This window comes from Streptomyces sp. NPDC060366 (assembly GCF_042725135.1).
Lineage (GTDB): Bacteria > Actinomycetota > Actinomycetes > Streptomycetales > Streptomycetaceae > Streptomyces.
Map to the genome: position 1 here is coordinate 171013 of NZ_JBHXDC010000003.1, position 56885 is coordinate 227897.

A 56885-nucleotide genomic window follows, 5' to 3' on the forward strand; every position below is an offset into this window, starting at 1 on the left:
TCACGTCAGCGAGGGGGGCACCGCCCACGGCGGAGCCTGTGGGCGAGGGTGCAGTCGTGGGCATGGTCACCACATGAGCATATCTACGCGCGTAGCAGCATGTACAGGGGGTGTGGGATCCAGGCACAGGACGAACATCTCCCGCTCGCCCCGCCGGTTCGACGCGATCTGACCGCCCTCACCGTGAACGATCACGGAGCCGGCGCCGTCGGCGGGGGGACGGGCAGCGTCTGCTCGGTCCAGATGGACTTGCCCGACGCGGTGTAACGGGCGCCCCAGCGCTGTGCGAGGGCCGACACGAGTTGCAGTCCGCGCCCGCTCTCGTCGGTGGCGGAGGCCCGGCGTACGTGCGGTGTGGTGAGGCTGCCGTCCGAGACCTCGCACACCAGGGTCCGGCCACGCAGCAGCCGCAGCCTGACCGGGCCCTGCGCGTGCCGTATGACATTGCTGACCAGCTCGCTGGCGAGCAGTTCCGTGGTCATGGCGAGGTCGTCGAGGTGCCAGACGTCGAGCTGGGTACGGATGTGCTCCCGCGCCTGGCCCGCGGCGACCGGATCCTGCGGCAGCGACCAGGAGACGACGTCGTCGTCGGCCAGCCGGCGCAGCCTGGCGATGAACAGGACGGCGTCGTCCGCGGTCTGTTCCCCGGCCGGCAGCAGCGCGGAGACAAGGGTGTCGCACAGCTGGTCCAGGCTCAGGTCGCCGTCGGCGCGGAGGGTGGAGGTGAGCACGCGGACGAGCTCGTCCATACCCTGATCGATGTCCCGGCCGGCGGCTTCCAGCAGCCCGTCGGTGAACAGTGCCAGCAGGCTGCCCTCGGGCACCGCCAGCTCGACGGTGTCGAAGGGCGGAACAGCGGCGCCGAGAGGCGGGTTGGGGGAGATCTCCGGAACGCGCACCGTGTGGTCGGGGTGGACGAGGGCCGGCGGAAGATGGCCGGCGCTCGCGAAGACGCAGACGTGAGTGGTGGGGTCGTACACCGCGTAGAGGCAGGTCGCGTAGAAGTCGTCGCCGAGGTCACTGACGATGCCGTTGAGGTGGCCGAGTATCTCGTCGGGCGGCAGTTCGAGATCCGCGAGGGTGCGTACGGCCGTCCGCAGCCGTCCCATGGTCGCCGCCTCGGACAGACCGTGCCCCATCACGTCACCGATGACGAGGGCGACCCGCTCGGCCGACAGCGGTATCAGGTCGTACCAGTCACCGCCGACGTCCAGGCGCCGGTCGGAGGGCAGATAGCGGGCGGCGGCGGTGGCGGCGGGTGGCGAGGGCAGGTGCCGGGGGAGCAGACCGCGCTGGAGCTCCTTGGCCCGCTGGTGCTCGGAGTCGTACAGCCGGGCCCGCTCCAGGGCCTGCGCGAAGAGCCCGCTGAGTGCGACGAGCAGGGTGCGCTCCTCGTCGGTGAGCAGCCGGGGCTTGTCGAAGGAGATGACGCAGCAGCCCGTGGACCGCCCCGAGGCGATCAGCGGCAGGAAGGCCCACGCCTGACGTCCGGGGGTGGGGACATCGGCCAGTGCGGGGTAGCGCATCTTCATCTCCGCCACGGAGGAGACGAACAGGGGGGCGCGGGTGTCGAGCACGTCCGACAGGGGTGTGGTCGTGGTGAGCGGGAACGAGAGGACTTTTTCGAGGTCCGCGGTCTCGTATCCGACGGAGCCGATCAGCCGGGTGCGATCGCCTTCGAAGGCCACGACGACCAGACCGGTGGCGCGGAACGGCTGGATGACGTGCTGGGCGACGGCCTTCACGACGTCCTCGGTGGTGAGCGCCTCCGCGAGCGCCGTGGTCAACTCGGCGATGCGGGCGGCCCGTTCGGCGGCGGCCCGCTCCGTGGCCGAGCGCTCGGCCTCGCGTGCCCGCTTGTCGGTGACGTCGGTGAGGTAGACGGTCAGGCCTCCCGGGGCGGGGACCAGACGCAGGTGGTACCAGCGCTGGTTGGCCGGGGACAGTACGTCGAAGCCGACCGGCTGGTGATTCGCTACGGCCTGCCGGCAGCGGTCCTCGAGACCGGGCTCGCGGGCGAAGGGGATGTCCCAGAGAACACGGCCGATGAGTTCGTGGGAGGAGGAGCCGAGTGCGCGCTTGGCCTCGATATTGATGAAAGTGACCCGCCAGTCGGTGTCGACCGCGAGGAACCCGTCGCTCATGTGCCGCAGGGCGTGGTCCACGGATTCGCGGGCGACATGGGTCTGCGTCGTGTCCCACACGGTGCCGACCATGTGGAGAGGTTCCCCGTCGTCGCCGAGGATCACCCGGGCGCGTGCCTGGGCCCAGCCGGACGTCCCGTCCGGGCGGCGCACGCGGTACTCGACGCCGTACACACTCCGGGTGCGGATCGCCTCGTCGGTGTCGACCATCACCCACGGCAGATCCTCGGGATGGACCAGACCGAGCCACGTCTCGATCCGGTTGTCGAAGGTGGTCGGATCGACGCCGAGGACCGTCATGGCCGCCTCGTCCCAGTGCAGCTCACCCGTCCGGATGTTCCAGTCCCAGGCGCCCACTCTGACGGCTTTGAGGGCCTGCTGCAGACGGGAGCCGTCCGGCGGCTCCGGCCACAGCTCGGGGTTCGTGCCGCGCGGGGCCGCGAGAGAGCGGGCCAGATGCCCGGCCGCCCAGCGGCCCACCTCCTCGAGGAAGGCACGCTGCTCGGCGGTCGGCTCCTCGGCGGTGGGCGTCAGTACGGAGAGCACGCCCATCAGACCGAGCGGCCCGGTCGGCGCGAGCAGTGGTACGGAGGCCAGGCCGCAGCCGGCGAGCACGTCCGGAGCCGCGTCATCGGGGGACCCGGGGTGCTCGGAGGGCAGCTGTTGGGCGAAAGCGGGCGCCGGGCGCCATACGTACTCCCTGCTCCGCGCGGCGCGGGCCGGAACCGTCGTGTCCTTCCCGGACAGGTCCTGCCAGCGCTTCGTACCGGCCGGCGGCAGGCCGTCGGTGAGCATCATATGAAGCCCGGTGTCCTGCCACAGGCTCCGCAGATGCACCATCCCGCCCGGTCCGCCGAGGCCGACGACCGCGTGGTGCAGCGCGCAGCGCAGGGCCTCCGTCTCGGACGCGTCCTCGCCCACCGCGTCGAGTATGCGCAACCGATCTGTCGCCGATCGAGCTCCCGTCGGCCGCGGACCTTGTGCGTTTCGTGGGTTCACGGTCATGCACTCGCCGCCAATCGACCGGGTTCCTTCCACGAGCCCGTACCGCACCATTGTCTCTCGGCACCGTGTCCGGGGCGAGCAAGCGGCGGGGAGGCCGGTCCCGGTACGGGCCGGTGGCCGGCTCCGGGGACTGGCTCGGGACCGCCGGCGCGTACGGCAGAATCGAAAGCATGACGAGTCCCGATCAGTCCCCCGAGCCTGCCTACGCAGAGCGCGTCTTCCGGTCGCCCGCCGGTATCGCGGGCGGTGTGCTGCTGCTCGCGCTCGGCGCCTGGATCGGGATCGACGCGCTGGTACGGGGCCACGGCAGGACGCCGTGGCTCGCGCTCGCGGCCCTGCTGCTCGCCGTACCGCTCGTGGTGGCCTTCACCATCCGGCCCGCGGTGTTCGCCAACGACGACCGGCTGAGGATCCGGAACCCGTTCCGCACGATCCTCTTGCCGTGGGCGTCCGTGGCCGATGTGCGGGCCAGTTATTCGAGCGAGGTGTTCACCAAGGACGGCGCGAAGTACCAGCTGTGGGCGGTGCCCGTCTCGCTCCGTAAGCGCAAGCGCGCCGCGCGCCGGCAGTCGCAGAGCGCGCACGACGACCCGCACGGCAGGACGTCGGTGAACGTGGACGTGACCGAATCGCGCGAGCGGACCGCGAACGCGGATTACACGGTCGCGGGGCTGCGCGACCAGGCGGAGCGCTGCGCGTCGCGCGACACCGCGCGGGGGGAGCCGCAGGTGCGGTGGGCGTACGAGGTGATCGCACCGGCGCTGGCGGGGCTGGTGGTCCTGCTGGTGCTGCTCGCGACGGGGTGAGGCGGGGCGGGTCGGTTTCACCGGGGTCCACCCGGTGACGGGTTCGTCCTCAATCGCCGGACGGGCTTGATTGTGCCGGCCCTCGTGTCCTCAATCGCCGGACGGGCTGGAGATATCAGCCGGGCGGGCTGAGGTGTGTGCGGGCCGGTGGGTGGTGTCCTCAATCGCCGGACGGCTTGAAGTGCCCGCCGGGCGGGCTGCGCATGGAGCCCGTCCGGCGATTGAGGACAGGGGCTTCAGATGCCCGCGGCCTCCGCCAGGTCCCGCTTCAGGGACGTCAGCAGCTCCGTGGCGACGGTTCGCGCCGAGGGCAGGTCCGCCGCGGTGGCGACCGGGATCACGGCCTCCAGGTAGCACTTGAGCTTCGGTTCCGTACCGCTCGGGCGGACGATCACCCGGGCCCGGTACGCCCCGTCCAGGTGGTAGCGCAGACCGTCCGTCGGCGGCAGGCCCGACGCGCCCGCCGAGAGGTCCTCCGCCGACGTGACCGTCAGACCCGCGAGGACCGTCGGCGGGTGGTCACGCAGGCGGTCCATCGCCCGCGTGATCAGTGACAGGTCCTTCACCCGCGCCGAGAGCTGGTCCGTCGCGTGCAGGCCGTGCGCGAGCGCCAGGTCGTCCAGGAGGTCCGCGAGGCCCCGGCCCCGCTCCTTCAGCTCGGACGCCAGCTCCGCGACGAGCAGCGCCGCCGTGATGCCGTCCTTGTCGCGTACGCCGTCGGGGTCGACGCAGTAGCCGAGGGCTTCCTCGTAGCCGTACCGCAGGCCCTCGACGCGGGCGATCCACTTGAAGCCGGTGAGCGTCTCCTCGTAGCCGACCCCCGCCGCCTCCGCGATCCGCCCCAGCAGCGACGAGGACACGATCGACTCGGCGAAGACGCCCGACGTGCCCGTCGCGCCCTTGTTCACCAGGTGCGCGGCCAGCAGCGCGCCCACCTCGTCGCCGCGCAGCATCCGCCAGCCGCTCTCGGCGTCCGCGTCCGGGACGGCCACCGCGCAGCGGTCGGCGTCCGGGTCGTTGGCGATGACGATGTCGGGGGCGGCGCGGCGGGCCGTGGCGAAGGCCAGGTCCATCGCGCCCGGCTCCTCCGGGTTCGGGAAGGCGACGGTGGGGAAGTCCGGATCGGGCTCCGCCTGTTCGGCCACCGGTACGGGCGCGGGGAAGCCGGCCCGTGCGAACGCGGCGTTCAGCGTCTGCGTACCGACCCCGTGCAGCGCCGTGTGGACCACGCGCGCCGTACGGGGGGATCCGGCACTCAGTACGGTGTCCGTGCGCTCCAGATACGCGGTCAGCACCTCGTCGCCGAGGATCTCCCAGCCGTCCTCGGGGCGGGGCACCGAGTCCAGCGGCCCGACGGCGTCGATCTCGGCCGCGATCCCGCCGTCCATGGGAGGCACGATCTGGGAGCCGTCGCCGAGATAGACCTTGTAGCCGTTGTCCCGCGGCGGGTTGTGGCTGGCGGTGACCTCCACCCCGGCCACGGCTCCGAGATGCCGTATGGCGAACGCGAGCAGGGGAGTCGGCAGCGGACGCGGCAGTACGGCGGCGCGCAGCCCCGCCCCGGTCATCACGGCTGCGGTGTCACGCGCGAAGTCGGCCGATTTGTGGCGGGCGTCATAGCCGATGACGACGAGACCGCCGCCCTGGCCCGTGGCCTTGAGGTACGCCGCGAGACCGGCGGCGGCGCGGATGACCACCGACCGGTTCATCCGCATCGGCCCGGCGCCCAGCTCGCCGCGGAGTCCGGCCGTGCCGAACTGGAGCGTGCCGCTGAACCGTTCGGCGAGCGCGTCCAGGTCACCGGAGTCGACGAGCTCCCGCAACTCGCGCCGGGTGTCGCCGTCCGGGTCCTCGGCGAGCCACGCCTCGGCCCGCGCGATGAGGTCCTGCTGCACTGTGGGTTTCCCTTCCTGGGCCCGCTCGGAGGTCACACGACAAGCTCTCAGATGCGCTCGAGCACCCGCGCCAGCAGGGCGCCCATCTGCGTGGCCGAGTCGCGGCCCGCCTGGAGGACCTCCTCGTGGTTCAGCGGCTCGCCCGACAGACCCGCCGCCAGGTTCGTCACCAGCGAGATGCCCAGCACCTCGGCGCCCGCCTCACGCGCCGCGATGGCCTCCAGCACGGTGGACATGCCGACGAGGTCGCCGCCCAGCACCCGGACCATGTTGATCTCGGCGGGCGTCTCGTAGTGCGGGCCGGGGAACTGGACGTACACGCCCTCCTCCAGGGCGGGGTCCACCTCCTTGCACAGCGCGCGCAGCCGGGGCGAGTACAGGTCCGTGAGGTCCACGAAGTTCGCGCCGACGATCGGTGACGCGGCCGTCAGATTGATGTGGTCGCTGATCAGCACCGGCTGCCCCGGGCGCATGCCCTCGCGCAGTCCGCCGCAGCCGTTCGTCAGGACGACGGTCTTGCAGCCGGCGGCGACGGCCGTACGGACACCGTGCGCGACGGCCGCGACGCCGCGGCCCTCGTAGTAGTGCGTACGGCCCAGGAAGACCAGCGCGCGCTTCTCGGCGATCGCGTAGGAGCGGATCGTCCCGCCGTGGCCGGCGACGACCGGCGGGGGGAAGCCCGGCAGCTCGGTCACCGGGAACTCGGCCTCGGGTGCTCCCAGCGCGGCGACGGCGGGTGCCCAGCCGGAGCCCATCACCAGGGCGACGTCATGGGTCTCGGCGCCGGTCAGCTCGCGCAGGCGCACCGCGGCGGCGGAGGCGGCGGCGTGGGGGTCGGCAGATCCGTCGGCCGTGGCCGGGATAACAGATGCGTTCACGCGGAAGAGGGTAACCGCTCCGGCCCTACGCGCGTAGATGATCGAGCATACGGTCTTCGGATCGTTGTGTTGTCGTTTTCGACAAACGCGCGGGTCAGCCGCCGTTCAGAGCCGCCGCGTGCGGGTCGGGTGCCCGTTCAGCACGCGCGCTTTCGCAGTTCCATCACATAGTCGTGCGGCGCACCGGCCGATTCCGCCGCCTCCGCCAGCTCGCCGAGATAGCGCGCCGAGGGCAGCCCGCCCTCGTACCCGTTCAGTACGTACAGCCAGGCCGGCTCCTTGCCGTCCAGCGTGTCCACGCGCACCCGCATCCGCCGGTATATGTCGAGGCCGACGCCCTCCCAGCGGTCCATCGAGTCCTCGTCCATCGGAGCGATGTCGTAGAGCGCCACGAAGACCTGGGAGCGGGGCGCCTCCACGAGGGTGACCAGCGCACCCTCCCAGCCCATCTGCTCCCCACCGAAGGTGAGCCGCCAGCCGTTGAGCCAGCCGGTGCCGCGCAGCGGGGAGTGCGGGGCGCGGCGGGACATCAGCCGCGCGTCGAGGTTGCCGGCGTACGCGGCGTAGAGCGACATGGGGACGAGGGTACGGGAGGGACGCGCGTGCACGGTGAATCACACGGGCGCGGGCCGGGCGTTACTCGCGGGGAGGGACCCGGGGCGAAGCACCTTGAAGAGTGCGGGACAATGGCGTACGTACTGCATACTCCGGGGGCTCCCCGGACTCCCGGCCGGGACGGCAGACGGGTCGGGTCGACAACGCGAGGCGGACTTTTTCGTGACCCGGATCGTGATCATCGGCGGCGGACCCGGCGGATACGAGGCGGCCCTGGTGGCCGCACAGCTCGGCGCCGAGGTGAGCGTCGTGGACTGCGACGGCCTCGGCGGGGCCTCGGTGCTCACCGACTGCGTACCGTCCAAGACCCTCATCGCGACGGCCGAGGTGATGACCACCTTCGACTCCTCCTACGAGGAGCTGGGCATCATCGTCGCCGACGACACCCCGCCGCTCGAACAGGCCGCCCGTGTCGTCGGCGTGGACCTCGGCAAGGTCAACCGGCGTGTGAAGCGCCTCGCGCTCGCCCAGTCCCACGACATCACCGCCTCCGTCACCCGGGCCGGCGCCCGCGTGCTGCGCGGCCGTGGCCGGCTCGACGGCCGGCAGGCCACCGACGGCTCCCGCCAGGTGATCGTGACCTCGGCCGACGGCTCGGAGGAGTCGCTGACCGCCGACGCCGTGCTGATCGCGACGGGCGCGCACCCGCGAGAGATCCCCGACGCGCTCCCCGACGGCGAGCGCATCCTCAACTGGACGCAGGTCTACGACCTCACGGAGCTGCCCGAAGAGCTGATCGTGGTCGGCTCCGGCGTCACCGGCGCCGAGTTCGCCGGCGCGTACCAGGCGCTCGGCTCCCGCGTCACGCTCGTCTCCTCGCGCGACCGGGTGCTGCCCGGCGAGGACCCGGACGCCGCCGCCGTACTGGAGGACGTCTTCCGGCGCCGCGGTATGAACGTGATGTCGCGCTCCCGCGCCTCGTCCGCCAAGCGCGTCGGCGACCGCGTCGAGGTGACCCTCGCCGACGGCCGGGTCATCTCCGGCACGCACTGTCTGATGGCCGTCGGCGCGATCCCCAACGCCGAGGGCATGGGCCTGGAGGAGGCCGGGGTCCGCGTCAAGGACTCGGGCCACATCTGGACCGACCGGGTGTCGCGTACGTCCGCGCCCGGCGTCTACGCGGCGGGCGACGTGACCGGCATCTTCGCGCTCGCCTCGGTCGCCGCGATGCAGGGCCGCATCGCGATGTACCACTTCCTCGGCGACGCGGTGGCCCCGCTCAACCTCAAGACCGTCTCGTCCAACGTCTTCACCGACCCGGAGATCGCGACCGTCGGCTACAGCCAGTCGGACGTCGACAGCGGGAAGATCGACGCGCGGGTCGTCAAGCTGCCGCTGCTGCGCAATCCGCGCGCCAAGATGCAGGGCATCAGGGACGGTTTCGTCAAGATACTCTGCCGGCCGGGCACCGGCATCGTCGTCGGCGGCGTCGTCGTCGCGCCGCGCGCCAGCGAGCTGATTCACCCCATCTCGATCGCGGTCGACAACAATATGACCGTCGAACAGATCGCAAACGCATTCACTGTGTACCCCTCTCTGTCGGGCTCGATCGCCGAAGTGGCACGGCAGTTGCACAGCCGTAAGAGCGACGAAGAGGGTTGACGCAGGTCATGGGCGTGCGCGGGCCACGGCCCCGCGCTCCCATACCACTTGGCGCCGCTCCCTATGTTCACCTTCCGTATTTCGGGGCGAATCGCTGAAAGCAGACGGCCGTCCAGGTTACTGTCAGTTTCGTGTTCGCTGCAGAACGTCGCCAGTTAATCCTCGAAATGGTGCGCGCCAACGGAGCCGTGTCGCTCCGTGAGCTCGCCCGCGTCGTCCAGACCTCCGAAGTGACCGTACGGCGGGACGTGCGGGCGTTGGAGGCCGAAGGACTCCTCGACCGTCGGCACGGCGGTGCGGTACTGCCGGGCGGATTCACGCGAGAATCCGGCTTTCCGCAAAAATCCCATCTCGCCACGGCGGAGAAGACGGCCATCGCCGATCTCGCCGCGAGCCTCGTCGAAGAAGGCGAAGCCGTGGTGGTCGGCGCCGGTACGACCACGCAGGAGCTGGCCCGCCGGCTCGCGCGGATCCCCGGACTGACCGTCGTCACCAACTCCCTGCTGGTCGCACAGGCGTTGGCCCATGCCAACAGGGTCGAAGTCGTCATGACCGGGGGCACCCTGCGTGGCTCCAACTACGCGCTGGTCGGCAGTGGTGCCGAGCAGTCGCTCCAGGGGCTACGGGTCTCCCGCGCGTTCCTGTCCGGGAGCGGGCTGACCGCGGAGCGCGGCCTGTCCACCTCCAACATGCTCTCGGCCAGCGTCGACCGCGCGCTGGTGCAGGCGGCGGCCGAGGTCGTCGTGCTCGCCGATCACACCAAACTGGGCACCGACACGATGTTCCAGACGGTGCCGACGGATGTGATCACCCGGCTGGTCACCGACGACCCGCCCGCGCACGACGACCGCGCCGCGACCGAACTCCAGGCCCTCGCCGACCAGGGGGTGCAGATCACGGTGGCGGGCGGGGCCGCGGGGTCGGGGACCGGTGGTGAAGGTGCCCCGCCGGGGCGGCAGCCTCGACGGGACGCCCCGCTGCCGGGCCAGCGCCGTACGCACGGCGGCACCGGGCCGGGCCCGCAGACGCGGCGCGGCGCGTCGGCGTCCGCGTCGGCGGGGATGCTCGCCGAGCAACCGGGCGAGCGCGCCCGGGTCGCTGACCTGCGCCACCGCTGACGTCCCGTCGGGACGGTCCTGGTGCGGGTGCGTACCTGTCGTGCCGGGCGTTGCGGGTCAGATTGAACTCTGTGGACATGCCCCAGGGGCGCTGTCCGCAACAGCAGAACGGGCACCCCGCCCGTCGCCCGACATGGTCTGCCGACGGACCGTGCGCGCTTACCGGGCGGGCTCGCCGGGGCCCTTCAGGCCCGTCAGTGTCAGCGTCAGCAGGCGGTCGGCCAGTTCCGGGTCGGACGGGGACTGTTCGGCGGCCAGTGCGATGGCGTTCGTCAGCTGCATCAGGTCGTCGATCGACGTGTCCGCCCGGACGGCCCCGCTCACCTGCGCCCGTACGAGCAGCAGTTCGCCCGCTGTACGTAGGCCCGCGCTGCACTGCGTCAGGGCCGAACTCGCGTCGTGCGAGGCCGACATGAGCGCGCGGGACAGCCCGCGGTACTCACCCGCGTGAGTGATCAGCGCGCGCAGCCACGCCACCAGCGCGTGGCAGGGCCGGTCGGCTTCGGCGAGTTCGCGCGAGCGGTCGAGCAGATCGGCGAGCGCCTCCTGGAAGACCGCGTTCATCAGGGCGTGCCGGGTGGGGAAGTGCCGGTACAGCGTGCCGATGCCGACTCCGGCACGGCGCGCGACATCCTCCAGCGAGGCGTCGGTGCCGTGCTCGGCGAACGCGGAACGGGCCTCGCGGAGCACGCGCTCGTAGTTACGCCGCGCGTCGGCCCGCATGGGCCTCGGCGGCGCGCCACTGCTGCTCGCCATCGCGGTCCTTCCTGTCGCTACGGGTGGGGCCATACGGGCCCGGTCCGGTGTGCGTCCCAGGATGCCACCGCGGGCCGGGCCCGTCCGCATACGCCGACTGCCCCGCCGGTTGTCGCCCGGCGGGGCAGTCGGTGATGACGAAGGTCAGTCCTTGATCTCGCAGATCGTCGCGCCCGAGGTGAGCGACGCGCCGATCTCGGCGGTGAGGCCCTTGATCGTGCCCGAGCGGTGCGCGTTGAGAGGCTGTTCCATCTTCATGGCCTCAAGGACGACGACGAGGTCGCCCTCGCTGACCTGCTGGCCCTCCTCGACCGCCACCTTCACGATCGTGCCCTGCATCGGCGAGGCGAGGGTGTCGCCGGTCGCCGCCGAACCGGCCTTCTTCGTGGCACGGCGCTTGGGACGGGCACCGGCGGCCAGGCCCGTGCGGGCCAGGCTCATACCGAGGCTGGAGGGCAGTGAGACCTCCAGGCGCTTGCCGCCGACCTCGACGACGACCGTCTCGCGGCCCGGCTCGTCATCCGTGTCCCCGTCGGCGGGGGCGGCGAAGGCCGGGATGGTGTTGACGAACTCGGTCTCGATCCAGCGGGTGTGGATCGTGAACGGATCGGCTGTGAAGGCCGGGTCGGTCACGACGGCACGGTGGAACGGGATGGCGGTGGCCATGCCCTCGACCTGGAACTCGCCCAGCGCACGCGCGGCGCGCTGGAGGGCCTGCTCGCGGGTGGCGCCCGTGATGATCAGCTTGGCCAGGAGGGAGTCCCAGGCGGGGCCGATGACCGAGCCGCTCTCCACGCCAGCGTCCAGCCGCACACCGGGGCCGGTCGGGGGCCGGAAGAGGGTGACGGTGCCGGGGGCGGGCAGGAAGCCGCGGCCGGGGTCCTCGCCGTTGATACGGAACTCGATCGAGTGGCCGCGGACCGGCGGGTCGTCGTAGCCCAGCTTCTCGCCGTCGGCGATGCGGAACATCTCCCGTACGAGGTCGATGCCGGTGACTTCCTCGGTGACCGGGTGCTCCACCTGGAGGCGGGTGTTGACCTCCAGGAAGGAGATCGTGCCGTCCGTCCCGACCAGGAACTCGACCGTGCCGGCGCCGACGTAGCCGGCTTCCTTCAGGATCGCCTTCGACGCGGCGTACAGCTCGTCGTTCTGCGCCTGGGAGAGGAACGGCGCCGGGGCCTCCTCCACCAGCTTCTGGTGGCGGCGCTGGAGGGAGCAGTCGCGGGTGGAGACGACGACCACGTTGCCGTGGGTGTCGGCCAGGCACTGCGTCTCCACATGGCGGGGCTTGTCGAGGTAACGCTCGACGAAGCACTCGCCGCGGCCGAACGCCGCCACCGCCTCGCGGACGGCGGAGTCGTACAGCTCGGGGACTTCCTCCAGGGTGCGGGCGACCTTCAGACCGCGCCCGCCACCGCCGAAGGCGGCCTTGATCGCGATGGGCAGACCGTGCTCGCGGGCGAACGCGACCACTTCCTCCGCGCCGGAGACCGGGTCGGGGGTGCCCGCGACCAGCGGGGCGCCGGCGCGCTGGGCGATGTGCCGCGCGGCGACCTTGTCACCCAGATCGCGGATCGCCTGCGGCGGCGGCCCGATCCAGGTCAGTCCCGCGTCGAGCACCGCCTGGGCGAACTCGGCGTTCTCCGACAGGAATCCGTAGCCGGGGTGGATCGCGTCGGCGTCGGAGTCCTTGGCCGCCTGGAGGACCTTGGCCATGTCGAGATAGCTGGCCGCGGGAGTGTCACCACCCAACGCGAACGCCTCGTCGGCCGCTCGCACATGCGACGCGTCCCGGTCCGGATCGGCGTACACAGCCACCGAACCGATCCCGGCGTCCCGGCACGCACGAGCAACACGGACAGCGATTTCGCCACGATTGGCGATGAGCACCTTGCGCACGATGGCTCCCTCCTGGAAACAAGCTGAGTTTAGGGACTGCCGACACGACCGATCGACCCGTCCCCAATGGTGAGCTTGCCCACACGGAGTGTGACCCGAGGCTCGCTCAAGTCGCGAAATCCCTTGTGACGCCAGGGTACGCCCGGACTCTTAGCCGCACAGTAATCGCCGTATGTGGCCAAGGTCTCTGTCAGGGCGCCCCGGCGCGTCTCTCGAATCTTTGTTGAGTTCCAACTAACGCCTGCCGGATTCTTTGCCTCTGTCCGGGCCCTTGTCCGGGGGTTTACCGGTAAGTAGCCTTCCCGGTGCCGTACGTACTTCGGGTAACAGGGGAAGAGGGTGGGTGCCGTGGTGCGCAGACCGGTGGCATGGGTGGCCGCGATCGTGCTGCTCGCGGAGGCCGTCGGCTTCGTCTTCGTCAACGGTCTGATGGCCACCGTCGTCGACAACCAGCAGATGTCACTCGCCGGACTCGACCCGGACGCCATGTCCAACGGGGCCTGGGCGGCGGGCGTTGCCCTCGGTCTCTACCTGGTCGTGTGCGCGGCCCTGCTGGTGCGCGCGGCGTTCACCGACCGGGGGTTCGGGCGCGTCGCCCGGCCCGTCCTGATCAGCTGCGCCGTCCTGCACGGGGTGCTCGGGGCGCTGGCGGTGGGACTGGTGGGCTGGACGGCGTTCCTGTTCATGATGGTCGTACTGGCGCTGATCGTGCTGACGCTGGTCGCGTACGGCGAGCGCCCCAAGGACGCCGGGCGCGCTCCCGGAGCCGGAGCCGGAGCCGGGGCGGCCGGGCCCGCCGGGGCCGGGCCCTCTGCGGCCTGAGGGCTCACGCCCAGAGGTCGGTGATCGCGACGCCGTGCTCCGACAGGAGCTTGCGCAGCAGCGGCATCGACAGCCCGAGTACGTTCCCGTGATTGCCGTCGATCGAGTCGACGAACGGCGCCGAGAGTCCGTCCAGCGTGAACGCCCCCGCCACGTACAGGGGTTCACCCGTCGCGACGTACGCGGCGATCTCCGCGTCCGTGGGCTCGCCGAACCGGACCGTGGTCGAGGCGGTCTCGGACACACCGCGCCCCGTCACCGTGTCGATCACGCAGTGTCCGCTCCGAAGCACGCCCGACCGGCCGCGCATCACCTTCCAGCGCGCGGTCGCCGCCTCGGCGTCGGCGGGCTTGCCGTGGGCCTCGCCGTCCAGTTCCAGCACCGAGTCGCAGCCGACGACGAGCGCGCCCGCGGCGTCCGGCCGGGCGGCCACGGCGGCGGCCTTGGCCTCGGCGAGCACCCGCGCCAGGTCGGCGGGCGTGGCGGCGGTCAGCGCGTCCTCGTCGACGCCGCTGACGATCACTTCGGGCGCGAGACCCGCCTGCCTGAGCAGCCCGAGGCGGGCGGGGGAGGCGGAGGCGAGGACGAGACGGCGGCGCTGATCGGTCATGACGAGCAGGGTAGCCACCGGGCGGGGGTGCGGGGTTCCCGGGGAGCGTCCGCGAAGGGTGGCCGTCCTCGGTCGCCGGACGGGCTGAGATGTGCGCCGGGCGGGGCGGGACGCGTGCTGGGGTGTGCACCGGCCGGTGGGTGGTTGTCCTCAATCGCCGGACGGGCTTGAGAGAGCCCGCCGGGCGGGTTGAGACGCGCACCGGCCGGTGGGTGGTGTCCTCAATCGCCGGACGGGCTTAAAAGAGCCCGCCGGGCGGAGGCGGAGAAGCCCCCGGACGGGCTTGAAAAACCCGCCGGGCGGGGGGGAAGGCCCGCCGGACGGGCTTGGAAAAGCCGGCCGGCCGGGCGGGCTTGAGACGCTTGCCGGACGGGCTTGGAAAAGCACGCCGGGGCTAGGGTCTGTCGTTTGGATCAGGCCGGATCAGGGAGTGGGGTCTGGTGCGTGCGGTCGCAAGGCGGAGGAGGGAGACAACGCGGAGCGTTGGCGACCGACGACAACGCGGCGGGCGTGCGTGCCAGGGACCGCGAGCCCGGCAAGATCCGAACGACAGGCCCTAGGTCGTGTCTTCAAAGTCCCGCCTGGCCCGCGACGCCTGGCACGGCACCTCGCCGCGTTGACCGCACCAGCCGCCGCGGGCCCCGCCCTACCGGCGGACGGCGCTACTTTGAAGACATGACCTAGCGGATGCCGGCTACCAGCATCCCCAGGACCATCGCCAGCGCGAGGATGACGCCGGCGCGGCGCATCATCGCCTGCATGTCCCGCATGTCCTTGGGGGGTTCGTTCTCAGGATCGGACCAGAGCATGCCTTCGATCCTGGGGGCGTGGCGGGCGGGACGCCTGAGTACCCGTACTCAGAGCCTCCCGCCCGAGCGCCGCTATCCCGGCCAGTACGTACGCGCCCAAGCCCGTGGCCCCGGGCGGCGGGTCTCGCGGCGGGCGATGCGGGCCGGGTCCGACCAGCTCGGTGCGGGCGGCGCGGCGCCCGGCGCCGGGTCGGCCCCTGCCGCCGCCCGCGCCCGCACCACCGCGAGTGCGGCGGCCAGCTCCTCGGGGGTCGGATTGCCTCGTACGACCTTGATCATTCCGGCCTCCTACCGTCCTACAGGGGGATGTTGCCGTGCTTCTTCGGGGGCAGGCTCTCCCGTTTCGTACGCAACTGCCGCAGCCCCTTCACCAGATGCGCCCGCGTCTCGGACGGCATGATGATCGCGTCGACATAGCCGCGTTCGGCCGCGACGTACGGGTTCAGCAGCGCGTCCTCGTACTCCGCGATCAGACCGGCCCGCGTCGCGTCCTGGTCCTCGGCGGCGGCGATCGTACGCCGGTGCAGGATGTTGACCGCGCCCTGCGCGCCCATCACCGCGATCTGTGCCGTCGGCCAGGCCAGATTGAGGTCGGCGCCCAGATGCTTGGAGCCCATCACGTCGTACGCGCCGCCGAACGCCTTGCGGGTGATCACGGTGATCAGCGGGACCGTCGCCTCCGCGTACGCGTAGATCAGCTTGGCGCCGCGCCGGATGATGCCGCCGTACTCCTGGTCGACACCCGGCAGGAAGCCCGGCACGTCCACGAACGTGATGACCGGGATGTTGAACGCGTCGCAGGTACGGACGAACCGCGCCGCCTTCTCGGACGCGTCGATGTCCAGACAACCCGCGAACTGCATCGGCTGGTTGGCGACGATGCCGACCGGATAGCCCTCGACCCGGCCGAAGCCGGTGATGATGTTCGGCGCGAACAGCGCCTGGGTCTCCAGGAATTCGGCGTCGTCCAGCACGTGCTCGATGGCGGTGTGCATGTCGTACGGCTGGTTCGCCGAGTCCGGGATGAGCGTGTCCAGCTCCAAGTCCTCGGCCGTGGCCTCCAGTTCGGCCACCTCCGGGAAGGCGGGCGGCTCGGAGAGGTTGTTCGACGGCAGATACGACAGGAGCGACTTCACGTACTCGACGGCGTCCTTCTCGTCACCGGCCATATGGTGCGCGACGCCTGACGTCGTGTTGTGCGTACGCGCCCCGCCCAGCTCCTCGAAGCCGACGTCCTCGCCGGTGACCGTCTTGATGACGTCCGGCCCGGTGATGAACATGTGCGAGGTCTGGTCCACCATCACCGTGAAGTCGGTGATCGCCGGGGAGTAGACGGCGCCGCCCGCGCACGGGCCCACGATGAGACTGATCTGCGGGACGACACCCGACGCGTGCACGTTTCGGCGGAAGATCTCGGCGAACAGGCCGAGCGCGACCACGCCCTCCTGGATACGGGCGCCGCCGCCGTCGTTGATGCCGATGACCGGGCAGCCGGTCTTCAGCGCGAAGTCCATGACTTTGACGATCTTCTCGCCGTAGACCTCGCCGAGCGAACCGCCGAAGATCGTGAAGTCCTGCGAGTAGACGCAGACCGGGCGGCCGTCGACCGTGCCGTAGCCGGTGACGACACCGTCTCCGTACGGGCGGTTCTTCTCGATGCCGAAATTGGTGGAACGGTGCCTGGCGAACTCGTCGAGCTCGACGAACGACCCCTCGTCGAGGAGCAGCTCGACCCGCTCGCGGGCCGTCAGCTTGCCCTTGGCGTGCTGCTTCTCCACCGCCCGCGCGGAGCCCGCGTGCGTGGCCTCCTCGATACGGCGCTGAAGGTCCGCGATCTTGCCCGCGGTGGTGTGGCTGTGCTCTGTTCCGCGGGCGATTTCCGGCTCGGACATGGGGATGCGGCTCCCTGCGGGTCTGCGGATCTGTCTACTGCGGCTCGGCGTGTGGCTACTGGTCCGTAGCGTATCGGCGGGCCCGGCGATCGGCAGTGCGTCGTTGGCCACACCGTCCCCGGCCGTGAGCACGCCCGGTCGCACCGCATGCGGTCGCACCGCGCCCGGCCGCACCGCAGACCCTAGGGTGGCGCGCATGACGGAGCACAATGCCGCGGGCAGCCGCTGGACCGATCTCGAACGCCCGCCGCTGAACACCACCGCGCTGCGGCGCGGCCTGATCGTGCCGGGCCGCCTGTGGACCTCGCTCGACGTCGTCACGGCGACGGGATCCACCAACTCCGACCTCGCCGCCCGCGCCGGCGAACTCCCGGAGGGCGCGGTGCTCGTCGCCGAGGAGCAGACCCGGGGGCGCGGGCGGCTGGACCGTAAGTGGTCGGCGCCCGCCCGGTCCGGGGTGTTCCTCTCCGTACTCCTGCGGCCGGGGCCGGACGTCCCGGTGGAGCGCTGGGGGTGGCTGCCGCTGCTCACCGGCGTCGCGGTCGCGACGGCGGTCGCGCGCGCGGCGGGCGTGGACACGGCGCTGAAGTGGCCCAACGACCTGCTGGTGACGGTCGGCGGCGAGGAACGCAAGGCGGGCGGGATCCTCGCGGAGCGCGCGGGCGACGACGCGGTGGTCGTGGGCATCGGCCTGAACGTCAGCCTCACCGAATCGGAGCTGCCCGTCCCCGGCGCGGGCTCGCTCGCGCTCGCGAACGCGGTGTCCGTCGACCGCGATCCGCTGCTGCGGGCGGTGCTGCGCGGGGTGGAGCGCTGGTACGGCGCGTGGCGGGACGCCGCGGGCGACCCGGCGGCGTCGGGACTCCAGGAGGCGTACGTGGCGGGCTGCGCGACGCTGGGCCGCGCGGTGCGGGCGGAGCTGCCGGGGGAGCGGCAACTGGTGGGGGACGCGGTGGCGATCGACGGTGACGGACGGCTGGTTATCGCCACGGAGGGCGGCGGGCAGGAGGCGGTGGGCGCGGGGGACGTGGTGCACCTGCGTGCGGCGTAGGGCGCCCGGTGCCCCGGCCGGGCCGGTTTCACCGGGGCCGCCCGGCCCTCGCGGACAGGCGGTGGACGCACCCCGGAGAACCCCGGGTCAAGCACCCGTAATGCCCGCGTCCGAAGGCGACCCCGACAGCCCCGACCTGCCGTATCGTTGAGGCGACTCACGACAGATCGGCAGGGCAGTGCGCAGGGAACGGGCAGGAGGCGGCTGGTGACGGTCGACGACACGACCTCCGGTGGTGGGGACGAAAAGCCGCCGTCGGACTCCTCCGGTCACCCCACTCCGCACCACGCCGTCGACCACACGGCCGAGCCCACCGACGACCCTCTCGCCATCCGGCTCGAACAGCTGATTCTCGGCGCCGAGCGCCGCTACACCCCCTTCCAGGCCGCCCGCACCGCAGGCGTCTCGATGGATCTGGCGTCCCGCTTCTGGCGTGCCATGGGGTTCGCGGACATCGGCCAGGCGCGGGCCCTCACCGAGGCCGACGTCCTGGCGTTGCGGCGTCTCGCCGGTCTCGTCGAGGCCGGTCTGCTGAGCGAGCCGATGGCGATCCAGGTCGCACGGTCGACCGGACAGACCACCGCCCGCCTGGCGGAGTGGCAGATCGATTCCTTCCTCGCCGGCCTCACGGAGCCGCCCGAGCCCGGTATGACGCGGACCGAGGTCACGTATCCCCTGGTCGAGCTGTTGCTCCCGGAGCTGGAGGAGTTCCTGGTGTACGTGTGGCGGCGCCAGCTCGCCGCCGCCACCGGACGCGTCGTCCAGGCCGCCGACGACGAGGAGATGGTGGACCGCCGTCTCGCCGTCGGCTTCGCCGACCTGGTCGGTTTCACCCGGCTGACCCGCCGGCTGGAGGAGGAGGAGCTCGGCGAACTGGTCGAGGCGTTCGAGACCACCTGCGCCGACCTGGTGGCCGCGCACGGCGGCCGGCTCATCAAGACGCTCGGCGACGAGGTCCTGTACGCGGCCGACGACGCCGGTACCGCCGCGGAGATCGCGCTGCGGCTCATCGAGACCATGACGCACGACGAGTCGATGCCCGCGCTGCGCGTCGGCATCGCGTTCGGCACCGTCACCACCCGGATGGGCGACGTGTTCGGCAACACGGTGAATCTGGCGAGCCGGCTCACCTCGATAGCTCCCAAGGACGCCGTCCTGGTCGACGGCGCGCTCGCGGAGGAGCTGATCCGGACGGGTGACACCCCGGCCTCCGAGGCCGAGGCGGCGGAGGAGGCCGCGACCGCCGAGAAGGCGGGCGACGAGCCGCCGTCGTACCGCTTCGCCATACAGCCGATGTGGCAGCGCCCGGTGCGCGGGCTCGGTGTCGTGGAGCCGTGGCTCCTGACGAGGCGGCCCAAGCCCAACGCCTGACGGGCGCCGCCTATGATCCCGGTCAACGATCGTTAACCGGGAAGCGGGTGGGTGCGGTGGGCGCGGAGAGTGATCAGCGGTTCGGGGAATTCGTCGCGGTGCGCAGGCACGGGCATGTGGCCGAGCTGGTGCTCGACCGGCCCAAGGCCATGAACGCGGTCTCGACGGAGATGGCCCGCTACATCGGCGCGGCCTGCGCGGCGCTCGGCGCGGACCGGGACGTACGGGTCACCGTCCTCACCTCGACACACGCGCGGGCCTTCTGCGTCGGCGCGGACCTCAAGGAGCGGAACTCGCTGAGCGACGCCGAGCTGGTACGGCAGCGGCCGACCGCCCGCGCCGCGTACACCGGCGTCCTGGAGCTCCCCATGCCGACCATCGCCGCCGTGCACGGCTTCGCCCTCGGCGGCGGGTTCGAGCTGGCGCTCTCCTGCGACCTGATCGTCGCCGACCCGACGGCGGTCGTCGGGCTTCCCGAGGTGTCCGTGGGCGTGATCCCCGGCGGCGGCGGTACGCAACTCCTGCCGCGCCGCGTCGGAGCCGCCCGCGCCGCCGAACTCATCTTCACCGCACGGCGGTTGGAGGCGCGCGAGGCGCACGAGCTGGGCCTCGTCGACCAACTGGCGGCCGAGGGCGCCGACCGTGACGAGGCGCTGGCGCTGGCCTCCCGTATCGCCGGGAACTCGCCGGTCGGACTCCGGGCGGCGAAGCGCGCGCTGCGGCTGGGGCACGGGCTGGATCTGCGGGCCGGTCTGGAGGTCGAGGACGCGGCGTGGCGTTCGGTGGCCTTCTCCGGGGACCGTACGGAAGGTGTCGCCGCGTTCAACGAGAAGCGGAAGCCGCAGTGGCCGGGCGAGTAGTCCGCAGGTTGTGTGTACGGAGTGTGATGACCCCTCGCTCCGAGTGATCGAATCACCCCAAAGCACCCTAAGCTGGAGTGATGGGAGAGGACGCGCGGCTACGCGCCGTGGTGGAGCTTGCCCAGGCCATGGCCTCGGCGCAGACCTCGAACGAGTCCTGGCGGGCCGCCGCGCTCGGCGCGCGTGACGCGCTGGCCGGCAGCTTCGCCGCGCTGTCCGTGTGGGAGCGGGACCTGGGGCAGCTCAAGGTCCTGGTGAACGCGGGGGACCTGGCGGAGGGGGAGGAGGAGTTCCCCGAGGACGAGTCGTATCCCGTGCACCGGTTCCCCGAGATCGCGGAGTTCCTGCACGAGCGGTGGGCGGGCGGCGGCGAGCCGAACGCGTGGGTCGAGACGGTCGACGGCCCGGCCACCGCGACCGGTGAGCCCGGCTACTGCCACCAGCGGGTCGCCGCGCTGCGCCGGCGCGGCCGGGGGTGCTGCGTCGTCGCGCCGATCGTGCTGCACGGGCGGGCGTGGGGGGAGCTGTACGTGGCGAGGCGGCTCGGGGAGCCGGTCTTCGGGCGCGACGACGCGGATTTCGCGACCGTCATCGCGTCGGTCGTGGCGTCGGGGATCGCGCAGACGGAGCGGCTGGAAGAGGTTCGCCGGCTGGCCTTCACGGACCCGCTGACGGGGCTGGCGAACCGCCGCGCGGTGGACACGCGCCTCGACGAGGCGGTCGCCCGGCACCGTACGGACGGGGCGGTCGTCAGCCTGGTCGTCTGCGACCTCAACGGGCTCAAGCGGGTGAACGACACGCACGGGCACGCGGTGGGTGACCGGCTGCTGGAACGATTCGGCTCGCTGCTGTCCGTCTGCGGGGCGAGGCTGCCGGGGGCGCTGGCCGCGCGGCTGGGCGGCGACGAGTTCTGCCTGCTGACGGTGGGGCCGCCGTCGGACGCCGTGGTGGAGGTCGCCGACGAACTCTGCCGCCGGGCCGCGGAGTTGGAGCTGGGTGAGGGGGTGGCTTGCGGGGTCGCGTCGACGGGGGACCCGATCGGGCCGCTGCCGTCGGCGCGCCGGCTGTTCCGGCTCGCGGACGCGGCGCAGTACCGCGCGAAGGCGGCGAGGTCGGTGGGGCCGGTGGTGGCGGGTCGGGACGGCGGAGTGGTCCGCCTGGCGGACGAGCCGCCGCGGGCGCCGTCGGGGGTGCCGTCGGGGGAGCGGAGGCGGTTCCGGGGGATGACGCGGGGGTCGGGGTGACGGGTCCCTCCGGGGGTGGGTTGCTGTTGTCGGTCATGGTCGGGGTTCGGGGCCTCCGGACGGGTATGTCCGGACGGCGTGATTTACGGCGCGTGCAGGGCTCGTTGGACCCGCTGACCCACCTTGTTCACGCGCCACAAATCAGCCCAAGTGTCCGAACACACCCCTCCTGCGCCCCCGCCCCCCTCACACCGTCACGACACCGGCACGAGCCACCCCGACACCCCTCCCGCGGGATGGAAAGGGGGACGCGCAGGGGTCGTGGCCGGACACTCAGGCTGATTTGTGGCGCGTGAACAGCCCGGTTCCCCTGAGGCCAACGAACCTCGCACGCGCCGTAAATCACGCCGTCCGGGCATGACCCCGGAGCGGCCCACGGTCCCCGACCCGCACCAACCAAGCCCGGCGCCACAGGCGCCCGTCCCGTCGCCGTGCGGGCGCATTTGAAGCCCGTCCGGCGATTGAGGACAACCCGACCACCGGGCGGAACCGGTCAACCGCCCCCCCGGGCCGCGTCACCCCCGCCGCCTTACTAGTGACACGTTGAGTTTCAATCCGTACGCTCCTGAATATGGATATGCACACTGTCGTCGTGGGGCCGGCCGGCACCACCGCCGAGGACGTCGTCGCCGTCGCCCGCGGCAACGCCCGCGTCGAGCTCTCCGCCGACGCCCTCTCCGCCCTCGCCGCCGCCCGCGAGATCGTCGACGCGCTCGCCGCCAAGCCCGAGCCCGTGTACGGCGTCTCCACCGGCTTCGGCGCGCTCGCCAGCCGCGCCATCGGGCCGGACCTGCGCGGGCGGCTCCAGCGCAACATCGTGCGGTCGCACGCCGCCGGGATGGGCCCCCGCGTCGAGCGCGAGGTCGTGCGGGCGCTGATGTTCCTGCGGCTCAAGACCGTCGCGTCCGGGCACACCGGCGTACGCCCGCTGGTCGCGCAGACCATGGCGGACGTACTGAACGCCGGGATCACGCCCGTCGTCCACGAGTACGGCTCCCTCGGCTGCTCCGGCGACCTCGCGCCGCTCTCCCACTGCGCGCTGACGCTGATGGGCGAGGGCGACGCCGAAGGACCGGACGGCGTCCTGAAGCCCGCGGGCGAGCTGCTGGCCGCGCACGGCATCAAGCCGTTGGAGCTGCGGGAGAAGGAGGGGCTCGCGCTCCTCAACGGCACCGACGGAATGCTCGGCATGCTGGTCATGGCGCTCGCCGATCTCCAGCGGCTCTACACCTCCGCCGACATCACCGCCGCGCTGACCCTGGAGGCCCTGCTCGGTACGGACAAGGTCCTCGCCCCCGAGCTGCACGCCATCCGCCCGCACCCCGGCCAGGGCGCCAGCGCCGACAACATGCTGCGGGTGCTCGCCGGGTCCGGGCTGACCGGGCACTTCCAGGAGGACGCGGCTCCCCGGGTGCAGGACGCGTACTCCGTGCGCTGCGCCCCGCAGGTCGCCGGCGCGGGCCGGGACACCCTCGCCTACGCCCGGACCGTCGCGGACCGCGAGCTGGCCTCCTCCGTCGACAACCCGGTGGTGCTGCCGGACGGCCGGGTGGAGTCCAACGGCAACTTCCACGGCGCCCCCGTCGCGTACGTCCTGGACTTCCTCGCGATCGTCGCCGCCGACCTCGGCTCCATCGCCGAGCGCCGCACGGACCGGCTGCTCGACAAGAACCGTTCGCACGGTCTGCCCGCCTTCCTCGCGGACGACCCCGGTGTCGACTCGGGTCTGATGATCGCCCAGTACACACAGGCCGCGCTGGTCAGCGAGATGAAGCGGCTGGCCGTCCCGGCGTCCGTCGACTCCATCCCCTCGTCGGCGATGCAGGAGGACCACGTGTCCATGGGCTGGTCGGCGGCGCGCAAGCTCCGTACGGCCGTCGGGAATCTGACGCGCGTCGTCGCCGTCGAGCTGTACGCGGCGACCCGCGCGATCGAGCTGCGTACGGGCCTGATGCCCGCGCCCGCCACGCTCGCCGTCATCGAGGCGCTGCGTGCGGCGGGGATAGAGGGTCCGGGCCCCGACCGGTACCTGGCCCCGGATCTCGCGGCGGCCGACGCGTTCGTGCGCGAGGGCCTGCTGGTGGCGGCGGTGGAGCCGGTCACCGGCCCGCTCGCCTGAGTCCCGGAATACGTGAAGGGGCCGCCCGGCTGCCGGGCGGCCCCTTCACGTATTCACCGCCGCGTCAGAGCGCGGACGCGCCTCTGCGTGAGTGCGCGACGAAAGCCGCTCCCACACACAGGAACGCCATGCCGGTGATCAGGTAGGGCGTGGTGTCCACGCCCGCTCCCGTCTCGGCGAGGGTGAGCCCGGCCGAGCTCTCCCGGTCGGCTGCGGTGGACTGCTGCCGACCCGCGCCCTGCTCGCTGGTGGCGTTCGCCGAGGGGACGAACCACATGGCGCAGAGCAGGATTCCGGCGGTTATGGCTGTGAGCAGCGGTCGGCGTACGGACACGTACACGTAATCGATCTCCCTTGGGAAAACGCCGAATTGGGGGTGCGCTGATGCTAGTGAAAGCAGCGGGTCGCGGGAAAGTCGCGAGGGGCGGGGGGCCTACTCTCCGGATATGAGCACTCCTGAGACATCCCGTTTTGTCCGTCTGCACGTTGAATTGGTGCTGGAGATCGATGATCCGGAGGCGCTGACCGCCGCCGCGCTGAGCCGTATCGCGACGGACGATTCCATGCCGGACGAGGAACGCGAGCATGCCAGGTCGGCGGTGCGGGAAGACGCGGCGGAGGCCCTCGCGTATCTCGTGGAGCCGTCGGAGCTGGCCGGCGAGGTGCCCGGGGTGGAGCTCGCCCAGGCGTCGTGGAGCAGTGAGCGGATCGACTACGACCCGGAAGCCGTGGAATGGGATCTGGACGAGTACGACGAGGCGGAAGGTGACAATGGTGACGTGGACGCCGGTCGGTAACGTGTCGATGGTGTCGGCGGTGGGGAGATCGGACGCCCCGGCGGGATTCGGTCCGCGGGCGTGACACCCTTGTTCCCGGGGCGCCGTGTGATGTGCGCCCCGGGGCTGACAGAAGCGCAGCTCGTGTACATCCCGGAGCGCGAGTGGCGTTGCACACATCTACGTCCGATGTGGAACCGGACGAACCGGTATGGGTGTTCTTAAAGGTCATGGGCAGGGAATCGGCGACGATGGAGAAGCGTGTGATGACGAACGGCAAGCGGCGCAAGGGCCTGACGGCCGCGTCCGCACTGCTCGGCGGGGTTCTGGTGCTCTCGGCCTGTAGCAGTGGCGACGGTGAGAAGGACTCCGGAGCCGAGCGTTCGAAGGATTCGCAGGCGCAGGTGGACGAGGCCGCGGCGAAGGACACGTCCGAGGCCCAGATAGCCATCTCGCCCAAGAACGGCGCCGACAACGCGGGCATCAACAACGACGCGAAGGTCACCGTCACCAAGGGCACGCTCACCAAGGTCGAGATGACCACCGCGGAGGGGGCCGCCGTCAAGGGCACCCTGGCCGCCGACGCCAAGAGCTGGAAGCCGGACGGCCAGCTGGAGCGCTCGACGACGTACAAGATCGTCGCCACGGCGAAGGACTCCAAGGACCGCGAGGCCCACGAGAACTCCTCCTTCACCACCGTCTCGCCGAACAACAGCTTCATCGGCAATTTCACGCCCGAGGACGGTTCGACCGTCGGCGTCGGAATGCCGGTCTCGCTCAACTTCGACAAGGGGATCACCAACAAGGCCGCCGTGCAGGGCGGGATCACCGTCACGTCGAGCAGTGGCCAGGAAGTCGTCGGTCACTGGTTCAACTCGCAGCGCCTGGACTTCCGCCCCGAGCAGTACTGGCAGGGCGGCTCCACCGTCACCCTGAAGCTGGCTCTCGACGGCGTCGAGGGTGCGAACGGTGTCTTCGGCGTCCAGCAGAAGACGGTCACCTTCAAGGTCGGCCGCAACCAGGTCTCCACGGTCGACACCAAGGCCAAGACGATGACCATTCAGCAGGACGGCAAGACGATCAAGACCATCCCGATCTCCGCCGGCTCCCCCGACAACCCGACGTACAACGGTCAGATGGTGATCTCCGAGAAGTTCAAGGAGACCCGGATGAACGGTGCGACGGTCGGCTTCACGGACGACGACGGCAAGGGTGAGTACGACATCAAGGACGTCCCGCACGCGATGCGGCTCTCCACGTCGGGCACCTTCATCCACGGCAACTACTGGGGCGACGACTCGATCTTCGGTTCGACCAACACGAGCCACGGCTGTGTCGGTCTGAACGACGCGAAGGGCGCGAACGACCCCAACCAGCCGGGTGCCTGGTTCTTCGACAACTCCATCGTCGGTGACGTGGTCGTCGTCAAGAACTCCCCGGACAAGACCATCCAGCCCGACAACGGCCTCAACGGCTGGAACCTGAGCTGGGCGGACTGGCAGGCCGGCTCCGCCGCCTGATCCCGTCCCTCTTTCGTCCCGTCCCGCACCGCGGCGGCACCCGATCCGGGTGCCGCCGCGGTTTGCGTGGGTAGGACTTATGACGATTGTGTGCCCCTCCGCGCAACCAACGGCGCGGAAAGGCGGTCTCACTGTCCGGGAAGCGCTGACAACTCGGGGGCACGGACCCGGTAGTGAGCGTAGGTTCGGATCATGCTGATGACTCTGGGAACCCCGCCGTCGGAGGCGGAGACAGACGCCTGGCATGACGTGATCGCGGCTGCCCATCTCCAGGACGTGCCCGCCTCCGTCCCGGAACCCGGCCGTACCGAGACCGCCGGGAAGCTGCGCGTGCAGTCGCCCAACGCGCGGATGCTCCATCTGGTGTCGGCCGCTCCCGACGGGTCGTACGACGGCGTCGCCACGCTGCTGCTGTTCACCGAGGAGAGCAACCGGCACACCGCCTTCCTCGACGCCCTGGTCGTCCGTCCCGAGGCCAGGCGACGGGGCGTCGGCGCCGCGTTGTGGGGCGCGATACGGGCCGAACTGACCGCCGACGGGCGCAGTTCGGTCTCCACCATGCTCGAAGTGGGCGGCGCCGGTGAGGCGTTCGTGGACGGGCTGGGCTTCGCCAAGGTGCTTCCGCTGGCCTGGTACGTCCAGCGGGTCCGGGAGGCGGACGCCGAACTGCCCGAGCCGCGACTGCCCGACGGCTACCGCTTCGCGGACTGGGACGGCGTCGTACCGGACGCGCTGGCGGACGAGTTCGCGCGGGCGCACGACGTGATGCGCGACGCCCCCGCCGGCGGTGTGGACGAGCGGACGCCGAGATGGGACGCGGAACGGGTACGGGGCGCCGCCCGGCTCGTCGACGACCGGGGCGGCATCCTCCTGACCTCGGTGGTGCTGGCGGAGGCCGACGGCACGGGCGCCGAGAGCATCGCCGCGTACAGCGAACTCGTCCTGCGTGACCCGTCCCACACCCGGGCGCTCCAGTACGACACGGTGGTCGTCCCGGAGCACCGCGGGCGCGGACTCGGCCGGGCGGTCAAGCGCCATCTGCTGAGCACGCTCGCCGAACACCACCCCGGAGTACGGGAGATCAGCACCAGCGTCGCCGACGACAACGCGCCGATGCTGGCCGTGAACGCGGCGCTCGGCTACCGGCGCGAGAGGCCGGCGGGGATCTTCCAGGCCAAGCTCTAGTCACGCGGCAGGCGTTGGGCCCGACTCAGCCTTCCGGCACCACCCTTCCCGCGCGCAACTCCAGCCGCTCGCCAACGAATTCGCTCCGGAAGCGGCGGTCGTGCGAGACCACGACCACGGCGCCCCCGTACGAGGCGAGCGCCCGCTCCAGATCCTCCACCAGACTCAGCGCCACATGGTTCGTCGGCTCGTCCAGGATCAGCAGATCGGCGGGGACCGTCAGCAGCCTCGCCAGTTCGAGCCGGCGCCGCTGCCCCACCGAGAGCCCGGCCACGGGCACCGACAGATCCTCCTCCCGGAACAGCCCGAGAGCCAGCAGCTCGTCCGTGTGCTCCTCGGGCAGCCCCCGGCGGCCCACCGCGAACGCCCCCAGCAACGAGAGCCGCGAGGCTGTCGTCGCGGTCACCAACTCCTGTGCCAGATAGCCGACTTCGGCCGTACGGTGGGCGCTGCCCGCGTCCGGCCGCAGATCCCCGGCCAGCACCCGCAGCAGCGTGGTCTTGCCCGCGCCGTTGGGCCCGTCGACCAGCAGCCGGGCCCCCGCCTTCACCTGGAGCGCGTCCACCCGCAGCCGGTCCCCGACCACGACGCCGGACAGCTCCGCCAGAACGCCCTCCGCCCCGGCGGTGGCCGGGTCGGCCGCGAACGTGAGCGGCTCCGGCGGCGCGGGCACCGGCTCCCGCTCCAGCCGTTCCAGCCGCACCCGCGCCGCCCTGACCTGCCCGGACAGCTTCGCTTCGTGCGAACGGCGGTGCTTTCCGAAGCCCTGCCCAGGATCCTTCCCGGTGGCCGCGAGCCGCTGCCCGGCGGCGGCGACCTGCTCCTTCGTACGGGCCAGGTCCGCCAGATACTCCTGGTGGTCCTGCTCCCAGCGGTGCCGGGCCGCGGCCTTGGCCGTGCGGTAGCCGGTCCAGCCGTCGCCGTACCGCGTCACCGCGCGGGTGTCCCGGTCGACCTCCAGGATCGTCGTCGCGACGCGCTCCAGGAACGCGCGGTCGTGGGTGACGGCGACCACCGTGCCGCGGTGCGCCCTGAGTTGGTCCTCCAGATACGTGGTGGCCCGGAGATCGAGATGGTTGGTCGGCTCGTCCAGCAGCAGCAACTCGGGCGCCGAAGCCAGGACGCAGGCCAGCGCCACCCTGGACTGCTCGCCGCCGGAGAGCGATCCGAGCGGGCGTTCCCGTCCGACGTGGGCGAGTCCGAGCCCGTGCATGGCGGCGTCGACGCGGGCGTCCGCCGCGTACCCGTCGCGGTCCTCGTAGGCGGTCAACAGATCGCCGTAAGCGGCCAGTTCGGCTTCCGTGGCATCGGCGAGCGTCGCCTCGGCGGCGCCGATCCGGCGTTCGAGCTCCCGCAGATCCGCGAGGGCCGCGTCGACGGCGGCCTGGACGGATCGGCCGGGGTCGAGCCCGAGGGTCTGGGAGAGATACCCGACCCCGCCGGGGAACAGGACGGTGACCTCACCGCCGTCCGGCCGCTCGGCCCCGGCGAGCAGCCGCAGCAGGGTGGACTTCCCGGAGCCGTTCTCCCCGATGACACCGGCCCTGTCACCGGGCCGTACGGACAGTGACACCTGATCGAGGACGGTCCGGTCGCCGTACGACTTCGAGACGTCTCTCATCGACAATTGGGCGCGTTCGCGCATGTTCTTTCCCTGGGGTACGAGTTACCTGCGTCGGGCGGAGACATGGGGACGCCGGCGGTCCTGACGAGGACCCACGCCGGGGCGTCCGCGCCCGGAATCAGAGAAAGAAGTAGTACGAGTACATACCCATGGCGCCGAGTCTAACGAGGGCCACCGGAGGGCGCCCGCGAATTACCCGCCGCCGGGCGTCCCGGGCCCCCGAAGATCCGCCGGACACGGCCTAGAGCTTCGCCGCCAGTTCGAAGGCGTGGGCCGACACCCAGGTGTACGCGGCCCGTACGTCGTCCACCACGCCCCGCTCGCGCAGCGCTGCCATCGCCGGATCGCCGTGGTCGGCGGCCTCGTCGATGCCGCGCCAGCAGCGGTCCTGCCACCAGAGGATCGTGCGGACGATGCCGTCCCGGTCGTCCAGGCCGTAGGAGTCGCAGACCAGGGTGATCCGGCGGGCCGCCTCGGCGACGTCCGGCACACGGGGGCCGAGGTCCAGATACTGCCAGCAGACGTGGGCGACATCGTGGATACGGTCGCCCGGGGCGGCGAGGTCCCAGTCGATGAGGGCCACGGGCAGCCCGTCGGCGTAGACCGTGTTCTTCGGCGACAGGTCGTTGTGGCACACGACTTCGCGCCCCTCGGCGAGCGACGATCCGGCCGTCAGGTCATGGAACTCCCGTACGAGCTCCGCGACCCGCGCCAGCCGCGCGTCCGACAACGGCAGGGACACCTGCCCCTCGACGTACTCCAGTACCTCGCGCCCCTGCTCGTCCACACCCCGGTACCGGGGCGCCCCGCCCCAGCCCCGCGCCTCGAACAGCTCCAGCAACTCCCTTGTGTACGCCGCCCGTCGAGCCGGCGGCCCGGAGCGCCGCACGGTGTCACCGACACGTACGACCTGATTGATGAACCCGCCCGGCAGAGGAGTCTCGTCCATACCCCCCACGATGCCAGGCCCCCGGCGCGTCACACGCCCCGGCTGATACGGGCGCGGGCCTCCGTGCCGCGGATCGCCTTCGCGCGGGTCGCCGTGAAGAAGGCCGCCGGGTCGCGGCGGGTGCGCCAGGGCAGGGCGTTCACATAGCCGTCGACCAGGCGGAACTGGTCCAGGGCCTCGTCGTGCCTGGTCTGCCGCGTCAGGAAGTACGCCAGCAGATGCCGCACCTCCGGGAGCCGGGGGTGGTCCGTGGGCGCCCGGGCCGTGTCCGCGAGGGCCGCGTCGACCAGCGCCGTCAGATGCGGGCCCGTGTAGTCACGGGTGGTCGCCGCGGCGTCGTGGTGGTCGAACCAGGCGATCAGCGGGAGGGCCGTCATCAATGTGCCCGGCGGCGCGTCCGCCGTGGCCTGGGCGGCGAATTCGCGGGACAGCTCGGCCGAGCCGTGCCACCGCGCGCTCCAGTACTGGATCGCGGCCTCGTGCGCCCCGTACAGCGGCGCCGACGTGGGGTTCGGCGTGCGGGCCGTGATCTCCGCCCACAGTTCACGCATCCGGTCCGGGCCGTAGCCGACGCCCAGCGCCGTACGGATCTCGACGATGTACGGCGTCGGGTCGTCCGGGCCGAGCTCCGCCGCGCGGGCCGTGTCGGCGCGCACCTCCGGCAGCAGCTCGTGGAAGCTGTCCGCCTGCTCGGGCGTGGTGTGCTCGGCGTACGGCGAGCCCCGCAGCCGCCACGCGCGCGCGACCGTCGCCGACGCCCGGACCAGCTCCGCGTCCGCGTCGGGCCGGGTCGCGCGCCACGACCGCAGCCAGGCGTCCTGCCGGGCCGCCGCCTCGCCCAGTACACGCGCGTAGAGCGCACGGCGCTCCCAGTCCCGTTCCTTGCCCGTCGACGCCAGCAGCTCCGCCGCCGCCTCCCAGCGGCCCGCCCGCGCCTCGTCCAGGGCACGCTCCAGGGCAGCGTCCGGGCCGGCCAGCTCCGCGTTCTGCCGGTCCCTGGGGAGCAGCCCGAGCTCCGCTTCAGTACCGACCAGTGAGGACACGCTCCGGCGGGCCTTCAGCCAGAACCAGATACCGAACGCGAAGAGGACGAAGGGCAGAACGCGTGCCATCGAATGGCCCCCAGGGTTACGGAGAACAGGTGAAGAGATGGTGTGGGGGATCTGCGGAGTATGCACCACCCCAGGTCAGCGCGGCAATGGCGCCTCCCGCGGGGACGGCACCTCACGACCGGCTCCGGGGCCTTGGCCGGAGAGCGCTGACGAGGTCGCCCGGCTCGTGGGCGCGCCCTGTCCTCAATCGCCGGACGGGCTCAAAATGAGCCCGTCCGGCGATTGAGGACACCAACCACTACCTCGGCAGCGTCGCCGGGCTGCCGCCGTTCGCCTCGTAGCCCGCCACCGCCAGCGCGCGGTACAGCGCGTACATCCCCGCCGGGTCCTCGCTGTGCGTCCACGGCATCGCGCCGACGTGGCCGTCCACCAGCACGAACTGGTTCATCGCCTCCGACCACCGCTCCGCCCGCACCAGGAAGACGATCAGCAGATGCCGTACGTGCGCCAGCATCGGGTCGTCGGGGCGCGCCGCGTGCACCGCGAACATGGCGCCCTCCATCGCCTTCGACACCACCGCGCTGCGGTAGAAGTCCCGCACCAGCGCGATCTCCGGCAGATGTTCGTACACCGCGAACAGCGGCAGCGCGGCCAGCAGCGAGCCCTGCGGGGCCCGCGCCGCCGACGCCGTCGCGAACCGGTCCGCGTCCTCGCGTGAGCCGTGCCACTTCTCGCACCAGTAGTGCAACGCCGCGAGATGCGCGCCCATGTGGTCCGGCGCCCGGTCGATGACCTTCGCCCACAGCTGGTCGAACCGCTCGTGCGGATAGCCGAGCCCACGGGCCACGGCCAGCTCGACGATGTACGGCACGGGGTCGCCCGGCGCCAGCAGCGCCGCGTCGCCGCAGACCGAGCGGGCCTCCTCCAGGATGATCCGGAAGTCGTCCGTGCCGGCCGCCGACGAGCGCCACGCCTGCTGCACGAGGAACTCCGCGTGCACCTGCGCGCCGCCCGCGTCCTTCGGTGACTCCGACCGCCACGCCCGCAGCCACGCGCCGCCGACACCGGGCTTCTCCTGAAGTTCCAGCGCCGCCGCGCCCGCGAAGGCCTGGACGCGCTGCCAGCGCACCTCGCCCTCCTTGGCCGTCCCGGCCAGCAGCTGCGCCGCCGCCCGCCAGTCCTGGGTGCGCTGGACGACGTCGAGTACGTCGAGGAGATCCTGGTCCGGCCCCGGGAGCCGGATGTCCAGCTCCTCCTGCCGTACGAACTCGTACGAATCCGGGTCGGCGGCATCGGGCGCGCCGGGCTCGACCATACGGATGCCACCGCGGCGGCGCCGTACATACGGCCCGATGACGGCCGCGACCATGCCCATCGCGATCAGGAACCAGAGAATCTCCATGTTCTCCATTGTCCCGGACGTGGACAGCTCTCTGAGCCGGGTCCGATCCGGCTACCCTCGGGCCTCATGACCGACGAGCACAGCTTCGAGACGATCGCGATCCACGCGGGGAACACTGCTGATCCCCTCACCGGCGCGGTCGTTCCCCCCATCTATCAGGTGTCCACGTACAAGCAGGACGGCGTGGGCGGACTGCGCGGCGGCTACGAGTACAGCCGCAGCGCCAACCCCACGCGTTCCGCGCTGGAGGAGAATCTGGCGGCCCTGGAGGGCGGCCGGCGCGGGCTCGCCTTCGCGTCCGGCCTCGCCGCCGAGGACTGCCTCCTGCGTACCCTGCTGTCGCCGGGCGATCACGTCGTGATCCCCAACGACGCGTACGGCGGCACCTTCCGCCTCTTCGCGAAGGTCGTCTCGCGCTGGGGCGTGGAGTGGTCGGTGGCCGACACCTCCGACGCGGCGTCGGTACGGGCGGCCCTGCGGCCCCGTACGAAGGCGATCTGGGTCGAGACCCCGTCGAACCCGCTCCTGGGCATCAGCGACATCGCGGCCCTCGCCGAGGTCGCCCGCACGGCCGGCGCCAAGCTCGTCGTCGACAACACCTTCGCGAGCCCCTACCTCCAGCAGCCGCTCGCCCTCGGCGCCGATGTCGTCGTGCACTCGACGACCAAGTACATGGGCGGTCACTCGGACGTCATCGGCGGCGCCCTGGTCACCGCCGACAACACGCTCGCCGACGAACTCGCCTACCACCAGAACGCGATGGGCGCGATCTCCGGCCCGTTCGACGCGTGGCTGGTGCTGCGCGGCGTGAAGACCCTCGCCGTCCGGATGGACCGGCACAGCGAGAACGCGACACGCGTCGCCGAGATGCTGACCCGGCACCCGAAGGTCGCGAAGGTCTACTACCCGGGCCTGCCCGAGCACCCCGGTCACGAGATCGCCGCCAAGCAGATGAAGTCCTTCGGCGGCATGGTGTCCTTCCAGGTCGCCGGCGGCGAGCAGGCGGCCATCGAGGTCTGCGGCCGGGCGAAGGTCTTCACGCTGGGGGAGTCCCTCGGCGGTGTCGAGTCGCTGATCGAGCACCCGGGACGGATGACGCACGCCTCGGCGGCGGGCTCACCGCTGGAGGTCCCGGACGACCTGATCCGGCTGTCGGTCGGCATCGAGTCCGCCGACGATCTGCTGACGGATCTTCAGCAGGCGCTCGCCTGACGGGAGTTGGGCGGTTTCGCTCAGCTCTCTACCAGCCCTCCAGCGGCGGCGTCTTCTGGGACGGCGGGAGCGACCACGGCTCCACGACCGATGCCCAGACCGTGAAGGCGATCACGGTCACCGTGACGAGCAGCCAGAACAGCAGGCGCCAGGTGCGCCTGCGGTTCAGGAGGCGGGTCCCGAGGGCGGTCGCGCGGGCCGTCAGGTCGGCGGGGACCGGCGGATGCGGCAGGTCGAGCATCCGGCGGACCTCGTCCTCCTTACGGCTGTGGCCGCTCATCGCGTCACCTGCCGGTGGAGCAGCGACAGCGGCCAGTGCGACGGCGGACGGCGGGCCGGCTCGGGCTGCCGCATCGCGACGATCGCCCGCGCGCAGATCGCGCGCACCCGGTCGGCCGGCAACCCGATCAGCGCCGCCGTCTGCTCCTCGGCGACCCCCTCGTACAGCCGCAGCACGAGAATGAGCCGTTCCTGCGGGGTGAGCCGGCCGAGCAGGCCCTCACCCGTGCGGTGGTGGTGCCGCCAGGCGCCGCGCGCGTAGCGGGTGGCGATCTCCTGGCGCGCGCGGTCGTACGGGTCGTCGCCGCGCAGCCGGTCCCAGTCCGCGTACGTACGGGCCAGGGCGGCCGTCAGCAGGCGCTCGGCGCGGGGCTTGGTGTCGGCGGGCTCACCCGTCAGCAGTGTGGCGGCATGCAGCAGTCGGCCTGCCGCGCCCGCGACGAACGCCTCGAACTCCCGGGCGCGACGACGATCCGTACCCGTCTGCTGTCGCTGTCGCACACCTCATATGAGGACAGACCCCGGCCCAGGTCAAGAGGCCGGCGGTGGCTCCGTGCCGGCGGGTTCGTCGGCCGGGGCCCGGTTCGCGGCCGGTTCGGCCGGCGCGGGGCCCGACTGCCGTGCGGACAGGGCGGAGTTGAACCGGGTGAGGAGGGTGCAGAACGATTCGCGTTCCTCCTCCGTCCAGCCGTCCGTGACCTGCGACATCAGCTCGCGGCGTGAGGAGCGGACCTCTTCGAGGCGGTTCAGCCCGCGCACCGAGAGTTCCAGGACGACGGCGCGGCCGTCCTCCGGGTGGGACGTGCGCTTGACCAGGCCGGTGTCGACGAGAGGCGCGACCTGGCGGGTGACGGTGGAGGAGTCGATCCCCATCCCCGCGGCCAGTGCCTTTACGCCCATCGGGCCTTCCAGATCAAGCCGGTTGAGCAGGAGGTAGGCGGCGCGGTCCATGGAGTTGCGCACCTGGCCGACGCCGCCGAGACGGGTCTGTTCCGCCCGTCGGGCGAATACGGCCACCTGGTGCTGAAGTGCGTCGAGGAGTGGGGCGTCGTCAGTGCGGGCGCTGCCGGTGGGGGCATCGCCGGTGGCGACGGATTCGGTACCGACGGAAGGTGCCGGTGCGGACTCTAAAGGTGCGGAGCCGGAGGGGTCGGAACCGGAGGATTCGGAGCCGGAGCCCGGGGAGGCCGACACAGCGGAAGTCATGTCCTGAGTAGGGGGCATGGCTGGGGCTCTCTCGTGCGGTGGTCGGTTGGTGGGGGACAGAGTACGCGGCCCCGCCCTTGGCCGTACTGGCCCCGCGTAAACCTGTCGACGGGCCCTGGTTCCGGGCGGCCGACCGGCGGATGAGCTGCGAGACTGGCGGTCATGACCTTCGGTACGTCGCGTCCCTCCGGATCATTCACTTCCGCTTCCTCGCGTGGCTCCGCGCCCGCGCTGATCCTCGACGACATCCGCGGGGCGCAGAAGATGCTCAACGGTGTGGCACGGATGACCGCGATGGAGGGCAGCAGGCATCTGACCCACCTGGTCGGCGCACCGGTCCATCTGAAGTGCGAGAACCTCCAGCGCACCGGGTCGTTCAAGCTGCGCGGCGCCTACGTGCGGATCGCCGGTCTCTCGCCCGAGGAGCGCGCGGCCGGGGTCGTCGCCGCCAGCGCGGGCAACCACGCGCAGGGCGTCGCGCTCGCGTCGACCCTGCTCGGCGTGCGCTCCACCGTGTTCATGCCGCTCGCGGCGCCGCTGCCCAAGGTGGCCGCGACCCGTGAGTACGGCGCCGAGGTACGGCTGCACGGCCAGGTCGTCGACGAGACCCTGGCCGCCGCGCAGGAGTACGCGAGGGAGACCGGCGCGGTCTTCATCCACCCCTTCGACCACCCGGACATCATCGCCGGGCAGGGCACGGTGGGCCTGGAGATCCTGGAGCAGTGCCCCGAGGTACGGACGATCCTCGTCGGTCTCGGCGGCGGCGGCCTCGCCGCGGGCATCGCGCTGGCGGTGAAGGCGGTGCGGCCCGACGTCGCGGTGATCGGCGTGCAGGCGGAGGGCGCCGCCGCGTACCCGCCCTCGCTCAGGGCCGGGCGGCCGATGTCGATCGACGAGCAGCAGACGATGGCGGACGGCATCAAGGTGGGCCGGCCGGGCGAGATCACGTTCCCGATGATCAGGGACCTGGTCGACGAGGTGCGTACGGTGTCGGAGGACGAGCTGTCCAGCGCGCTCCTGCTCTGTCTGGAGCGGGCGAAGCTGGTGGTGGAGCCGGCCGGGGCGAGCACGGTCGCCGCGCTGCTGAGCACTCCGAAGGCGTTCCGCGGGCCGGTGGTCGCCGTGCTGTCGGGCGGCAACGTGGACCCCTTGCTGATGCAGCGGATCCTGCGGCACGGGATGGCGGCGGCCGGGCGCTATCTGGGGCTGCGGCTGCGGATCACCGACCGGCCGGGGGCGCTCGCGACGCTGCTCGGGGTGCTGTCGGTGGCCGACGCCAACGTCCTGGACGTGGGGCATGTGCGGACCGATCCGCGGCTCGGGCTGACGGAGGCGGATGTGGAACTGCGTCTGGAGACGAAGGGGCCCGAGCACTGCGCGGACGTGGAGGCGGCGCTGCGCGAGGCGGGCTACACGATCCTCGGCTGAGCGCCCAGGCTGAGCGCCCGCGCCCGAGTGACCGACCCGAGCACCGAAGCGCCTGAGCGGTGCCTAGTCAGCTTTACGTAGAGCTTACTTATTTCTCTTGCCTGTCGCGATGTATCGCGTTAGCGTCAGGGTCTGTTGCCGGTCGGCTTAAGCTGTCGTTGGCATGGATCGCACCATTTGTACGAATCTGACACAACTCTGGGAGTACCCCTATGCCAGGCGCCATCTACGCCGAAGGCCTGGTCAAGACGTTCGGCGACGTACGAGCACTGGACGGCGTCGATCTCGATGTCCCCGAAGGAACGGTCCTGGGGCTGCTCGGCCCCAACGGTGCGGGCAAGACCACCGCGGTCCGTGTGCTGACGACCCTGCTCCAGCCCGACAGCGGCAAGGCCGTCGTCGCGGGCATCGACGTGCTCAAGCACCCCAACGAGGTGCGCAGGAACATCGGACTCTCCGGCCAGTTCGCCGCGGTCGACGAGTATCTGACGGGCCGCGAGAACCTTCAGATGGTCGGCCAGCTCTACCAGCAGAGCGCCCGCGCCGCGAAGGCCAGGGCCGTCGAACTGCTGGAGCGCTTCAACCTCAGCGACGCCGCCGACCGCACCGCCAAGACCTACTCCGGCGGTATGCGCAGGCGCCTGGACCTCGCGGCGGCGCTCGTCGTCTCCCCGCCCGTGATGTTCATGGACGAGCCGACGACCGGTCTCGACCCGCGCAACCGCCAGCAACTGTGGGGAATCATCGAGGAGTTGGTCGCGGGCGGTACGACACTGCTGCTCACCACCCAGTATCTGGAAGAGGCCGACCACCTCGCCCACGACATCTGCGTCATCGACCACGGCCAGGTCATCGCGCGCGGCACCGCCGACGAACTCAAGGCCCGCACGGGCGGCGAGCGCGTCGAGGTCGTCGTCCACGAACGCGACCAGATCACCCCGACCCACGACGTGCTGGCCGGCTTCGGAAAGGGCGACGTGATGGTCGCCCAGCACACCCGCAAGCTCACCGTCCCGGTCACCGGCGGAGCGAAGCTGCTCGCCGAGATCATCAGGGAACTCGACGCCCGGGGCGTCGAGATCGACGACATCGGGCTGCGCCGCCCCACCCTCGACGACGTCTTCATCTCCCTCACCGGCCACGCGGCCGAGGAGGGCCAGGAGAACGGCGACGGCCCGGCGCCGGGCGCCGCACCCGGCGTCTCTCCGGCCAGGACGAGCACGAGCACGAGTACGACCACGGAACCGAAGGAGAGCGCCAAGTGAGCGCCGTAACCGAGGCCTCGCCGAAGGCCCTCGCCCCACGTCCGCGCGGCGGCGTCGTCCAGTCCGTGCGCGACTCACTCGTGGTCGCCAAGCGCAATCTGATCCGGATGCTCCGCATCCCGGAGATGATCGTCTTCGGGCTGATCCAGCCCATCATGTTCGTGGTGCTCTTCACCTATGTCTTCGGCGGCTCCATCAACATCCCCGGCGCCCCCGCCGGCAGCGCCCAGGCCTACCGCGAGTTCCTGATGGCGGGCATCTTCGCGCAGACCGTCACCTTCGCCACGGCGGGCGCGGGCGCCGGAATCGCCGACGACATGCACAAGGGCCTCATCGACCGGTTCCGCTCACTGCCCATGGCACGCGGGGCGGTCCTCACCGGACGTACGCTCGCGGACCTCGTACAGACCGCGCTGACGCTCGTCGTCCTCGCGGTCGTCGCGCTGCTCATCGGCTGGCGCACGCACGAGAACATCGGCAGTGTGCTCGCTGGCTTCGCGCTGCTGCTCTTCCTCGGGTACGCGTTCTCCTGGATCGGCGCGCTGATCGGGCTCATCGTCCGTACACCGGAGGCCGCGACGTCCGGCGGGCTGATCTGGCTCTTCCCGCTGACGTTCATCTCCAACGCCTTCGTACCGGTCAACGGCATGCCCGCGTTCCTTCAGCACGTCGCGGAGTGGAACCCCTTCAGCGCGACCGTGCAGGCGGCGCGCGAGCTGTTCGGCAACACGATTCCGGGCCGGGAGGCGTCGGTGACAGGCGCGTGGCCGATGGAGCACCCGATCTGGGCCTCGCTGATCTGGTCGATCCTGATCATCGTGGTGTTCCGCACCCTGGCCGTACGGCGCTACCGCTCCGCCACGGTGTAGTACTTCCGTCCTCGAGCGCCGGACGGGCCTCAAGCCCGTCCGGCGCTTTCGCTCAGCCCTGGTAGGGCTTCGCGGCCAGGATCTTCACCGAGGCCTTGTTGCCGTTCGGCAGCTCGTACTCCGCTTCCTCGCCGACCTTCTTGCCGTTCACGCCGACGCCGAGCGGCGACTGCGGCGAGTACGTCTCGATGTCGGTGCTCGCGTATTCACGCGAAGCCATCAGGAACGTCAGGGTGTCGTCCTCGTCGCCGTCGAACGCGATCGTCACGACCATGCCCGGCTCCACGATCCCGTTGTCCGCCGGAGCCTCTCCCACCTTGGCGTTCTGCAGGAGCTGGGTCAGCTGGCGTACCCGCAGCTCCTGCTTGCCCTGCTCCTCCTTGGCCGCGTGGTACCCGCCGTTCTCCTTCAGGTCCCCCTCCTCGCGGGCAGCCTCGATCTTCTGGGCGATCTCGACGCGCGCGGGACCAGACAGGTATTCCAGCTCGGCCTTGAGCTGGTTGTACGACGCCTGGGTGAGCCAGGTGACGTTCTCGCTGGTCTGGGTCACAGCTGCTCCTCGTAGGTACTGGGAATACAAAGCAACGCCCTACCCAGAAGGATTGGACCTTCTCGGGTGGGCGAAACCACGAGCCTAACAATTCCGCGGCGCGAGAGCAGGACGAAAGGCATCAGAATCACATCAACGCAGGTCAGCGGCGTGAACCTGGAGGAATGCCGGGGAGGGTCAGACCACGACCCGGCGTGCCGGGACGTGGACCACGCTTGTCAGGCGGCGTCCGCCGTACACCCGACGAGCTCCGCGCTCGTCGCGCTCAAGGTCGTACGGACAGTCACGACCCGGTCGATCCGCGTCTCGGGACCCTCGAAACGGACGTCCTTGCGGCCCACCTCGGCGCCGTCCTCCGCGCGCGAACGCAGCGTGCACGTGCCGGCCACGTCCCGGTCCTTGCGGACTTCGAGATGCACCTCGACGGAGGTGTCCGATACCCGCTTGAATTTGATGAGCTCGCCCGAGACACTCTGGCCTGCCACATAGTCGTAACCGAACCACCCGACGAGCGCGAGCAGGCCGACGCCGAGCACCGAGCCGACGATCTTGAGCTTGCGGTCCGCGCGCTCGTCCGACGAGCGGCCGTAACGGTCCTCGGGAAGAACCGGTGTGCGTACCGCGGTCATGATCGTTCCCCTCCGGAATTTTCCGTGCCTCGATTCCGTCACTATAGAAGCCGCCCGATGCGACATATCACTGAGGACCGAGTCTTGACTGACCAGCTGCGATTGATGGCCGTGCACGCCCACCCCGACGACGAGTCGAGCAAGGGCGCGGCCACCATGGCCAAGTACGTATCCGAGGGGGTGGACGTGCTGGTCGTGACCTGCACCGGTGGCGAGCGCGGCTCCATCCTCAACCCCAAGCTCCAGGGTGACTCGTACATCGAGGAGCACATCCACGAGGTGCGCAAGAAGGAGATGGACGAGGCCCGGGAGATCCTCGGCGTCAGACAGTCCTGGCTCGGTTACGTGGACTCGGGCCTGCCCGAGGGCGACCCGCTGCCGCCGCTCCCCGAGGGCTGCTTCGCACTGGAGGACGTCGACGAGGCGGCCGGCCGGCTCGTGCGGATGATCCGCGAGCAGAAGCCGCACGTCGTCACGACGTACGACGAGAACGGCGGCTACCCGCACCCCGACCACATCATGACCCACAAGATCTCGATGGTGGCCTTCGAGTCGGCGGCCGACGCCGAGAAGTACCCCGAGGCCGAGTTCGGACCGGTCTGGCAGCCGCAGAAGCTCTACTTCAACCAGGGCTTCAACCGTCCCCGTACGGTCGCGCTGCACGAGGCCCTGCTGGCACGCGGGCTCGAATCCCCCTACGGCGACTGGCTGGAGCGGTGGAAGGAGTTCGCGCGCGTGGAGCGGACGCTGACCACGCACGTGCCGTGCGCCGACTTCTACGAGATCCGCGACAAGGCGCTCGTCGCGCACGCCACGCAGATCGACCCCGACGGCGGCTGGTTCCGCGTTCCGATGGACATCCAGCGGGAGGTCTGGCCGACCGAGGAGTACGAGCTGGCGAAGTCGTTCGTCGACACCTCCCTCCCCGAGAGCGACCTCTTCGCGGGCATCCGCGACAATGCCTGATATGTATGCGACCCAGGCAGTGACGCAGCTCGTCCCGCTCGCGAAGGAGCTGGACGAGAACAAGGTGACGCCCGGCGTCCTCGGCTTCATCGTCTTCGCCGTGATGGCGTGCGCGGTGTGGCTCTTGATGAAGTCGATGAACCGCCACATGGGCAAGGTCGACTTCAAGGAGACGCCGGCGGACGGTACGGAGTCCACGAAGGCGCCCGCGGCGCCGGTGGGCGACCGGACGGCTTAGGGCCCACCCCCGCCTCCCGCCCCACCCACTCCCGCCGACCACCCCTCCGGGGCGCGCGGTCAGCGGGAGTGTCCGCCTTTCCCGACACGGGGTGTCCGGGCGGGGCCGCCGGCCATCGCGGCGCAGTGCTCGCCGCTGGGGCGGTGCGTGAGCACGTCCGTCGCGGTGGCGGTGATCGCCTCCGGTCGGCGGTGGCCGGTCAGGCGCCCACCTGTTCCACCGGGACGCCCATCACCTCGCGGGCGTGGCGGTTCGGGACCATGCCGAGGCGCCATGCCTGCCAGCCGTCCTCCAGCGTGACGCCGCGCTCCAGCATCACCGCGAACGTCTCCGCGCACTCCTCCAGCTTGCCGTCGCGCGTCGCGTGCCGTGCCGCCGTCAGGTCGGCCAGTTCCTGCTCCGCCACCACGGACCCCACCTCGACGCCGCCCGCCGAGCCGTACGGCAGCAGCGTGCAGCGCAGGAAGCGGGCCCAGTCGGCGCCGCGATGGTCGCCGTAGGAGGTGAACAGCGCCGTCGCCTCGTCGCACAGCGCCAGCGCCTGGACCGCCTTGCTGTTGCCCGCGTCCACGATCGCCAGCTCCAGACACGTCCAGGCCTCGCCGTGCGCCACACCGATCCGGCGGAAGTCCGCGCGCGCGTCGACCAGCAGCTGCCGGGCGAAGCCGGAGTTACGGAGATTGCCGGTCTGGGCGGCCCGCTGGTCGCGGGTGACCCGGCCCGAGTGGTGCCGGGCGCAGGCCAGCCCGTACACGTCGCGCATCCGGGAGAACATCGAGCGCGCCCGCTCCAGTTCCCGTACCGCCTGCGCCGCGTCGCCGCACTCCTCCAGCGCCTGGCCCAGGTAGTACAGCGTCCACGCCTCGCCGCGCGCGTCCTCGTTGTCCCGGTGCCTGGCCAGCGCCTGGCGGAACTGGTCCGCCGCCGACTCCGGTTCGTTGTCCACCAGCCGGGCGCGTGCCAGCTGGGTCAGCGCCCAGGCCTCGCCGCGGCCGTCGCGGGTACGGCCGTACAGGTCCAGCGCCTGGCCCAACTCCGCCTCGGCGCGCGGGACATCGCCCAGCCGCAGACACACCTGCCCGAGCTGGAAATGCGTCCACGCCTCGCCGTGCAGCGACTCGCCCTCGCGGTGCAGGACCAGCGCCGTCGACAGCAGCGCGACCGCCTCGTTGAGATTCGCCCGGTCGCGCTCCACCGCCGCCAGCGCGTGCAGCGTCCAGGCGCGGTCGGTCCCCAGCTCGGCCGGGGCCTGAAGGTCGAGCGCCTCGCGCAGCTTCGCCGACGCCTCCGTCAGATTGCCCTGGTGGTGCAGCGTGATGCCGAGCGAACAGAGCGCGCGGGCCACCCCCGCGTCGTGATGCGCCTCCCGGTACAGGTCGACCACCGACGTCAGGGTCGTGCGGGCCTTGTCCAGCTCACCGAGCTGCCGGGCCGCGATGCCCGTACGCCACTGCACGGAACGGGCCAGCAGCCCCTGGTCGACGGCCTGTGTCAACTCGCTGATCTCACCGAGCCGGTAGAGATCCCCGCGCAGCAGGCAGTAGTCGCAGAGCGCGCCCAGCAGAGCCAGTACGGCCGCCTGGTCGACACCCTCCGCGTGCCGCAGCGCGGCGGTGATGAAGCTCGACTCGTCGTCCAGCCAGCGCAGCGCCGCGTCGAGCGAGGAGAAGCCGTGGCCGCCGAACTGGTCGGCGCGCGTGGACGTCTTGCCGTCGACCAGCCGGATCACCGAGTCGGCGAGCTCCGAGTAGTTCTTGATGAGCCGCTCCTGCGCGGCCGTACGGTCCGCCGCCTCCTCCTCGTCCAGCAGCCGGGCGAGGGCGAAGTTCCTCACGACGTCGTGGAGCCGGTAGCGGCTGGCGCGTACGTGGTCGATCAGGCCCGCGCGCGAGAGCACCGTCAGCAGCCGCTCGGCCTCCTGCTCGTCGGTGGCCAGCAGCGCGGCGGCGGCAGCGGCGCCGAGCGACGCCCGCCCCGCCAGCGCGAGCCGCCGCAGCAGCCTGCGCCCCTGGTCGCTCTGGTCGGTGTAGCGCAGCCACAGCGCCCGCTCGGCCGGGTCGACCGGGCCGTACGCCTGAAGATCCGTGGCCAGCTGGTGCGACGTACGCGAACCGAGCGACGACCCCGCGACACGCAGCGCCAGCGGCAGACCGCCGCACAACTCCCCGATCCTGTCGACGGCCTGGGCGTCGTACGGCCCGCCCACCGGCTCCTCGCCGGCGGCGCGCAGCAACTCCTCGCAGCCCGCGCCGTCCAGAGCCTCCACCGGCAGCTGGTGCACCCACGCCGGGGTGTCCGCCGGCAGCTCGACCGGCTGACGGGCCGTCACCAGCACCAGACTGTCCGAGCGTTCGGGTACCAGCGTGCGGATCTGCTCCGCGTCGGAGGCGTCGTCCAGCACGATCGTCACCGGCAGACCGGTCAGATGCTGGTGGTACAGCTCGCTCAGCCGCCGCACCTGCTGCTCGGGCGACGACCGCTCACGGAACAGCAGTTGTTCGCGGGGCGCGCCCAGCCGGTTCAGCAGATGAAGCAGCGCGTCCCGCGTCGACAGCGGCGCCTCGCCCGCGTCGCCGCCCCGCAGGTCCACCACGCACGCCCCGCGGAACTGGTCCCGCAACTGGTGTGTCGCCCGCACGGCGAGTGTGGTCCGGCCGGACCCCGGCGCGCCGTACAGCACGACGACCGTCGGCTTCGTCTCCGTCGACGCGCGCGCCGCGTGCACCCAGCGCGCGATCTGCCCGATCGCCTCGCGCCTGCCCGCGAACGGGCCCTCGGACTGCGGGAGATGACCGAAGGACTGCTCCAGCACACTGCGCCTTCGGGCGGCGGCGCTGCGGTCGGCGCCGCGCAACTGCGGGACGACGGTGGGCTTCTTGGTCGTACGCCGCGTCGCCTGGGTCAGTACCCGCTGCTGGTCCAGGTACGGGCGTATGCCCCGTACCTCCAGCGCCGTCAGCCACTGAAGCCTCAACTGCTCGACGTCGCCCGGCTGTCCGGCGGCGCCGCCCCGTCCCGCGCGGCCAGCCGGGCGGCCGTTGGAAGCCACCTTCGCCACGGCCGTCGCCCCGCCGACGACCCCGACGATCACCCCCGTGCCGACAGCTGTCTCCGCGCCCGTACCCAGAGCGACGTCCGCGACGACCGCCGACGCGGCGGCGACGACCGCCACCAGAGCGGGAGTTCCGAGCGCGCCCCTGCCGAACCGCTCCGACATCGGCCGCCGCGCGGCCGCCGCCTCGTCCGACGCGGCCACGTACAACTCGTACTCGTCGGCGGCGGACTCCGCGATGGCCTCCAGCGCGCCCCGTCCGCGCGCCAGTAGGACGTTGCCGTCGATCCGTCCGCCGGAGCGCCGCACCTCTTCCTCGACGGCGCGTACCAACAGCCTCTCCGCCTCGGTCCGATGGCTGTCCCGCATATGCATCCCCCTCCGAGAGCATCCGGTGCATTGGCCTGCCCCGGGCCCGTCCTGCGACCGAGCCCCGCGCCAGTGTCCTGCGCGAGACGCGCGAGCGCGAGGCGGCCTGCCGGGCCCGCGGCGGCCAATGTCGCCGGTCCGGAGCCGGGTGCCTGCGCGCGTATCCCGTGCGTACGTGTGCCCGTACTTCGGCGTACGGGTGCCTGTACGTCTTGCCCGCGCGGCGCCCGTGTTACGCCCGCGGCGGAAAGAGCCCGGTCGGGGGCGCCGGTGCGTGGTCCGGGGGAGGGGCCCGGCTTACGCTCGGGACGGCGGGTGTCGTGCCGGTCCACAGCTGACGGAGGAAACCATGGGTGAAGGCGTCCTGCGTGCCGTTCCCGTTCCCGGCCGGGGCGACAGGCCCGACGAGCCCCTGATGCGGGACCTCGTGGGGGCCGCGCTGCGCCGGGCCCGGCTGCGCCAGGGCCGCACGCTGAAGGACGTCGCCGACCGGGCGCAGGTGTCGCTGCCGTATCTCTCGGAGATCGAGCGCGGGCGCAAGGAGCCGTCGTCCGAGGTGCTGGCGGCGGTCTGCCGCGCGCTCGGCCTGCATCTGGTCGACCTGGTGGGCGCGCTGCACTCCGATCTGTCCACGCCGTGGGCCACCGCGCACCGGTCCACCGGGCGGGGCGGCCGGAGCGGCCGGACCGAGGCCCTGCTGCTCGCGGCGTGACCGCCGGACGGGCGGGTCACGCCCGTCCGGCGACCGAGGGCGGCCCGCCCACCGGCCCGCCCCACCGCATCCCCTACTGCCCGCGTTCCGCCAGTTCGCGGGTCGTGATCACTCCGTCCACCAGCCCGTACTCCTTGGCCTGCGCCGCCGTGAAGTACTTGTCCCGGTCGGTGTCCTCCCGCAGCCGCTCCACGCTCTGACCCGTGTGGTGCGACAGGATGTCCTCGATCTCGGCCCTCGTGCGCAGCACCTCCGCCGCCTGGATCTCCAGGTCCGCCGCCTCACCCTGCCCCTGGGTCGACGGCTGGTGCAGCAGTACCCGCGAGTGCTGGAGCGCCGTCCGCTTGCCGGGCGCGCCCGCCGCGAGGAGTACGGCGGCGCCGGAGCCCGCCTGGCCGAGACAGACGGTCGCGACGTCGGCCCGTACGAACTGCATCGTGTCGTAGATCGCGGTCAGTCCGGTGGCCGAGCCGCCGGGGGAGTTGATGTAGAGGTTGATGTCCATGTCGTGGCTCTCGTGGTCGAGATGGAGCATCTGCGCCATGATCACGTTCGCGACGCCATCGTCGATCGACGTGCCGAGGAAGATGATCCGCTCGGAGAGCAGCCGGCTGAAGACGTCGTAGGAGCGCTCGCCGTTCGGTGTCCGCTCGACGACGACGGGGACGGTGTACTGCCCGCTCATGCCGCCGCCCCCTTGCCGGTGGCGCCCGTACCGCCGGTGGCGGCCGCGGGCTCGAAGCCGAACCCGCTCGCCGCGTCACCGCCCAGCTCCGCCACGCTCCGTACGACGCGGTCGACGAAGCCGTACTCCTTCGCCTGCTCCGCCGTGAACCACCGGTCCCGGCGCTGGTCGGCCGCGATCGTCTCCAGGCTCTGCCCGCAGTGCTCCGCGATCAGCTTCTGCATGGTCAGCTTGGTGTACGCGAGATTCTCGGCCTGTACGGCGATGTCGGCCGCCGTCCCGCCGAGCCCGCCGGACGGCTGGTGCATCATGATCCGCGCGTTCGGCAGGGCGTAGCGCTTGCCCGGTGTCCCCGCGCAGAGCAGGAACTGGCCCATGCTCGCCGCGAAGCCCATCGCCAGTGTGGCGACGTCGTTCGGGATGAACCGCATGGTGTCGTAGATGGCCATCCCGGCGTGGACGGAGCCACCCGGGCTGTTCACGAACAGGACGATGTCGCGCTTGGGGTCCTCCTGCGACAGGAGCAGGAGCTGGGCGCAGATCCGGTTGGCGATCGCGTCGTCCACCTGTTCGCCGAGCACCACGATCCTGCCGTGCTGAAGGCGGCCGGCGATCTGGTCGTCGAACGGCGCCGGGGCGGTCTCCGCCGCCGCGAGCCGTGGAACGGTCGAGAGCATGTCTTCCTCCATGACCCGGCCCCCGACGGCGGGCGCTCACCCACCTCGGCCGGTCCACTCCACCCTGCGGACGCGGCTCCGGCGGAGGCGAGCGATTCTGCCGTGCGGAGATCTCCTCTCGGCAGAGCGGCGCGCCGGATTGAAGGGCCAACCGGCAAGTTGCTGCACCGTCTTACGCATCGCGCGTAGATGTGCAATCTTGTTGTGCATGACCGGCGGCGCCACCCACGTGAGGCTCAACTGACGCTCTGTCAGGGCGAGTTGGGATTTCGCGGGGGATCGGTGCGGTTCGGCATGCTACGCGCGTAGTTGAACCTCCCCGTCCCCCACCGAAGAGGAAAAACCGTGAACAAGGTCATCAGAAGCGCCGCGATCGGCATCTCCGCTCTCGCCCTCGCGTTCTCGTTCCCCGCGGCGGCCCAGGCCGCCCCCGCCGACACCAAGGCTCCCGCGGGCGCGCTGGCCAAGCTCAGCCACGCCACCGCCGCAGCCCAGCTCAGCAACGCCGGAATCGGCATCCGCTCCAGCGGCGGCTGTTCGAACCGCAACAACCCGACCTGTACCTCCCTCGACCAGGTCAACTCCGCCTCCATCCAGGGCGCGATCACCCTGAAGAACGCCAGCGGCTGCGGCCTGACCGTCACCGGCGGCACGGAGACCGGCCACGCGTCGGGCACCTACAGCCACTGGAACGGCTACAAGCTCGACTTCGCCATGTCGAGCTGCCTGACCAACTACGTCACCGGCACGTTCACCTCCATCGGCGGCAGCAAGTGGCAGTCGGGCGCCGGCAACATCTACTACAACGAGGTCAACCACTGGGACGTGACCTTCTACAACTGCGGCGGCTGCTGACCAGCCCCACACCTGACCTGCGCAGAACCAGAAGGGTGCTCCCTCGCACACGGGGGCGAGGGCGCACCCTTCTGTTGCTTTCCCCTGTGCTCGGTCACCAGGGGATGATCTTCCGGCGCTGTCAGACGGTTCCCAGATCGACGGTGACGGAGAAGGGCGCCGCGGCCGTCGACGATCTCGATGCCGGCGCACTGCTCCTCGGACCAGGAGTCGTACTGCTCCGCGCTGATCCGCGCATTGATCCACGCGGGCGCCACCGTCTCGGAGGCCACGGCGATCTCCTTCGAGGATTGGGCGCGGCCCGCTCTGAGCCGCGCCGGGGCCGCGTGGCTGAGCCGCCGACCGTTTTCGTCGGCGCCGTGAGCGAGGATGGTCGTATGCCGAACCGCCTTGCAAAAGCCACGTCCCCGTATCTGCTTCAGCACGCCGATAATCCGGTCGACTGGTGGCCCTGGGCGCCGGAGGCTTTCGAGGAAGCCCGGCGGCGCGATGTGCCCGTGCTGCTGTCCGTTGGCTACTCCGCGTGCCACTGGTGCCATGTCATGGCCCACGAGTCCTTCGAGAACGAGGCCACGGCGGAGTACCTCAACGCGCACTTCGTCAGCGTCAAGGTCGACCGCGAGGAGCGGCCCGACGTCGATGCCGTCTATATGGAGGCGGTGCAGGCGGCGACGGGGCAGGGCGGGTGGCCGATGACCGTCTTCCTCAACGCGGAGGCGGAGCCGTTCTACTTCGGTACGTACTTCCCGCCCGCGCCCCGGCACGGCATGCCGTCCTTCCGGCAGGTCCTCGAAGGCGTCAACTCCGCCTGGACCGACCGGCGTGCGGAGGTCGGCGAGGTCGCCGGCCGGATCGTAGGAGAACTCGCAGGGCGCTCCCTCGCACACGGGGGCGAGGGCGTGCCCGGCGAGGAGGAACTGGCGCAGGCGCTGCTCGCGCTGACGCGGGACTACGACGAGAAGCACGGCGGCTTCGGCGGCGCGCCCAAGTTCCCGGCGAGCATGGTGGTGGAGTTCCTGCTCCGTCACCACGCCCGTACCGGGGCCGAGGGCGCGCTCCAGATGGCTTCCGACACCTGCGAGGCGATGGCCCGCGGCGGGATCTACGACCAGCTCGGCGGCGGGTTCGCCCGTTACTCGGTCGACCGCGAGTGGGTGGTTCCGCACTTCGAGAAGATGCTCTACGACAACGCCCTGCTCTGCCGCACCTACGCGCGGCTGTGGCGGGCCACCGGGTCCGATCTCGCGCGGCGGGTCGCGCTGGAGACCGCCGACTTCATGGTGCGTGAACTGCGCACCGCCGAGGGCGGGTTCGCCTCCGCGCTGGACGCGGACAGCGACGACGGTACCGGGAAGCGCGCCGAGGGTGCCTACTACGCCTGGACACCCGGACAGCTGACGGACGTACTCGGCGAGGACGATGCGGAGTTCGCCGCCCGCTACTACGGCGTGACCGAGGAAGGCACCTTCGAGGAAGGCGCCTCGGTCCTCCAACTCCCGCAGGGTGAAGGGGTCGTGGACGCGGCGCGGGTCGATTCCGTACGGCAGCGGCTCCTTGCGGCCCGTGACACCCGGCCCCGCCCGGAGCGGGACGACAAAATCGTCGCCGCCTGGAACGGCCTCGCGATCGCCGCGCTCGCCGAGACCGGCGCGTACTTCGGACGGCCGGATCTCGTCGAACGGGCGACCGAAGCCGCGGATCTCCTCGTGCGGGTGCACATGGACGAGACGACGCGGCTGGCCCGTACCTCCAAGGACGGCCATGTCGGCTCCAACGCCGGTGTGCTGGAGGACTACGGCGATGTCGCCGAGGGCTTCCTCGCGCTCGCCGGGGTGACCGGCGAAGGCGTCTGGCTGGACTTCGCGGGATTCCTCCTCGACACCGTCATCGAGCGGTTCACCGGCGAGGGCGGCGCCCTGTACGACACGGCGCACGACGCCGAGCCGCTGATCCGCAGGCCCCAGGACCCGACGGACAACGCCACCCCGTCCGGCTGGACCTCGGCCGCCGGAGCCCTGCTCTCGTACGCCGCCCACACCGGCTCGGAGGCCCACCGCACCGCCGCCGAAGGGGCCCTCGGCGTCGTCAAGGCGCTCGGACCGCGCGCTCCGCGCTTCATCGGCTGGGGTCTCGCCGTCGCCGAGGCGCTGCTCGACGGACCGCGCGAAGTCGCCGTGGTGGGTCCGCGCGGTGACGCCGCGACGGCCGAGCTGCACCGTACGGCGCTGCTCGGGACGGCGCCGGGAGCCGTCGTCGCGGTCGGTGAACCGTCGGGCCAAGAGGCGCCCGGTGAGGCGGAGTTCCCGCTGCTGGCGGACCGGCCGCTGGTCGACGGACGGGCCGCCGCGTATGTGTGCCGGGGCTTCGTCTGCTCGATGCCGACCACCGAAGTGGACGTCCTCGCGGAGCAGTTGACCGTACGCGTGTAGCAACGACCGCTCCGCACGCACAGTTCGGGCCGGTTGTGAAGCATGCAAAATCGGACGTAATCACAGAGTTCATCGAATTGGCCCCTCTGTCGTCACACTTCCCCCCTATCTTCATCACGAAGGGCACGCAGTAAGTGCGCATGGGGGGCATGCGTACAGGGTGATACCGGGGGGACCGGCGGCCAGGGGGGCCTTGCCGCGGTTCACCCTTGGCCGAGGGGGGCCATGTGGTCACGTCCGTATTCATCGCTGCCATTTCGCTGGCGCTGTTCTGGATGGCGGCGTTCACGTTGTGGTGGCAGATGCACGCCTGGCGTACGCCGGAGACGCTGGCGGCGACACGATTCGACCGGCCCGACGGGGGGCCGGCACGCTCGTTCTCGCTGCTCCTGCCCGCCCGTCATGAACAGGCGGTCCTTGAACACACCATCGAGCGGCTGCTGGAATCCAGCCACTCCAGTTTCGAGATCATCGTCATCGTGGGGCACGACGACCCCGAGACCGCGGAGGTCGCCGAGCGGGCCGCCGCCCGCGATCCCGCCCGGGTCCGGGTCGTCGTCGACACCCATCTCGCGAAGAACAAGCCCAAGGCGCTGAACACGGCGCTGCCGCACTGCACCGGCGAGGTGGTCGGGGTCTTCGACGCCGAGGACCAGGTCCACCCGGAGCTGCTCACCCATGTCGACCACGCCTTCCGCTCCACCGGCGCCGATGTCGTCCAGGGCGGCGTCCAGCTGATCAACTTCCACTCCAGCTGGTACAGCCTGCGCAACTGCCTGGAGTACTTCTTCTGGTTCCGCAGCCGGCTCCACCTGCACGCGCAGAAGGGCTTCATCCCGCTGGGCGGCAACACCGTCTTCGTCCGCACCGACGTGCTGCGCGCCGCAGGCGGCTGGGACCCCGACTGCCTCGCCGAGGACTGCGACCTGGGCGTGAGGCTCTCCAGCATCGGCAAGAAGGTCGTCGTCGCCTACGACTCCGACATGGTCACCCGCGAGGAGACGCCCGACTCGCTGGTGTCGCTGCTCAAGCAGCGCACCCGCTGGAACCAGGGCTTCCTCCAGGTCTACCGGAAGAACGACTGGCGCCAACTGCCCACGCCCGGACAGCGGTTGCTTGCCCGCTACACACTGATGACACCTTTCTTCCAGGCGACCACCGGCGTCGTCATCCCGCTCAACGTGGCCATCGCGCTCTTCCTCGACGTACCTGTCGGGATCGCCTTCGTCACCTTCCTGCCGGCCGTCACCGCGCTGGTGACATTCGTGTTCGAGCTCGTAGGGCTCCACGACTTCGGCAAGCAGTACGGACTCAAGGTCCGGCTCGCGCACTATCTCAAGCTCGTCGTCGGCGGCCCCTTCTACCAGGTGCTGCTGGCCGGCGCGGCCGTCCGCGCCGTGTGGCGCGAGCAGCGTGGCCGTCGTGACTGGGAGCTGACCAGCCATGTCGGCGCGCATCTCACCCGAGAGGACATCCACGCGTGACCTCGACCCTCCCCGCGGAGGCGACGGAGACGGCCACCGGCCGGACCACCGAAGTCGTCCCCGCGAAGATCCCCCCTGCCCCGGGCAGGACGACCGCCCCCGGCACGAGGCCCGCACCGGGCCAGGCCGGGACGGGCGACCAGCACCAACTCGACCAACAGCGACCCGACCAGCACCAGCTCGACCAACGGCCGCACGACAAGCGGCGGTTACTCATACGGCCCGTCGTACGCTTCCGTACCTCGCGCGCCGATCTGGTCCTCTGCGCGGCCCTGCTCCTGGTGATCATGGCCGTCCAGGGCTGGAACATCCAGCACTACCCGACCCTCAGCGACGACGAGGGCACCTATCTCGCCCAGGCCTGGGCCGTCCAGCAGGGCGACGGACTCGCCCACTACACCTACTGGTACGACCACCCGCCGCTCGGCTGGATCCAGATAGCAGCGCTCACCTGGCTGCCCTCGCTCATCGCGCCCGAATCGATGACCGTCGGCGCCATGCGCTTCGCGATGCTGCTGGTCAGCGCGGCAAGCGCGGTACTGCTCTACATACTGGCCCGGCGTCTGTGGCTGCCGCGCTGGGCCGCCGCACTCGCGATGGGGCTGTTCGGACTCTCCCCGCTCTCGGTCGTGCTGCAACGGGAGATCTTCCTCGACAACATCGCCGTCATGTGGATGCTCCTCGCCTTCTGTCTGGCGGCGTCGCCCAACCGGCATCTGTGGCACCACTTCGCCGCCGGAATCGCCGCCGCCGTCGGGGTGCTCACCAAAGAGACGATGCTCATCGTGCTGCCCGCCGTGCTGGTCACGATGTGGCGCAACGGTCACCCCGACACCCGTAAGTTCGCGGTCACCGGAGCCATCACGGCCTGCGCGCTCATCGGCCTCTCGTATCCTCTCTTCGCCCTGCTCAAGGGCGAGTTGCTGCCCGGCGACGGCCATGTGTCGCTGTGGGACGGCGTCACGTACCAGATGAGCAGGCCCGGCTCCGGCTTCGTCCTCGACACGGGATCCGGCTCGCACGGCGTCCTGCGGTCATGGCTCTACTACGACCGGATCCTGCTGCTCGGCGGCATGGCCGGCGCGCTTCTGCTGCTCCTGACCGTCCGCTGGTCCGTCACCGCGCGGGCACTCGCCGGACCCGCCCTGGCCGTGGCGATACTCACCGCCGTCGCGATGCGCCCCTCCGGCTACCTCCCGGCGATGTACGTCATCCAGGGGCTGCCGTTCCTCGCCCTGATGCTCGCGGGGGGCGCGGCCAGCGTCTCGCACGCGCTGCTGCGCAGAGGACGCCGGCCGGACGAGCCACGGGGACTGACCGCCGTACGGTGGACGGCCGTCGTCGCGCTCGTGGCGGCCTCCGCCGCGTACGTCGCACCCCGCTGGTACGAGGGCAACCGCACCGCGTTGACCGCCGACGCCAACGCCCCCTACCGGGCCGCCGCTTCATGGATGGCGACCGAGGTCCCCGACCCGGCCGGCACCCGCGTCCTGGTGGACGACGCGATGTGGCTGGACCTGGTGCACGCCGGATACCGGCCGGGGCTCGGCGCCATCTGGTTCTACAAGGCCGACCTGGACCCCGCCGTGACGAAGACGATGCCCGGCGGCTGGCGCGACATCGACTACGTCGTGGCGTCACCGACCGTCCGGCGCGATGCCCGTGACCTGCCAAGAGTGCGCGACGCGCTCAACCATTCCGAAGCCGTGGCCGTCTTCGGGGACGGCGAGGACCGGATCGAGATCCGCCGGATCACGGACGCTGCGGACGTCGCGGGAACCGCCGGAGCCGAGGGAGGCGAACGATGAGCATTCTTCCTGTCCCTCCCCGGGGGACCGGTGAACTCGGCGACGTGGAGCTGGAGTCGACGGCGGTGGCCGAGCCCGGCGCCGTCACCGTCATCATCCCGACGTTCAACGAGGCGGCGAACGTACGGGAGTTGCTGCGCCAGCTGACGGAGTCCGTACCGTCCAGGCTGCCGTGCGAGGTGCTGTTCGTGGACGACTCCACCGACGGCACCCCGGAGGCGATCGAGGAGGCCGCGCAGGACTGCCCGTTCCCCGTCGCCGTCATCCACCGCGACGAACCGGTCGGCGGCCTCGGCGGCGCGGTCGTCGAGGGGCTGCGCACCGCCTGCTCCGAATGGATCGTCGTCATGGACGCCGACCTCCAGCATCCGCCGTCCCTGGTACCGGAGTTGGTCGCCGCCGGTGAGCGGTCGAACGCCGATCTCGTGGTCGCCAGCAGATACGTCGACGGCGGCAGCAGGGCCGGACTCGCCGGCGGCTACCGCGTCGCCGTCTCGCGCGCCGCCACCTGGCTGACCAAGGGCCTGTTCCCGCGCCGGCTGCGCGGCATCAGCGACCCGATGAGCGGCTTCTTCGCCATCCGCCGCAGCGCCGTCACCGCGGACGCGCTGCGCCCGCTGGGCTACAAGATCCTGCTCGAACTGGCCGTACGGTGCCGGCCGCAGCAGGTCGCGGAGGTGCCGTTCGTCTTCCGCGACCGGTTCGCGGGCGAGTCCAAGTCGACGGCCAGGGAAGGGATGCGGTTCCTGCGGCATCTCGTCGAACTGCGCACGGCGTCGCCCCTCGCCCGGATGGTGGCCTTCGGGCTGATCGGACTGACCGGCTTCGTACCGAACCTCCTGGCGCTGTACGGGCTGACGGGCGCGGGCATGCACTATCTGCCGGCCGAGATCGTCGCCAACCAGTTCGGGGTGGCGTGGAACTTCGTCCTCATCGAACTGCTGCTGTTCCGCGGCCGGCGGGCCCACCGGCACTGGGCGGACCGGGTGGGGCGCTTCGCGCTGCTCGCCAACGCCGATCTGCTCCTGCGGATACCGCTGATCGCCCTGCTCGTCGGGGAGTTCGGGATGGCGGTCATGCCCGCGACGGTGCTGGCGCTGCTCGCGACGTTCGTGCTGCGGTTCGCCGGGACCGAGGCGCTGGTGTACCTGCCGAAGCGGGGTCGGGGGCGCTCGCGCTCGCGCGGACGCGATGCCGAGCCGGAGGGCGCCGGCGCGGACCGCACCCTCTCCGCCACCCGTACCGAGAGGAGCGGCCGATGACCCCCTTCCGCAGACCACCCGCCCGGCGCAGCCGCCGTACCGCGCTGATCGCCGTCACCGCGATGACCGCCGGGCTGCTGCTCAGCGTCCAGCAGCCCGCCACCGCCGGTCCCAACCTCGTCAAGAACCCCGGCTTCGAGACCCCCGGCGCCGGAGGCGGCGCCGCGATGCCGGACTGCTGGTCGCAGTCCGGCTGGGGCGACAACGACTTCACCTTCGCCACCGTCGCCGACGCGCACAGCGGCACCAAGGCGCTCAGGGTCGAGCTGACCCGGCGGGTCGACGGCGACCGCAAGGCGCTGGTCACCGAGTCGGCGGCGTGCGCGCCCGCCGTGGAGGAGGGGAAGCAGTACGACCTCTCCCTCTGGTACAAGTCGACGACACCGGACGCGGCGATCACGCTCTTCCGGCACGACACGACGGCCGGCTGGCAGTACTGGACCGACCTCAAGACCCTTGACCTCAGCGCCGGTTACCAGCGCGCGGAGGTCCGTACCCCCGTCGTACCGCCCGGCACCGACCGGATCAGCTGGGGCGTCTCCGTCTTCGGCACCGGCAGCGCCACCACGGACGACTACGGCATGGAGGAGGTCACCGTCCCCGCGCCCGACCCGGAGTGCACGGGCACGGCCGCCGACTGCGCCGACGGCCGCTGGGAGGTGCTGGAGACCGAGAACCCGGTGCGCTCCATGCACTCGGTGGTCCTCAACAACGGCAAGGTGCTGCTGATCGCCGGTTCCGGCAACGACCCGGAGCGGTTCGAGGCCGGGACCTTCACCTCGGCGGTGTACGACCCCGAGGACGGGACGTACACGACGATCCCCACGCCCGACGACATGTTCTGCTCCGGACATGTGCAACTCTCCGACGGCCGCGTGCTGGTGATGAGCGGCAACAAGGGCTATCCCTCGGCGGACGGCACCATCGGCTACCAGGGCTACAAGGACTCGTACGTCTTCGACCCGGCCACCGAGACGTACAGCAGGACCAACGACATGAACGACGGGCACTGGTACCCGTCCGCCACGATCATGGGCAACGGTGACGTGCTGTCCTTCGGCGGGCTGCGCGAGGACTCGTCCGGCTCGGTGACGGCCGAGCGGTGGTCGGCCGCCGAGGAGGAGTGGCTGCCGCTCTGGCAGGTGAACCAGACCTGGTCGTACTGGGGTCTGTACCCGGCGATGGTGCTGATGCAGGACGGCCGGCTCTTCTACACCGGCAGTCACACCTTCGGCAACGGCACACCCGGCACCGGTTCCTCGATCTACGACTACGACGCCAACACCGTCACGGACGTGCCCGGCCTGCGGGACAAGGACGAGCGCGACCAGTCGGCGAGCGTGCTGCTGCCCCCCGCCCAGGACCAGAAGGTGCTCACCATCGGCGGCGGGAACATCGACTCCAACCCGGAGGCGAACCGGCTCACCGACATCATCGACCTGAAGGAGCCGAACCCGCAGTACCGGGCCGGGCCGCCGCTGCCGCAGGGCACCGTCGACCTGGGCGGCCCCGGCGGGCCGCAGCCGCAGACCGGCGCGCAGGGCAAGATGTACGGCTCCGCGGTGCTGCTGCCCGACGGCAAGGTGCTGGAGACGGGCGGCGCGCTGCACAACCGGGCCAACCCGGTCTTCTCCACCTCGGTCTTCGACCCGGTGACGGAGACGTACGACGTGGTGGCCACCGACCCGGAGGCGCGCGGCTACCACTCGTCGGCGTTCCTGCTCCCCGACGGCCGGGTGATGACGACGGGCGACAACCCGGGCAACGGCTCCTGGAACCACCAGGTGTCGCTCTACACACCGCCGTATCTCTTCAAGGGGCCGCGCCCGGAGATCACTTCGCTGATCGACCCGGAGTGGAACTACGGCGACACGCAGCGGATCACCGTCGACCGGCCCATCGCCAAGGCCGAGTTGATCCGGCCGGCCGCGGTGACGCACTCGTCGGACCCCAACCAGCGGTTCGTGGACCTGCCTTTGACGGTCGACGGGAACACCGTCGACCTGAATGTGACGGGAAATCCGAATCTGGCGCCGCCGGGGTGGTACATGCTCTTCGCGGTCGACGCCAACGGGGTCCCGTCGGTGGCCGAGTGGGTGAAGCTGGGCGGCCCGGCGGCGCTTGCGGAGAAGTCGGCGCACGGCCAACATCACGACTTCGCGGGCGAGTTGGCGAAGCCCGCCAAGAAGCCCGCGAAGAAGCGGAGTTCGGTGCCGGTGAGCCCGCAGATCTCGGGCTGCGACCGGCACTACGGCTCGGCCAACGTCTGCGTGCCGACGGTCTTCCCTCAGGCGGTGAAGGCGACGAAGCGCAAGACGGTGACGCAGGCGCGCTGCGACTGGCTCGCGTCGCACGGCTACGGAGCGCTGAAGGTCAACGGCAAGGACGACCCACTGCGTCTGGACCCGGACGGGGACGGGAGGGCGTGCGCGAGTTAGTCCTGGACGGCAATTGAGCCTGTCCGGCGATCGAGGGCGAACCGCCCCAACGGGCGGACCCGGCAGATCCGATCCGGACCGCCTCTACAGCGCGAGTCCGCCCTTGAGCGTGTCGAGCGCGCGGTCGACGAGCACGGCCAGATCGTCCTTCTGGCCGTGCTCGGCCCAGTAGATCGTCACCTCGCGCAGCGCCGCCAGCACCGAGGCGGTGAAGACCAGGACCTCCAGGTCGCCTTCCTTGCGCCCCGTGCGGTCCGCGACGGCGCGGGACAGCAGGAGCGAGGTCTCCGCCATCGTCTCCGTCATCCTGGCCCGTACGGCGGGGATCTCCAGCATCAGTCTGCTGCGCCGGCCGAACTCCCGGGGCTGGTCTTCGAGGATCGTCTCGACGGTCTGCCGCAGCACGGACCGCACCGCCTCCAGCGGCGGCTCGCCGGCAGGGCGGGCGCGGACGGCCGCCTCCATGAC

50 protein-coding genes and 1 pseudogene (2 of these 51 only partly in view) are annotated in these 56885 nt (G+C 71.2%); 25 read left to right on the forward strand and 26 right to left on the reverse strand.

Translation table 11 applies throughout. The features are described from left to right. Together deoC and ACFWHU_RS09725 are read right to left on the reverse strand one after the other, a co-directional pair. A protein-coding gene (gene deoC / locus ACFWHU_RS09720; protein WP_385791285.1) for a deoxyribose-phosphate aldolase crosses the window boundary here: on the reverse strand, positions 1–64 show its 5' portion. 914 nt of this gene lie to the left of the window's left edge; only the first 64 of its 978 coding nucleotides appear in the window; it begins with the start codon at positions 62–64; the stop codon falls past the left edge of the window. A 127-nt stretch (positions 65–191) separates the two neighbouring features. Continuing rightward, positions 192–3065, reverse strand: coding sequence for a SpoIIE family protein phosphatase (locus ACFWHU_RS09725; RefSeq protein ID WP_385791283.1), 2874 nt, complete (start codon positions 3063–3065; stop codon positions 192–194). Between the two features lie 254 nt (positions 3066–3319). Between ACFWHU_RS09725 and ACFWHU_RS09730 the strand changes: the two genes are divergently transcribed. After that, complete coding sequence (locus ACFWHU_RS09730; protein ID WP_385791280.1) at positions 3320–3955, forward strand: PH domain-containing protein; 636 nt, start codon at positions 3320–3322, stop codon at positions 3953–3955. A 236-nt stretch (positions 3956–4191) separates the two neighbouring features. On the opposite strand, the gene ACFWHU_RS09735 is transcribed toward ACFWHU_RS09730, so the two are convergent. The 3 genes from ACFWHU_RS09735 to ACFWHU_RS09745 form a co-directional block, all read right to left on the reverse strand. After that, positions 4192–5850 (reverse strand): phospho-sugar mutase, encoded by a 1659-nt coding sequence (locus ACFWHU_RS09735; RefSeq protein WP_385791278.1) that lies wholly within the window; start codon positions 5848–5850, stop codon positions 4192–4194. 47 nt (positions 5851–5897) lie between these two features. Next, entirely contained in the window at positions 5898–6728 is an 831-nt protein-coding gene (locus tag ACFWHU_RS09740) for a purine-nucleoside phosphorylase (protein WP_381794652.1), read from the reverse strand. 137 nt (positions 6729–6865) lie between these two features. Next, positions 6866–7303 (reverse strand): gamma-glutamylcyclotransferase, encoded by a 438-nt coding sequence (locus ACFWHU_RS09745; protein WP_031229841.1) that lies wholly within the window; start codon positions 7301–7303, stop codon positions 6866–6868. A gap of 202 nt (positions 7304–7505) precedes the next feature. Between ACFWHU_RS09745 and ACFWHU_RS09750 the strand changes: the two genes are divergently transcribed. Further along, a complete protein-coding gene (locus ACFWHU_RS09750; protein WP_385791275.1) occupies positions 7506–8945 on the forward strand; it encodes an NAD(P)H-quinone dehydrogenase in 1440 nt (479 codons plus the stop codon). A gap of 167 nt (positions 8946–9112) precedes the next feature. Then, complete coding sequence (locus tag ACFWHU_RS09755; RefSeq protein WP_385791273.1) at positions 9113–10063, forward strand: DeoR/GlpR family DNA-binding transcription regulator; 951 nt, start codon at positions 9113–9115, stop codon at positions 10061–10063. Between the two features lie 159 nt (positions 10064–10222). Here ACFWHU_RS09755 and ACFWHU_RS09760 read toward each other — a convergent pair whose 3' ends face one another. Further along, the gene (locus ACFWHU_RS09760; RefSeq protein ID WP_385791271.1) at positions 10223–10819 is read right to left on the reverse strand and encodes a TetR/AcrR family transcriptional regulator; all 597 of its coding nucleotides are present in this window, start codon (positions 10817–10819) and stop codon (positions 10223–10225) included. Between the two features lie 144 nt (positions 10820–10963). After that, on the reverse strand, positions 10964–12718 hold the full coding sequence (locus tag ACFWHU_RS09765) for an acetyl/propionyl/methylcrotonyl-CoA carboxylase subunit alpha (protein WP_385791269.1): 1755 nt from the start codon (positions 12716–12718) through the stop codon (positions 10964–10966). 348 nt (positions 12719–13066) lie between these two features. Between ACFWHU_RS09765 and ACFWHU_RS09770 the strand changes: the two genes are divergently transcribed. Continuing rightward, positions 13067–13540, forward strand: coding sequence for a hypothetical protein (locus tag ACFWHU_RS09770; RefSeq protein ID WP_387224541.1), 474 nt, complete (start codon positions 13067–13069; stop codon positions 13538–13540). 4 nt (positions 13541–13544) lie between these two features. On the opposite strand, the gene ACFWHU_RS09775 is transcribed toward ACFWHU_RS09770, so the two are convergent. The 4 genes from ACFWHU_RS09775 to ACFWHU_RS09790 all read right to left on the reverse strand — a co-directional run bounded on the left by ACFWHU_RS09775 (position 13545) and on the right by ACFWHU_RS09790 (position 16851). Beyond that, complete coding sequence (locus ACFWHU_RS09775) at positions 13545–14150, reverse strand: Maf family protein (RefSeq protein ID WP_387224542.1); 606 nt, start codon at positions 14148–14150, stop codon at positions 13545–13547. A gap of 680 nt (positions 14151–14830) precedes the next feature. Then, positions 14831–14959, reverse strand: coding sequence for a morphogenic membrane protein MmpB (gene mmpB / locus ACFWHU_RS09780; RefSeq protein ID WP_385791263.1), 129 nt, complete (start codon positions 14957–14959; stop codon positions 14831–14833). Between the two features lie 72 nt (positions 14960–15031). Continuing rightward, on the reverse strand, positions 15032–15238 hold the full coding sequence (locus ACFWHU_RS09785) for an acyl-CoA carboxylase epsilon subunit (RefSeq protein ID WP_385791261.1): 207 nt from the start codon (positions 15236–15238) through the stop codon (positions 15032–15034). A gap of 17 nt (positions 15239–15255) precedes the next feature. Further along, a complete protein-coding gene (locus ACFWHU_RS09790; RefSeq protein WP_359991053.1) occupies positions 15256–16851 on the reverse strand; it encodes an acyl-CoA carboxylase subunit beta in 1596 nt (531 codons plus the stop codon). 196 nt (positions 16852–17047) lie between these two features. Here ACFWHU_RS09790 and ACFWHU_RS09795 point away from each other — a divergent pair, with 196 nt between their 5' ends. The 5 genes from ACFWHU_RS09795 to hutH all read left to right on the forward strand — a co-directional run bounded on the left by ACFWHU_RS09795 (position 17048) and on the right by hutH (position 23496). Continuing rightward, positions 17048–17902, forward strand: a complete 855-nt coding sequence (locus ACFWHU_RS09795) for a biotin--[acetyl-CoA-carboxylase] ligase (RefSeq protein WP_385791258.1) — start codon at positions 17048–17050, stop codon at positions 17900–17902. A 207-nt stretch (positions 17903–18109) separates the two neighbouring features. Beyond that, the gene (locus ACFWHU_RS09800) at positions 18110–19273 is read left to right on the forward strand and encodes an adenylate/guanylate cyclase domain-containing protein (protein WP_385791256.1); all 1164 of its coding nucleotides are present in this window, start codon (positions 18110–18112) and stop codon (positions 19271–19273) included. Positions 19274–19329: 56 nt separating this feature from the next. Further along, the gene (locus ACFWHU_RS09805; RefSeq protein WP_387224543.1) at positions 19330–20133 is read left to right on the forward strand and encodes an enoyl-CoA hydratase/isomerase family protein; all 804 of its coding nucleotides are present in this window, start codon (positions 19330–19332) and stop codon (positions 20131–20133) included. Positions 20134–20213: 80 nt separating this feature from the next. After that, positions 20214–21377 (forward strand): diguanylate cyclase domain-containing protein, encoded by a 1164-nt coding sequence (locus ACFWHU_RS09810; RefSeq protein ID WP_385791252.1) that lies wholly within the window; start codon positions 20214–20216, stop codon positions 21375–21377. Positions 21378–21954: 577 nt separating this feature from the next. Beyond that, positions 21955–23496, forward strand: a complete 1542-nt coding sequence (hutH, locus tag ACFWHU_RS09815; protein ID WP_387224821.1) for a histidine ammonia-lyase — start codon at positions 21955–21957, stop codon at positions 23494–23496. Between the two features lie 64 nt (positions 23497–23560). Here hutH and ACFWHU_RS09820 read toward each other — a convergent pair whose 3' ends face one another. Then, entirely contained in the window at positions 23561–23830 is a 270-nt protein-coding gene (locus ACFWHU_RS09820; protein ID WP_385791732.1) for a hypothetical protein, read from the reverse strand. Between the two features lie 160 nt (positions 23831–23990). Here ACFWHU_RS09820 and ACFWHU_RS09825 point away from each other — a divergent pair, with 160 nt between their 5' ends. The 3 genes from ACFWHU_RS09825 (at position 23991) to ACFWHU_RS09835 (ending at position 26977) form a co-directional block, all read left to right on the forward strand. After that, on the forward strand, positions 23991–24293 hold the full coding sequence (locus ACFWHU_RS09825; protein ID WP_387224544.1) for a hypothetical protein: 303 nt from the start codon (positions 23991–23993) through the stop codon (positions 24291–24293). 230 nt (positions 24294–24523) lie between these two features. Continuing rightward, entirely contained in the window at positions 24524–25792 is a 1269-nt protein-coding gene (locus tag ACFWHU_RS09830) for an Ig-like domain-containing protein (protein ID WP_385791248.1), read from the forward strand. Between the two features lie 192 nt (positions 25793–25984). Further along, the gene (locus ACFWHU_RS09835) at positions 25985–26977 is read left to right on the forward strand and encodes a GNAT family N-acetyltransferase (protein WP_387224545.1); all 993 of its coding nucleotides are present in this window, start codon (positions 25985–25987) and stop codon (positions 26975–26977) included. Between the two features lie 25 nt (positions 26978–27002). On the opposite strand, the gene abc-f is transcribed toward ACFWHU_RS09835, so the two are convergent. The 4 genes from abc-f to ACFWHU_RS09855 form a co-directional block, all read right to left on the reverse strand. Beyond that, positions 27003–28622, reverse strand: a complete 1620-nt coding sequence (abc-f, locus tag ACFWHU_RS09840; protein WP_387224546.1) for a ribosomal protection-like ABC-F family protein — start codon at positions 28620–28622, stop codon at positions 27003–27005. A 220-nt stretch (positions 28623–28842) separates the two neighbouring features. After that, the gene (locus ACFWHU_RS09845) at positions 28843–29550 is read right to left on the reverse strand and encodes a phosphotransferase (protein WP_385791243.1); all 708 of its coding nucleotides are present in this window, start codon (positions 29548–29550) and stop codon (positions 28843–28845) included. Positions 29551–29579: 29 nt separating this feature from the next. After that, the gene (locus ACFWHU_RS09850) at positions 29580–30662 is read right to left on the reverse strand and encodes a hypothetical protein (RefSeq protein WP_387224547.1); all 1083 of its coding nucleotides are present in this window, start codon (positions 30660–30662) and stop codon (positions 29580–29582) included. 238 nt (positions 30663–30900) lie between these two features. Then, a complete protein-coding gene (locus ACFWHU_RS09855; RefSeq protein ID WP_387224548.1) occupies positions 30901–32004 on the reverse strand; it encodes a hypothetical protein in 1104 nt (367 codons plus the stop codon). Between the two features lie 66 nt (positions 32005–32070). Between ACFWHU_RS09855 and ACFWHU_RS09860 the strand changes: the two genes are divergently transcribed. After that, the gene (locus ACFWHU_RS09860; RefSeq protein ID WP_385791237.1) at positions 32071–33216 is read left to right on the forward strand and encodes a cystathionine gamma-synthase; all 1146 of its coding nucleotides are present in this window, start codon (positions 32071–32073) and stop codon (positions 33214–33216) included. A 28-nt stretch (positions 33217–33244) separates the two neighbouring features. Here ACFWHU_RS09860 and ACFWHU_RS09865 read toward each other — a convergent pair whose 3' ends face one another. The 3 genes from ACFWHU_RS09865 to ACFWHU_RS09875 are packed head-to-tail and all read right to left on the reverse strand — an operon-like array spanning position 33245 to position 34512. Beyond that, a complete protein-coding gene (locus ACFWHU_RS09865) occupies positions 33245–33496 on the reverse strand; it encodes a hypothetical protein (RefSeq protein ID WP_385791236.1) in 252 nt (83 codons plus the stop codon). Then, complete coding sequence (locus tag ACFWHU_RS09870; RefSeq protein WP_385791234.1) at positions 33493–33996, reverse strand: sigma factor-like helix-turn-helix DNA-binding protein; 504 nt, start codon at positions 33994–33996, stop codon at positions 33493–33495. Before ACFWHU_RS09870 ends, ACFWHU_RS09865 begins: the two co-directional genes overlap by 4 nt. 30 nt (positions 33997–34026) lie before the next feature. Continuing rightward, positions 34027–34512 carry a MarR family winged helix-turn-helix transcriptional regulator gene (locus ACFWHU_RS09875; RefSeq protein ID WP_385791730.1) on the reverse strand — a complete coding sequence of 162 codons (486 nt, stop codon included), beginning with the start codon at positions 34510–34512 and terminating at the stop codon, positions 34027–34029. 453 nt (positions 34513–34965) lie between these two features. Here ACFWHU_RS09875 and ilvA point away from each other — a divergent pair, with 453 nt between their 5' ends. The 3 genes from ilvA (at position 34966) to ACFWHU_RS09890 (ending at position 38263) form a co-directional block, all read left to right on the forward strand. Continuing rightward, entirely contained in the window at positions 34966–36129 is a 1164-nt protein-coding gene (ilvA, locus tag ACFWHU_RS09880; RefSeq protein WP_385791728.1) for a threonine ammonia-lyase, read from the forward strand. A 212-nt stretch (positions 36130–36341) separates the two neighbouring features. Beyond that, entirely contained in the window at positions 36342–37394 is a 1053-nt protein-coding gene (locus ACFWHU_RS09885; RefSeq protein WP_387224549.1) for an ATP-binding cassette domain-containing protein, read from the forward strand. Further along, complete coding sequence (locus ACFWHU_RS09890) at positions 37391–38263, forward strand: ABC transporter permease (RefSeq protein WP_385791230.1); 873 nt, start codon at positions 37391–37393, stop codon at positions 38261–38263. Before ACFWHU_RS09885 ends, ACFWHU_RS09890 begins: the two co-directional genes overlap by 4 nt. A gap of 52 nt (positions 38264–38315) precedes the next feature. Here the strand turns inward: ACFWHU_RS09890 and greA are convergent, their stop codons facing one another. Then, positions 38316–38813: a transcription elongation factor GreA gene (greA, locus tag ACFWHU_RS09895; RefSeq protein WP_355181153.1), complete on the reverse strand. Its 498-nt coding sequence runs from the start codon at positions 38811–38813 to the stop codon at positions 38316–38318. 218 nt (positions 38814–39031) lie between these two features. Next, the gene (locus ACFWHU_RS09900; protein ID WP_385791227.1) at positions 39032–39442 is read right to left on the reverse strand and encodes a DUF4307 domain-containing protein; all 411 of its coding nucleotides are present in this window, start codon (positions 39440–39442) and stop codon (positions 39032–39034) included. 84 nt (positions 39443–39526) lie between these two features. On the opposite strand from ACFWHU_RS09900, the gene mca reads away from it, so the two are divergent. Both mca and ACFWHU_RS09910 read left to right on the forward strand, forming a co-directional pair. Further along, a complete protein-coding gene (gene mca, locus ACFWHU_RS09905; protein ID WP_387224550.1) occupies positions 39527–40408 on the forward strand; it encodes a mycothiol conjugate amidase Mca in 882 nt (293 codons plus the stop codon). Between the two features lies 1 nt (position 40409). Beyond that, a complete protein-coding gene (locus tag ACFWHU_RS09910) occupies positions 40410–40646 on the forward strand; it encodes a hypothetical protein (protein WP_385791223.1) in 237 nt (78 codons plus the stop codon). 199 nt (positions 40647–40845) lie between these two features. Here the strand turns inward: ACFWHU_RS09910 and ACFWHU_RS09915 are convergent, their stop codons facing one another. Then, positions 40846–44067: a tetratricopeptide repeat protein gene (locus tag ACFWHU_RS09915; RefSeq protein ID WP_387224551.1), complete on the reverse strand. Its 3222-nt coding sequence runs from the start codon at positions 44065–44067 to the stop codon at positions 40846–40848. Between the two features lie 349 nt (positions 44068–44416). Here ACFWHU_RS09915 and ACFWHU_RS09920 point away from each other — a divergent pair, with 349 nt between their 5' ends. Then, entirely contained in the window at positions 44417–44779 is a 363-nt protein-coding gene (locus ACFWHU_RS09920; RefSeq protein WP_385791218.1) for a helix-turn-helix domain-containing protein, read from the forward strand. Positions 44780–44852: 73 nt separating this feature from the next. Here ACFWHU_RS09920 and ACFWHU_RS09925 read toward each other — a convergent pair whose 3' ends face one another. Next, the gene (locus tag ACFWHU_RS09925) at positions 44853–45464 is read right to left on the reverse strand and encodes an ATP-dependent Clp protease proteolytic subunit (RefSeq protein ID WP_385791216.1); all 612 of its coding nucleotides are present in this window, start codon (positions 45462–45464) and stop codon (positions 44853–44855) included. Further along, positions 45461–46141 carry a ClpP family protease gene (locus tag ACFWHU_RS09930; protein WP_387224552.1) on the reverse strand — a complete coding sequence of 227 codons (681 nt, stop codon included), beginning with the start codon at positions 46139–46141 and terminating at the stop codon, positions 45461–45463. Before ACFWHU_RS09930 ends, ACFWHU_RS09925 begins: the two co-directional genes overlap by 4 nt. Positions 46142–46486: 345 nt before the next feature. On the opposite strand from ACFWHU_RS09930, the gene ACFWHU_RS09935 reads away from it, so the two are divergent. After that, positions 46487–46996 (forward strand): hypothetical protein, encoded by a 510-nt coding sequence (locus ACFWHU_RS09935; protein WP_387224553.1) that lies wholly within the window; start codon positions 46487–46489, stop codon positions 46994–46996. A gap of 137 nt (positions 46997–47133) precedes the next feature. Here the strand turns inward: ACFWHU_RS09935 and ACFWHU_RS09940 are convergent. Then, a pseudogene (locus tag ACFWHU_RS09940) lies at positions 47134–47268 on the reverse strand (Uma2 family endonuclease); the annotation flags it as partial. 105 nt (positions 47269–47373) lie between these two features. Between ACFWHU_RS09940 and ACFWHU_RS09945 the strand changes: the two are divergent. The 5 genes from ACFWHU_RS09945 to ACFWHU_RS09965 all read left to right on the forward strand — a co-directional run bounded on the left by ACFWHU_RS09945 (position 47374) and on the right by ACFWHU_RS09965 (position 56417). Then, positions 47374–49425, forward strand: a complete 2052-nt coding sequence (locus ACFWHU_RS09945; RefSeq protein WP_387224554.1) for a thioredoxin domain-containing protein — start codon at positions 47374–47376, stop codon at positions 49423–49425. A 227-nt stretch (positions 49426–49652) separates the two neighbouring features. After that, entirely contained in the window at positions 49653–50909 is a 1257-nt protein-coding gene (locus ACFWHU_RS09950) for a glycosyltransferase (RefSeq protein WP_387224555.1), read from the forward strand. After that, on the forward strand, positions 50906–52717 hold the full coding sequence (locus ACFWHU_RS09955; protein ID WP_387224556.1) for an ArnT family glycosyltransferase: 1812 nt from the start codon (positions 50906–50908) through the stop codon (positions 52715–52717). The genes ACFWHU_RS09950 and ACFWHU_RS09955 overlap by 4 nt, the downstream gene beginning before the upstream one ends. Beyond that, positions 52714–53979, forward strand: coding sequence for a glycosyltransferase (locus ACFWHU_RS09960; protein WP_387224557.1), 1266 nt, complete (start codon positions 52714–52716; stop codon positions 53977–53979). Before ACFWHU_RS09955 ends, ACFWHU_RS09960 begins: the two co-directional genes overlap by 4 nt. Positions 53980–54041: 62 nt before the next feature. Beyond that, on the forward strand, positions 54042–56417 hold the full coding sequence (locus ACFWHU_RS09965; RefSeq protein WP_387224822.1) for a galactose oxidase-like domain-containing protein: 2376 nt from the start codon (positions 54042–54044) through the stop codon (positions 56415–56417). 84 nt (positions 56418–56501) lie between these two features. On the opposite strand, the gene ACFWHU_RS09970 is transcribed toward ACFWHU_RS09965, so the two are convergent. After that, positions 56502–56885, reverse strand: partial view of a TetR/AcrR family transcriptional regulator gene (locus ACFWHU_RS09970; protein WP_387224558.1) — the 3' portion only. Its footprint extends 246 nt past the window's final position; the window shows 384 of its 630 coding nt (coding positions 247–630); the start codon falls outside the window, past its right edge — the gene reads right to left on this strand; it ends in the stop codon at positions 56502–56504.

Coding starts and splice junctions, on each gene's coding strand:
- ACFWHU_RS09885 (WP_387224549.1), top strand. CDS start 36,342: ATGCCAGGCGCCATCTACGCCGAAGGCCTGGTCAAGACGTTCGGCGAC.
- ACFWHU_RS09865 (WP_385791236.1), bottom strand. CDS start 33,496: ATGAGCGGCCACAGCCGTAAGGAGGACGAGGTCCGCCGGATGCTCGAC.
- ACFWHU_RS09965 (WP_387224822.1), top strand. CDS start 54,042: ATGACCGCCGGGCTGCTGCTCAGCGTCCAGCAGCCCGCCACCGCCGGT.
- mmpB (WP_385791263.1), bottom strand. CDS start 14,959: ATGCTCTGGTCCGATCCTGAGAACGAACCCCCCAAGGACATGCGGGAC.
- ACFWHU_RS09785 (WP_385791261.1), bottom strand. CDS start 15,238: ATGATCAAGGTCGTACGAGGCAATCCGACCCCCGAGGAGCTGGCCGCC.
- ACFWHU_RS09860 (WP_385791237.1), top strand. CDS start 32,071: ATGACCGACGAGCACAGCTTCGAGACGATCGCGATCCACGCGGGGAAC.
- ACFWHU_RS09850 (WP_387224547.1), bottom strand. CDS start 30,662: ATGGCACGCGTTCTGCCCTTCGTCCTCTTCGCGTTCGGTATCTGGTTC.
- ACFWHU_RS09930 (WP_387224552.1), bottom strand. CDS start 46,141: ATGCTCTCGACCGTTCCACGGCTCGCGGCGGCGGAGACCGCCCCGGCG.
- ACFWHU_RS09745 (WP_031229841.1), bottom strand. CDS start 7,303: ATGTCGCTCTACGCCGCGTACGCCGGCAACCTCGACGCGCGGCTGATG.
- ACFWHU_RS09910 (WP_385791223.1), top strand. CDS start 40,410: ATGTATGCGACCCAGGCAGTGACGCAGCTCGTCCCGCTCGCGAAGGAG.
- ACFWHU_RS09925 (WP_385791216.1), bottom strand. CDS start 45,464: ATGAGCGGGCAGTACACCGTCCCCGTCGTCGTCGAGCGGACACCGAAC.
- ACFWHU_RS09920 (WP_385791218.1), top strand. CDS start 44,417: ATGGGTGAAGGCGTCCTGCGTGCCGTTCCCGTTCCCGGCCGGGGCGAC.
- ACFWHU_RS09760 (WP_385791271.1), bottom strand. CDS start 10,819: ATGGCGAGCAGCAGTGGCGCGCCGCCGAGGCCCATGCGGGCCGACGCG.
- ACFWHU_RS09775 (WP_387224542.1), bottom strand. CDS start 14,150: ATGACCGATCAGCGCCGCCGTCTCGTCCTCGCCTCCGCCTCCCCCGCC.
- ACFWHU_RS09730 (WP_385791280.1), top strand. CDS start 3,320: ATGACGAGTCCCGATCAGTCCCCCGAGCCTGCCTACGCAGAGCGCGTC.
- ilvA (WP_385791728.1), top strand. CDS start 34,966: ATGCTCAACGGTGTGGCACGGATGACCGCGATGGAGGGCAGCAGGCAT.
- abc-f (WP_387224546.1), bottom strand. CDS start 28,622: ATGCGCGAACGCGCCCAATTGTCGATGAGAGACGTCTCGAAGTCGTAC.
- ACFWHU_RS09855 (WP_387224548.1), bottom strand. CDS start 32,004: ATGGAGATTCTCTGGTTCCTGATCGCGATGGGCATGGTCGCGGCCGTC.
- ACFWHU_RS09755 (WP_385791273.1), top strand. CDS start 9,113: ATGGTGCGCGCCAACGGAGCCGTGTCGCTCCGTGAGCTCGCCCGCGTC.
- ACFWHU_RS09915 (WP_387224551.1), bottom strand. CDS start 44,067: ATGCGGGACAGCCATCGGACCGAGGCGGAGAGGCTGTTGGTACGCGCC.
- ACFWHU_RS09810 (WP_385791252.1), top strand. CDS start 20,214: ATGGGAGAGGACGCGCGGCTACGCGCCGTGGTGGAGCTTGCCCAGGCC.
- ACFWHU_RS09790 (WP_359991053.1), bottom strand. CDS start 16,851: ATGTCCGAGCCGGAAATCGCCCGCGGAACAGAGCACAGCCACACCACC.
- ACFWHU_RS09845 (WP_385791243.1), bottom strand. CDS start 29,550: ATGGACGAGACTCCTCTGCCGGGCGGGTTCATCAATCAGGTCGTACGT.
- ACFWHU_RS09900 (WP_385791227.1), bottom strand. CDS start 39,442: ATGACCGCGGTACGCACACCGGTTCTTCCCGAGGACCGTTACGGCCGC.
- ACFWHU_RS09830 (WP_385791248.1), top strand. CDS start 24,524: ATGGAGAAGCGTGTGATGACGAACGGCAAGCGGCGCAAGGGCCTGACG.
- ACFWHU_RS09945 (WP_387224554.1), top strand. CDS start 47,374: ATGCCGAACCGCCTTGCAAAAGCCACGTCCCCGTATCTGCTTCAGCAC.
- ACFWHU_RS09795 (WP_385791258.1), top strand. CDS start 17,048: ATGACGGAGCACAATGCCGCGGGCAGCCGCTGGACCGATCTCGAACGC.
- ACFWHU_RS09960 (WP_387224557.1), top strand. CDS start 52,714: ATGAGCATTCTTCCTGTCCCTCCCCGGGGGACCGGTGAACTCGGCGAC.
- hutH (WP_387224821.1), top strand. CDS start 21,955: ATGCACACTGTCGTCGTGGGGCCGGCCGGCACCACCGCCGAGGACGTC.
- ACFWHU_RS09835 (WP_387224545.1), top strand. CDS start 25,985: ATGCTGATGACTCTGGGAACCCCGCCGTCGGAGGCGGAGACAGACGCC.